Below are 57,671 nucleotides of genomic sequence, written 5' to 3'. Positions count from 1 at the left end.
AAAAGTTCTAAAAGAGAACTTTCGCTTTGACTTAAACCATCATAAATTAAATAATGCAAAGTATTTGTGCAGTGTGCTTCAAAAGGTATATTTATAGATAAAACTTCTTTTTCTATCAGTTTTTTTCTTTCTGTATAATCTTTTATATTGCTAAAAAGCTTGATTTTATTTGTGTAAAGATTTTCTATCATATCTTCACTAAAAAGCATCAAACTTATTCCTTGGATATTTTGTTTATAAGGACTGTTTTCAATGTTTGAATTAGAATCAAGGTTGCATAATAAATCAGTAGCACTGCTTAAGATGATATCACATTGTTCATTTATAGAATTTTGAATCTTATTTCCTATGATCGCTAGATTAAGTTGATATGACGCAAAGCCTATGATTAATTTTGGCTTGATATTTATTTTTTTTAATTTTTCTTCAAGTTCATTTTCTTGAAGATATAGAGCTTCTAAAACTTTTTTACTTTCTTCTTTTTTTGTTGAGCTTTTATTTTTAAAATTAAAAAACATCAATTTAACTCCATTAAAACTATTTTTTAATTACTAGTTAACTAAATCAAAATACCATAAATTCGGCATTTATTTGTAATTTTTATTATACCTTAAGTAATAAAAAAATGCAATAAGTAAATTAAAATTTAGATATAATTGCAAATTATAATAATATTAATTAAGGATAAATCAAATATGATTGGAGATATGAATGAGCTTTTATTAAAAAGCGTTGAAGTATTGCCACCTTTACCTGATACTGTAAGTAAGTTAAGAAAATATGTGAGCGAGGCTAATTCAAATATAGAAACTATGAAAGTTGCTGAAATCATTTCAAGTGATCCGTTGATGACGGCTAAGCTTTTGCAATTAGCAAATTCTCCTTATTATGGTTTTACAAGAGAAATTACAACCATAAATCAAGTGATTACTTTATTAGGCGTTGGTAATATCATCAATATAGTTACGGCTGATTCCATTAGAGATAATTTTAAAATAGACGTTTCACCTTATGGTTTAAATACTCAAAATTTTTTAAAAACGTGCAATGAAGAGGCAACTTTTATCACAAATTGGCTTAATGATGAAGATAAAAAACTTTCTCATCTTTTAGTTCCTTGCGCAATGCTTTTAAGGCTTGGTATTGTTATTTTTTCAAATTTTCTTATACAAAATCATAAGGATAAGGATTTTTTAGCTTTTTTAAATAAAAATGAAAATCTTGCTTTAGCGGAGAATGAATTTTTAGGCGTAGATCATATTTCTTTCTTGGGATTTTTGTTACATCGTTGGAATTTTGATGATGTTTTGATTGAAAGTATATGTTTTGTTCGCACTCCTCATGCTGCTCGTGAAGAAGTGAAAAAATCCGCTTATGCTTTAGCAATAACAGATCATCTTTTTGCTCCGCATGATGGCTCTTCTCCATTTAACGCAAAAGCTGCAGTTGCTTTACTTGAAGAGGCAAAAACTCAAGGAATTAATTTTGATTTAAACAATCTTTTATCTAAGCTTCCTAGCAAAGCTAAGGAAAATTTAAACAAAGAAGATTAAAGAGCCTTTTTAAGGCTCTAAATTGTAGTGATGAAAAGTTTAATCTTGCCTCCTAATGAATTTTTAGATCATTATATTTTAAACACCGAATTTCATCGTTTTGCTGGAATTTCAAAAAATGCTTATAAATTTTGGAAAAATGTAGAAATAGGTAGATATCAAGGAACAAGAATTATATTTTTGCATAGAAATTGCATTTTAGAAAAACATCAGCAAGCTTTAAGGCAATGTAGTGGTTTAAATGGTTTTGTATTGGCAAGTGCTTTTTGTTCTTTTACTGGATTAGCTCCCTCTCATTTAGTGGAAAAAAATAATTCTTCTATTTACAAACTTTTAGAGCTTAAGGAGATTTGTGGGATTAAATTTGTTAATCTAAAAAAATTTTATGATTTTTTAGGGCTAAATTATCATCAGCATATTTATATAGAAAAATGCCATTTTTTTAGCCCAGCTCCTTTTGAAAAGCGTATTAAAATCACTGAGAGTATGTGCGTTGGGTATTATTAAGATAAGAAAAAATAAATGCACATAGCAAAGCTATAATAGCCAAAAAGAAAACATAAATCCCCAAAGAAAAACGCCAAAAATTACTTAAATTATCTAAGGCAAAACTATGCAAGAAAAAAGCAAGTTGCGGAGTTAAACCTCCAGCTATAGCATAAGCAATATTATATGAAAAAGAAAGTCCTGAAAATTTAATTTTTGCATCAAATACCTCACTCATTATTAAAGGGCAAAAATTCATCACTCCGCTAAAAAAACACACAAGCAAATATAAGCAAGCTACTAGGTTAAAATCAGCATTTTGTCTATATAGGGTATTAAAATAAAGCAAGCTTACAATTCCAAAAAAAACACTAAAAAATACACAAGATTTGATAATGCCTATTTTATCCGCTAAAATTCCACTTATAATACACCCTAGGCAAATAAGTAAAATTCCACCTATTTGAAGATAGGTTTGTATAGAAGTGTTAATTTGAAGTATTTTTGCCATATAGCTAGGCATAAGCAAAATCATTACAACAATGCAACCTGTCAAAACCCAAGTAATCATCATAGAAAGAACAATTCCCATTTTAGCTTTTTTAAACACTTCTTTTAAAGGAAATTTTTCTAAAGCCTTGTCTTTTTTCATTTGTTCAAAAACAGGAGTTTCTCTTAAAAATTTTCTCAAATAAGCAGAAATAATCCCGAAAATTCCACCTAAAAAGAATGGAATTCTCCAAGCCCATTCATGAAGTTCTTCTTGGGTATAAATTTTATTCATAATTAAAAAAACTAAACTACCTAATAAAATTCCACCTACAACCGAAGCGGTTAAAATTCCCAAATAAGTTCTTTTTTGACCTTGTGGTGCGTGTTCGTATACAAAAACCCAAGCTCCAGGAAGTTCCCCGCCTATAGCAATGCCTTGACAAATGCGTATAAAAACTAAAAGCACAATACAAAGAAAACCTATGCTTTCATAATTTGGAATAAAAGCTAGAGTAAAAGTTGGAATAACCATTAACAAAATACTAATCATAAACATTCTTTTGCGTCCAAATTTATCTCCAAAATGTGCCAGTATCACACCCCCTAAGGGACGCGCTAAATATCCAGCCGCAAATATTCCATAAGTATTAAACATTTGCCAAAAACTACTTAAATCTTTTGGAAAAAAGTTTGTTGAAATATAATTTGCAAAAAATACAAAAATAATAAAATCATAAAATTCTAAAGTTCCACCTAATGATGAAAGTCCTAAAACTTTTATATCTTTTTGGTTAAGGGTTTTGCTCATTCTTAATCCATCTCATAAAAATCATCATCATTGTTATCATCATCGTATTCATAATCATCATCATCGTAATTATAATTTTTATGGTGATTTTGTGGATATTCTTCATCTTCGTTTTCATAATCATCGTAATTTAAATCTTCTTCATCTTCATAAGCCATTGTTTTCTCCTTAAATAAAAATACAAAGCTTATTTTATCTTAAATTTGTTTGGTTTTGCTATAATTTTTATAATTTTTTAAAAGGTGAATTTATGAAATTAAGTCATTTAGATGAAAAAAATCATCCTAAAATGGTAGATGTAAGCGATAAAAATATTACTTCAAGAATAGCCACAGCTAGTGGTATGATATATATGAGTCAAGAAGCTTTTGATGTAATTAAAAACAATACTGCAAAAAAAGGTCCTGTTCTTCAAACAGCTATTATTGCGGCTATAATGGGGGCTAAAAAAACAAGTGAAATTATTCCTATGTGCCATCCTTTAATGCTTTCTAAAGTCGAAACTGATATTATGGAATTTGTTAAAGAATGTGCATTTAAGCTTATTGTAACAGTTAAGTGTGAAGGTAAAACAGGGGTTGAAATGGAAGCTTTAAGTGGGGTTAGTATAGGACTTTTAACTATATATGATATGATTAAGGCTATAGATAAATCAATGAGGATTACGGATATAGTGCTTGAAAGCAAAGAAGGAGGCAAAAGTGGCAAATTTGTGCGATCTTAAAAAAGAACCCCAGATCAATTATCCTACTTTCTGGGATTATAAGGTGATTTTTGAGGTGCATGTTAAGGCAAGTGAAATTTTTCAAGAAATTTTAGGCCAAAGAGAATATAAATTTGAACATTCGAATTCAAGTGCGAGTGGAAAATATCAAAGTTATTTATTAAATGTTTATGTTGATAGCAAAAAAGATCGTTTGGATATATTTGATAAATTAAAAGCTAAAGCAAAATTTGTACTTTAAGAAAGAAGGAAAAATGAAAAATACTTTAATTATTTTTGAAAATTCTTTATCAAATCTTGGTAAAGATGAAGCAAGTGATTTACTTGAAGACTTGAGTTTTAATCTTGCATATAAGCAAATTTCGCATAATCCTCATGAAACAAAAAAAGTTTTAAATTCTCTTTTGGTTGAATTTTTAACTATTTTGAAAAAACTTGATTTTTTTGATGATGAAAATGTTACAAAGGTTATCAAAGCTTTGGTTAAGGCGAGTATTGTAGATGCTCAAAATTCGCTTTATGAGTATATTAGCGAAGCTGAATTATTAAACAAACAGATTGAAAATCAAAAAAATTTGATTAAAAATCAAATCAGTGATAATTTTTTTGAATTCGAGAATATTTTACAAGAATGTTCTTTTTGTGATGAATTTAGCGGTGGTTTAAATGATGCTATTTTATTTGATATAGAAATGCTTGGAATTTTAAAAGAAACCGCTGAAAGTGCTTTTTTAACTACATTAGAAAAGGCTGAAGATATAGAACTTACAAGTAGTGAAATAGCTAAAAATCTCGTATATAATGCCATTTGTGAAGCTCATTTTGAAAAAGAAAGAATTTTAAAAATTTCAAGTATTATTTTAAATACTGCTTTTGAAATAGCCAATGAATCTATGGCTTATGCAAAAGATCTTTGTTTAGGTGTGATTAAAGGCACAAGAGATGGTATTGTTTTAGCAATGGAAAAATTTAAAGCTTCATTAACTTATGCAAATTTTGAAGAAGATGTTAGTTTAAAAAGTAAAGAACTAATAGGCATAGAAGATGATTTTATTGCTCTTTTAAAAAAAGAGATTCAACTACAAAATGATCCTTGCAAGAGTATAGTTGAGAATTTGCTAGAACATGAACTTGATAATCTTTTTGCTAAATTTAGACGTCTTGCAGGTGAAAGTAGAGAGCAACTAATATTAGTTTTAAATGATATTAAGAAAAATCCAAAGATTAATGATTTTAACAAACTTACTCAAAGAAAATTAAATCGTTTTAAACAAGAAATTTTTGAATTAGAAAAAATTGCTAGCGAAAAATACAAAGATTTAAATTCCAAAAAAGCTAAAAAGCTCGGTGTAAGACTTTGGGAAAAAGCAAAAAAATTTGTTAAAAAATAATATCCCATTTTTTGGGATATTAAATATCTATTTCTATACCTACAGGTGCGTGATCAGAGCCAAAAATATCATTTCTTATGAAAGCGTTTTTAAGTTTATCTTTTAAACCCTTTGAAATGAAAAAATAATCAATCCTCCAGCCTACATTTCTTTCTCTTGCTTTCATTCTATAGCTCCACCACGAGTATTTTTCTTTGATTTCACCATTAATTTCTCTAAAAGTATCTATAAAACCAAGTTTTAGCAAATCATCAATCCAAGCTCTTTCTATAGGTAAAAAACCTGAAGTGTTGGCATTGGCTTTTGGGTGGGTAAGATCGATTTCTTTGTGAGCGGTATTGACATCACCACAAATGATAATTTCAAACCCATCTTTTAAAAGCTTATCCAAATACGCTAAAAAATCTGCATAAAATTTCATTTTAAAATTTAAACGCTCTTCATCTTTTTGACCATTTGGAAAATAGATATTAAAAAGTGCGATATTTTTAAAGCGGTGTTCTAAAACCCTACCTTCTTCATCATCAAAAAATTCGCATTTTTTTACTTCGCTATCAAAATTACAAAGACTCATTACCCCAGAATATCCCGCTCTTTTAGCAGAATTAAAATACATGTGTTTAAAAGGATATTCATAAATTTTTTTAGGAAATTTATCTTCATGTGCTTTGATTTCTTGAAAACCTATAAAATCAATTTTTTCTTGTGCTATCCAATCAAGTGCATTTTTATCACAAATAGCTCTTAAGCCATTGACATTCCATGAAAGTAGTTTCATTATTTTCCTTAAAATTTTCATTAAAAGTGTAAATCATAACATAAAAAGATTTAAAACTACAATCCATTTAAAAAAATTCAATAAAATTAAAACCTTAAATTTGAAGGTGGGATTTATATGCTTAGATTAACTTGGTTTCAGTTTACTTTTTTTAATTCTTTGATGATTGTATTATTGAATTTTAATTTATTTTATTTTGTGTATGAAAAAAATACACAAAATTGGTTTATAACTTTTGTTTTTATTGTGGCCTATTTTGCCCTTGTTCACGTGGTTTGCTCTTTACTTTTTATAAAGTTTTTTACTAAATTTTTTTCTATATTATTTATAATATCATCTTTTTTAAGTGTTTACTTTATTAGTTTTTATGGGGTGCTTATAGATTCTGATATGATACAAAATGTTGTTCAAACAGACATTAAAGAAGTAAAAGATTTGTTAAATTTAAAATTGATCTTATTTGTTGTTTTGGCTTTATTATTGGTTTTTTATGTTGTTAAAGTAAAAATTGATTATTATGGTAGTTTTAAATCCCATATAAAAATTAAAATTATCAATATAATATCAGGTTTGATTGTTGTTTGTGCGATTTTAATCCCTTTAAGTAAAACTTTCTTGCCTTTTTTTAGAAACTATAATGAAATAAGAATGTATAATACTCCTTTTTATCAAATTTATGCCGTATATCGCTATTATATTCGTTTTGTGAAAGCTAAGCCAGAATTTAAAACTATAGCTAATGATGCTTATAGAGAAAACAATCACACTAAAAAACTTTTGGTTTTGGTGGTGGGTGAAACCGCTAGAGCGGCAAATTACTCTTTGGGTGGATATACTAAAAATGATACCAATTTTTATACCAAAAAAGATAATGTAGTCTTTTTTGATAATTTTTCATCATGTGGAACAGCAACAGCGGTAAGTTTGCCTTGTATGTTTTCTATTTCTAAGCGTGAAAATTATTCAAGTTCAGAATTTCAAGAAAATGCGATGGATGTGCTTTATAAAACAGGTGTAGATGCTGCATGGTTTGATAATAATTCTGGTGGTTGTAAAGGGGTTTGTGATAGATTAGCTTATAAGCAAAAGCTTTCTAGTGATTTGGATGAAAATTTACTCACCCCTTTTAAAGAAAAATTAAATCATTTAAGTGATCAAAATATAATAGTTCTTCATTTGCAAGGTTCTCATGGGCCAACTTATTATAAACGCTATCCAAGCGAATTTAAAAAATTTACTCCAACTTGTGATACTAATGAACTTTCAAAATGTGATAGCGAGGCTTTAATCAACACTTATGATAATACTTTGCTTTATACAGACTATCTTTTAAGTGAGATTATAAAACTATTAAAAGAGCAAAAAGATTATGAAAGTTCTTTATTTTATCTTTCAGATCATGGTGAAAGTTTGGGTGAAAATGGTATTTATCTTCATGGTATGCCTTATGCTATAGCACCAAGTTATCAAACTCATATTCCTGCTATTTTTTGGAGCAATGATGAAAAATTAATGAATTTAGCTAAAGAGCATAAAGGTTTAAAACTTTCTCAAGATAATCTTTTTAGCACTCTTTTAGGATATTTTGATGTAAAAACAAGTGTTTATGAACCAGAATATGATTTATTAAATCCTAAACTTAAGGCAAATCCATGAAGCCTAAATATCATTTTTTAAATAACGCAAGATATGCTTTAGAAGGGCTTTTTGCTTTATTTAAAAATGAAATGGCGTTTAGAATTGAACTTTGCATTATTATCCCCGCGATAGTTTTTAGTTTTTTCTTAAAAGTTAGTTTTTTGGAGCATTTGTTATTGATAAGTGTCTTAATACTTATCTTAATTGTAGAAGCTTTAAATTCGGCAATTGAAGCTTGTGTTGATTTGATTACAAATGAATGGCATGAAAAAGCAAAAATCGCTAAAGATTGTGCGAGTGCGGCAGTGTTTTTTAGTGTGCTTTTAGCTCTTTTTGTTTGGGGCTTTATTTTATATAATATTTACTTATGAAATTTGAAAATTTAATACGAGAAATTTTAGGAAAAAAGCGCTTTGAATTGTTAAAATTTTTATGTGAAAATGCCGATGAAAATGGTTTTATTATGATTAAAATCAGTGATCTTGAAGAAAAATTACATCAAAGTAAACCTACCATCATCGCTACTTTTAAGTTTTTAGAAGAAAAAAAACTTTTTAAGCGTCTTAAAAATGGATTTTATCAGCTAAATATAGGAGATAAAAATGAAACTTAAAAATCCTTTAGATATGCATTTGCATTTAAGAGATAATCAAATGTTAGAACTTATTGCACCTTTGAGTGCAAGAGATTTTTGTGCAGCTGTGATTATGCCAAATTTAATCCCTCCACTTTGTAATTTAGAAGATCTAAAAGCTTATAAAATGCGTATCCTTAAGGCTTGTAAAGATGAAAATTTCACTCCTTTAATGACACTTTTTTTTAAAAATTATGATGAGAAATTTCTTTACAGTGCTAAAGATGAAATTTTTGGCATTAAGCTTTATCCAGCAGGAATTACAACAAATTCAAATGGTGGAGTTTCAAGTTTTGATATAGAGTATTTAAAACCTACTTTAGAGGCTATGAGTGATTTAAATATTCCTTTGTTAGTGCATGGAGAAACCAATGATTTTGTAATGGACAGGGAAAGTAATTTTGCTAAAATTTATGAAAAATTAGCCAAACATTTTCCACGACTTAAGATTGTTATGGAGCATATTACCACTAAAACTTTATGTGAACTTTTAAAAGATTATGAAAATTTATACGCGACAATCACTTTACATCATTTAATCATCACTTTAGATGATGTTATCGGAGGTAAAATGAATCCTCATCTTTTTTGTAAGCCTATAGCCAAGCGTTACGAAGATAAAGAAGCCCTTTGCGAACTTGCTTTTAGTGGTTATGAAAAAGTTATGTTTGGAAGTGATAGTGCGCCTCACCCAAGAGATACTAAAGAGTGTTGTGGTTGTGCCGCAGGTATATTTAGCGCCCCAGTGATTTTACCTGTTTTAGCTGAATTATTTAAGCAAAATAGCTCAGAAGAAAATTTGCAAAAATTTTTAAGCGATAATGCTTGTAAAATTTATGATTTAAAATTTAAAGAAGATAAAATTTTAACTTTAGAAGAAAAAGAATGGCAAGTGCCAAATGTTTATGAAGATAAATACAATCAAGTCGTGCCTTATATGGCTGGAGAAATTTTAAAATTTCAATTAAAACATTGATTTCCCACCTTAAAGGTGGAAAATTTAAGCTTTATTTACAAGAGCATCTCTGATATCTATAACAAGATAGATTACAAAAAAACTTAAAAATAAAGCAATAAAACTGACTATCAGCGATAATAAACCAGCTAAAAATCCAATGCTAAACATCATAAAAAGAGAATAAAGCAAAGCTACAACAAAACTTATCGCTGCAATTGCATCAAGAATCAAGCGTCCAAATTTGATGATTAAATTTTTAACCATTAAAAACTCCTTTGAAATAATGAGTGAAATTGTAATAAATATCAGCTTAATATTTTTATAAGTTATTTATAATTAAAAGTTTTATTTTAGATTCTATAGTTTCAATAATATCATTTTCAACAAAAGAACTTACAGCTTCTTTAGAAGTTGTGATTTTGTTCATGCTTAAATGCCATAGAGCATTTTCTATAGCCTCTTCTTTTGTTCTTTGGACTTTGCGTGTTTCATCAAAAACAATCTTATGAAAAAATATATTTTTTTCTAGTAAATAATTTTCTAAATCTTTTTTATAAAAACCTTTAAATTCAGTATTAAAATATTTAAAAATCGGATCTAAAAAATCACTTTTTCTATAATCAGCCCAACCAAGATAAATTTTTATTTTGGCTAGATTTAAGAAATTTGTATAATCTTTTTCATTTTGTAAAGCAGGAGACATACTTAAAAATGCAAGATCAAATTTAACATTAGGATTGTTTTGCATCCAAGTTTCAAAGCTCAAATTTTCGCATTTTATATTGTTAAGATTTAGTTTTTTAGCATCTTCTTGTAAAATTTCAAGCATAGTATTTGCACTATCTAGGGCTAAAATTTCTTTAGCTTCTTTAGCTAAGTGTAAAGTCCAAACCCCAGTTCCACATCCTATATCTATAATGCTTTTATTTTGAAAAGAAATATTTAAATTTTGTAAATATTCAAAAGTTTGCTTTTGTATGGTGTTTAAAGTGTTTTGATATCTTGCGTAAGTTTTGGCCTTTTTATCCCATAAATTCATATATTTTCCTTGATAAAATATATAAAATCATAGCATAAATTTTTAAAATTCAAGCCCTTTTTTGGGCTTGAATGACTAATTAAAACCTTTTCTTCTTAACATCTTCTAAGATATTATTAGCTATATCACTTACTGTACTAGAAATAATAGCTGATTCATTAGCAATTTCAACATTATCTTTAGTAGTTTGATCAATTTGAGCTACGCTATCATTGATTTGAGTAATACCTGCAGTTTGTTCTTTAATACTTTCTGCCATATCATTGATAGATTGAACAAGTAAATTAGTATTAGCTTCAATTTCTGATAAAGACTTTTGAGTTCTTTCAGCTAACTTTCTAACTTCATCAGCTACCACTGCAAAGCCTCTACCATGTTCTCCAGCACGAGCTGCTTCAATAGCTGCATTTAAAGCTAAAAGATTGATTTGATCTGCAATATCACCTATAATACCTGTAACATTTTTAATCTCTTCAGATTGAGTGATAACATCACTAGTTTTAACTGAAACATTTTGCATAGAAGAAGTGATCTCTTCTAAAGCTGCTGCAGTTTCTTCTAAAGATTGAGCTTGAGAATTTGAAGAAGTGGTTAAGCTTTGAACAGCAGTTTGTAATTTTCCACTTTCATTAGCTAAAGCATTAGCAAAGTCTGAACTTTGTTTTAGCATTTTAACTATTTCATCACCTAAAGCATTAGTAGTTAATTCTACACTACCGCTAGCATTTTCTAATTTATTTCTAAAGTCTAAGCTTTTGTATTCTTCAAAAATTTTATGAATAGCATTCATATCAGAACCTACTCTAGCTTGTAAAACATCAAGAAGTTTATTTAGAACATTTTTAAGTTCAATCAGTTGTGGGTTTCTTGGATTAGCAGTAATTCTTGCTGTTAAATTACCACCTTCTACAACTGATACGGTTTGAACTGATTCTTTAACGGCTTGATTGTCTTGTTCTAAGCCTCTTTTAGTAGCAAGAATGTTTTCATTGATAGCATTTGAGATTTGTCCAAATTCATCATTGCTTTTTACTTCTATAGTGGAAACATTTTTTGTTTTATAGTTGATAAAATCAAAGAATGAAGTTAAACCTGTTTGGATAGCTGCAAGTGGGGAGAGGCTTCTGCTGATTAAAAATCTAATCAAGATTAAAGCTATGATTATAGCTATAATACCGACTATAACTTGTTTCATTAAAATGGAATTAACAGCGGAAGTATAGTTACTATCTAAAGTTACAGCACAAATACGATATAATCCATTGGAACTTGTATCGCACATTGCTTCATATTTGATACCTTTATCATCAAATACAGGAAAAAGAATATCTCTCTTATTTAGATCTATATATTCAGGGTTTTCTTTTATGGCGTTAGCAATATTAACGCTTAAAGTGTTTTTTGTTAAAATTCTATCAAGCACTTCGTGAAAAATAATTCTTCCTTCAGAGTCATAAACAGCAGCATAAGTAGTTGATGAGTGTCCTAAAGATAATACATCTTTGGAAAATTTATCTAGATTGTAATCGCCTCCAACGAAAGCTATAAGTTGATTATTTTTATAAATAGGGAAAACATAAGTTATACCAATCTCTTGATCTATAGGGGATTTATATGGTTGAGTTATTGTGATGCCTTTGTTATTTTTTGCTTCTTGATACCAAATTTGTTTTGTAATGTCAAAATTTGATTTTTTATCTAAAATTGTTCCATTTGACAAAAGCATTTTGTTGTTTTTATCAAACGCAATAAAAACAATATCAAAATCAAACGCCTTCTTAAAAGAATCTAGAAGCAGTGAAATATTTTCATCTTCTAATTTTTTAGCACTTTCATATGCTAGAACCTCTATAGCTTTTTGCTTGCTTTTGGAATAGTTTTCAAAAGTTACTTTAACATCATCCATAGTTTTTAATTGATTTTCTTTTAGCAATTCATATGTGTGATTTTTGGCATCAAAGTAACTAACGGTACTTGTGATTGCTAAAATTAATACAACTAAAATTCCAACCCATAGCGTAAGCTTGGCTGAAATTCCAACGGATTTGCCTGAATTTATTGATTGCATTATAACTCCTATATTTATATTGAAAATGAAATAAAAATATTATTCTAGCAAAAAATAAGAGAAAAAGTGTATAAAAAATGAACTTTTTTACATAAAAAATCAAAAATTTTTAATTATTTTGTATATTTTTATCAAGTATTAACTTTTTATAAATATAAAGAGTTTTAAAATATTATTTATTTAAGAATATTAATGCAATTTACATTTGAACAAATTTTTATCGCAATGCTATTGACTCTTTTTGCAGGTTTTTCTACGGCTATAGGTTCTATAATAGCCTTTTTTTCCAGAAAAGATGATTTAAGAGTGCTTTCTTTGGGGCTTGGTTTTTCAGCTGGAGTAATGATATACATTTCTTTCATGGAAATTTTACCTACTGCACTTAAAGATTTTAAAAATCACTATGATTCGCATTGGGCTGAGCTTTTGGGATTAGCTTGTTTTTTTGGTGGAATTTTAATATCTTTATTGATTGATAAATTAATCCCCGAAGATGTCAATCCTCACGAGCCTAAAGAGGATTTAAGCGAGTTAAAAATTTGTCCCTTGCCTCAAAAAGGACAAAATCCTCCGAAATTTCATCCTGGAGAAAAGTTGCATCAGATCAATACTAAAGCTTTAAAACGTACAGGGATTTTTACAGCTTTGGCTATTGCTATACATAATTTCCCAGAAGGTTTTGCTACTTTTATTTCAAGTCTTGATAATCTTACTTTAGGAATTGCTATAGCTATAGCTGTGGCTATACACAATATCCCAGAAGGTTTGGCTGTGAGTTTGCCAATTTACCATGCTACAGGAGATAAGAAAAAAGCTTTTATTTATTCAGCTCTTTCGGGTTTAGCAGAGCCTTTGGGTGCTTTTGTTGGAGCTTTGATTTTATTGCCTTTTATAGGCGATCTTACTTTAGCTATAAGTTTTGCTGTGATTGCAGGAATTATGGTTTTTATATCCCTTGATGAGCTTTTGCCCGCTGCAAAAACTTATGATAAGGCTCATGATAGTTTATATGGACTTATAGTAGGAATGGCAATAATGGCTTTAAGTTTAAATTTGCTTGGACAATAGAAAGCCTTGCGGCTTTCTTAAATTTAGTTCGCACCTTTTGGCGCGCTGAAGGCAGTAAGTTTTGGTAGTTCACCTTTAAATTTTTCTATATTTACGAGTCCTGTGTGAGAGATATTACCATTGGCAAGTTTTGAAGTTGGTATATCCATAGTTAAAACATTTGCATTTCCACATTTGCAAAGTCCGTTTTCATTAGGATCATACCAAGCACCTTCGCAAAGTCTTACAACCCCTTGCATGATTTCATCACTTACAACCGCCCCTGCTAAAACTTCACCGCGTTTGTTAAACACACGCACTACATCGCCATTTTTTATTCCAAGTTTTTTTGCATCTTTGGAATTGATTAAAATCGGCTCTCTATCTTTTACTGCATAAGTATCTCTTAAGCTTGTGTGGCAAAGTTGAGAGTGCAAGCGATCTCTTGGGTGATTTGTAAGTAGGTGGAAAGGTGCTTCTTTGGTTGCATTTCCAAGCCATTCAATAGGCTCAAACCAAGTAGGGTGGGCTTTGCAATCATCATAATTATAATTTTTAATCGTTTCTGAGTAAATTTCAATGAGTCCTGAATCTGTACCCAGAGCATTTAAGATAGGATCTTCTATAAATTCTGAAAAACGAGTCCATTCTAAACTTTCAGCTGTTGGTTCAAAAGTGATTGGTTCATTTTTAGCCCAAAATTCTTCAAAACTTGGCATAGGAGTAGCAAAAGCTTCACCAAAACTTTGAGTTTGTTTTAGGGCGCTGTTGTAGTATTCTTTGATGAAATCTTTAGCTTTTTTGCCATTTTCTGTGTAGGCATTAAAGACATCTTTTCCATAAATTTTGCAAATATCAGAGAAAATTACATAATCATCTTTGCTCTCACCCACAGGCTCAACGGCTTGTTTCATAGGAGCTATATGCATATTTGAATAATCTCCTGTCATGGTAATATCATCTCTTTCGTAAGATGAAGTTACAGGCATGATAATATCTGCCATTTTAGCTGTTGGAGTCCAGTAAATTTCATTTACCACAACGGTGCGTGGTTTTCTCCATGCTTTTACATTAGTGTTGGTATCTTGATGATGCACTAAAGGATTTCCACCTACCCAGTAGATAAAATCAATATCAGGATAAGTGATTTTAGCACCATTATGATCTATGGTTTTTCCAGGATGAAGTAAAGCATCAGCGATTCTTGCTACAGGGAAAGAATAACTCGCTGCATTTTGAAGCCATTCTGCACCTTCGCTTGAAGCTTCTGCTTTGCTTAAGCCTTTAAATTTACCATTTTTCCAAATTCCTAAGCTACCTGCTGTCATACCACCGATCACTCCGCCTTTGCAAGTTGGAACACCGCCATTGCTATAATGGTAGCTTAGTCCAAAACCACCTCCTTTTGTGCCGATTTGTCCTAACATCGCACAAAGAGTAACTAGCATCCAGTGAGGCTGTTCTCCATGATGTGCTCTTTGCATACCCCAACCACTCATAATCATAGTAGGATTATCATAAAAAGTTTCAGCTAAATTTTTGATAGTTTTTTCATCGATACCACAAATTTTACTTGCCCATTTGGTATCTTTTTTAACTCCATCTTCTTTGCCTTCTAAATAGTCTTTAAATTTATCAAAGCCAGTGGTGTAAGTGTCTAAAAACTCGTAATTGACTTTTTTCTTAGTGATTAAATGGCTTGCCATACCCATCATTAAAGCCACATCGGTATTTGGGCGTGGAGCTATCCATTTGGCATTTAAAAATTTCGCTGTAGTGGTTTTTACAGGATCTATACAAATCACTTTGATTTTACTGTTTTTAAGTTTTTCAAAATACGCCAACCCTCTTTGTTCGTTTGAAGTCCAAGCTATGCGTAAAGTAGAAAGTGGATCAGCACCCCAAATCACAACATATTTAGAATCACTTAAGATATTTTCCCATGAGGTTTGTTGCTCATAAACTTCAATCGATCCTACAACATAAGGCATAATCACTTGAGAAGCTCCTGTAGAATAGTCCCCTGTAGCTCCTACAAATCCACCTGTTACATTTAAAAATCTATGAAGCAAGATGCGTGAGTTTTGCATATTTCCACTTGATTTCCAGCCATAACTTCCACCAAAAATTGCACTTGCACCTTTACTATCTCTTGTTTTTTTAAGTTCTTTGGCGATAAGTTTGACTGCTTCATCATAACTTACGCGGACAAATTCATCTTTACCACGAAGTTCAGGTTTAGGATTGTCAGGATTTTCAAGGTAGGATTTACGCACATAAGGGTATTTCAAACGAGATTTATAAACCATATCAGCAGTGTAGTGCTGTAAAGGATTATCCATTTTTGTAACTTTTTCCCAAGGTTCGCTTTTTACTATTTTGCCATCTTTTATAGTGAGTTTTAAAATCCCCCAGTGTGCTGCAGTGATCACTTCTCCATTTTTTACAAGTCCGAGGCTAACTTTTGAAGCTTCTACAGTTTTTCCTGCACTTAAGCTTGGGATGAGAGGTAAAGCACTTAAGCTCGCTCCAATTTTTAAAAATTTTCTTCTATCTAGCATGCTTTTCTCCTTATTTTGTTTTAAAATCTTTTGCGTTTTTTTGTAAGTATTCTATAACTAGCCATCTGTCTTTTTTATCAATACCTGTTCTATCAGCCATAGAACGGAAAATTGCAGGCCAAGCGTTAGCTGTAAATTCTTTTTCTTTGTGGATAGCGTGACAAATTCCGCAGTTATTTACAAAAAGCTCTTTGGCTCGATTTAACATTTCTTTATTGTCTTTGACAAATTCTTTTTTATCTGCCCAAATTTCAAGGCTTACCTTATCCCATTTTCCATTTTTTCCAGTTATTCTTTGAGAGAAATTTAATTTTGTATTTTTAGAAAAAGCTGCAACAATAATTCTTTGAGAGTCATTGAAATAAATCACAGAAGGTGCTTTAGGATTTACATAACCATCAATTTTTAGCAAAACCCTGTTATTTTCGCTTTTTAACACTTCAAAAGGATTTGTAGGTAAAAGTCTTCCTATGACTTTAGTATCATCTTTATTAAGATAAAGCGATACAACTTCATCGGTATAGGCGGTATTTTTTGCCCATAAACATGTCGCTAGGACAACAAAAGAAATGAAAATTTTTTTCATTACTAATTCCTTAATATAAATTTGATGTAAATGTATTTTAATACTATGCAATTTAATTATTACTTAATTGTATAATTTTTACTAAGATTACTTATTTTTAGTGCTTTAATATTATTCTTTATTGATATAATAAATTTGAGTTAATTATATTTTACTTATTGTTTTTTAGAAAAGATAAAACTTCAATTATAAAAAAAAGTTTGTTTTGAGCTCAGATTAATACTTCTGAGCCCATTTCGATCTCGTTGAGTTTTAAGGTATAAGCTTTTTATAGCTTTATTTTCCCTCCCATTTTTACTCTCATTTAGCAAAGTGCTTTTAGATTTAAAGGTTGATTGACTCCTTATCTTGCATATTAATAAATATTATATTAATAAAACTTAAATTATTATTAATATTTATATAATTTATAGCGGAATTATTGTTTTATTGTGTGAATAATTAATGTATTTTAGAATTTTTACTAGTTGATTTCTTGAATCAAATACATTTTAAGGTGTGATAAAATTCAGGATTATTAAAACTTGGAGGAAAAGGAACACTGGCTCTAAATTCTTTATAGGTATTACCTGGGAGTGTGTCTATGATTTCTATAGTATAAGAAACACTTGTATTTTGCATTTTAGCGTTACGGACATTTTTATCATTGAAAATTTCTCCTCCTACTTGTTTTTGGTTTAATATACTAAGCATTAAATAACATTTTCTGATTTCAAATTTAGTAAGATTTTGAACTTTTCCACTTACTATAACGCTTTCATGTCTTAGATCTCTTGTATAGGTTAGTTTGCTAAGATCGGCTTGAGTGGTGAATTGATTGATTGTTAGAAAAATAGAATATATCAAAAGTGCGGTAAAAATAGTAGCTATAGTATAAGAAATCAAAGCCATTTCTTTCTGTTTGACTTTTAGAAAGATTAAAATACAAATCAAGGCAAAGCAAATAAGTAAAATGATAAAAGCTATAATATGAAAAATCGTAAAATGCATTAAAAACACTCCGAAACTAAGCGTATGGTATAGTTGTTTTCATAGTTAAAATTTTCAAAAGCAATCCTTTGAACTTGGGTTGCGTTTTTCTTTAGATCTTTAATTTCTCTACTTTTTTGTCTAAAAGGGATAAATTTCTTTTTATATTCTTCTATGATATTATCATTAGGTATTTTATCTGCAAAAATTTTAGCTGTAATTTTACATTCTTTAAAATTATTTTTTGAATTATTTGTAATATTAAAATCAACAATTAAATCATTTGAGCTTTGTATCATTTTTTGATCTGTAATAGCGGTTTTTCGAGTTCTTACTTCATTGTCTATTAGTTTATACCCATAGATATAAACTAAAAAACAAATAATAATGTCAAATGCGATAATAAAAAGTGCCGCTATAGGCCTATGGCGTAAAAATACACAAAGAAGTAAAACACAAGTGAAGAGAAAAAAAACTAATAAAATCAGCATATAATCTACTAAATATAAATGAGTAGTGTAAAAAAGCACGATTTCTCTTAGTTTCTCCACTTGCGTATCCTTTTAGTTCATGTTGGCAGCACTTTGCTTTTTAGCATCTTTGGTATCAACCCAAATGTTTGGCACTGCTCCACCTGGAGTTAAGAAAATTTTAGCATCTTGATTAACTTTTAAGGCTTCATTAAATTCTTTTTGAGTTTCAATTTGTTTTAAATTTAGCAAAGGGGTGTTTAAGCTGTTTGCGATTTCTTTGTTAGAATAAGCTTGTGCATCTGCTTCTATCTTAACAGCCATAGCTTTACCTTTGGCACTGATTATGGTTGCATTTGCTTCCCCTTCAGCTAAAGCAGCTTTTTTTAAGGCTTCTTGATTAGCTCTTTCTACTTCATATTTAGTTCTTTCAGCCTCTTGTTTTGCAATTTGCACGCGTTCGATTTGTTCTTTTACTTTTGAAGGTAAAATAATTTCTCTAAGTTGTACAGCTCGAAGTTCTACAGGTTCGTTTGGTTGGGCTTCTATGGTTTTTCTTATACCTTCTTCTATTTGAGCGGCTATTGTATTACGATTAGTAGGAAGTTCTTCGGCTGTGTATTTTCCTACAACACTTCGCACTACATCACGAACAACTGGATCGATAATTTTATTTTCCCAATTTAAGCTCCAAGTAGCTATGGTTTGAGGAACTTGCAAAGGATTTAAACGGTATTGCACTGTAACATCAATAGATACAGGCAATCCACGAGAATCAAGTACAGAAATACTATTTTTATTAATAACACCTGAACCTGAAGATAAATTTTCATTACTTCCCTCTATAGAAGCATAGTTGATTTGTCTTACTCTAGTATCGATTATGGTTATTTTTTGTACAAAAGGTAAGAAAAAGTGAAGTCCTGGTTCTAATGGATTTGGGTCATATTTACCTGTTGTTGATTTAATCCCCATTTCCCCAGAATTTATCACCATAAAAGGTTTTGCAACGATTAAAAATAAGATAATAATAATTACCCCATAAACAAATGGAGAGAATTTCCCAAAACCTTTAAAATTAAATTCTGGTGCTTTGAAATTGAAATTTTGACGGTTGTTGTTTCCGTTATTGTTAGAATTTCCATTTTTTTTATTGAAATAATCATTCAAATCAGCTGGCATTTATTTCCTTTTTTAAATATAAGTTAGCATAGATGCGTATTTTTCATTGCGTCCATAAACTACATCAAAATAAGCATCTTGAAGTTTTTTAGTTACAGATCCTCTTAAACCATTTCCTATTATTCTCGCATCGATATTGTTAATAGGTGTGATTTCAGCGGCTGTTCCGGTAAAAAATGCTTCATCAGCAGTATAAACTTCATCTCTTGAAATTCTTTGGCGAAGCACGGTGATACCAAGATCATGAGCGATTTTAAGCACTGTATCTTGAGTAATGCTTTTTAAAGAAAAATCATTTGGAGGTGTGATTAAAACCCCATCTTTTACAATAAAGAAACATTCTCCTGTTCCTTCTGCGATAAAACCTTCTTCATCAAGCATTAAAGCTTCTTCATATCCTGCTTCAATAGCTTCAAATTTTGCAATTTGAGAGTTAAGATAATTCGCACTTGCTTTAGCTTTTCCCATGCATGATTTAACACTATTTCTTGCAAAAGACGAAATTTTTACTTTTATGCCTTTTTCTAAACCTTCTTCTCCAAGGTAAGCACCCCATTCCCAAGCTGCAATTCCAACTCTTACAGGAGCTTTTATATGATAAAGTCCCATAACTCCATCGCCTAAGAAAATCAGAGGGCGGATATAGACATTGCTTTGAAAATTGTTTGCTTTTAAGAGTTCAATTTGTGCATTTTCAAGATCTTTTTGAGAAAAAGGACAATTTAAAAGAGTAATTTTTGCAGACTCTAAAAGTCTTTTGGTGTGATCTTCAAGTCTGAAAATTGCTAAGCCTTTATCTGTTTTATAGGCTCTAGTTCCTTCAAAAACAGCATTGCCATAATGCAAAGAATGGGTTAAAAAGTGCAAAGTTGCATCTTTAAAATCAACTAATTTTCCATCCATCCAAATTTTATCTGCTGAGATCATTTTTTTACCTTTTATAGTTGTTTATTTCTTAAAAAATATTATTTTAAGAATAAATCGGGATTTTATCAAAAATATACTAACAATAAGCTTTTATTAAATTAAGGTTTTTTGTTAAAAAAAATATTAGGTATTTTTTGAAATAATTATGAAAAATTATCGTTAAAAAGGAGAAATTATGCCATTAGTAAATATCAAATTAGCAAAGCCGTCTTTAAGCAAGGAACAAAAAGCGGAACTTATAGCTGATATTACCGAACTTTTAAGCACGAAATATAATAAAAGTAAAGAAAGAGTTGTTGTGGTTTTAGAAGATGTGGAAAATTATGACATAGGCTTTGGCGGAGAAAGTGTAGAAGCTATCAAAGCAAAGGCAAATAAATGAGTTTAAATATAGGAGATAAGGCACCTCAATTTGAGCTTTTAAATCAAGATGGGGTAAAAATAGCATTAAAAGATTTTATTGGCAAAAAGGTGATTTTGTATTTTTATCCAAAAGATAATACCCCAGGTTGTACTACAGAAGCTTGTGATTTTAGTGCAAATTATGATAAATTTGGTGGTAAAAATGCAGTGATTATTGGTATTAGTCCTGATAGTGTGACAAGTCATGAAAAATTTATTTCTAAATTTAATTTAAAGCATATTTTACTTAGTGATAGCGAAAAAGAAGTTGCTAAAGCTTATAGAGCTTGGGGGCTTAAGAAAAATTACGGAAAAGAATATGAAGGCATCATTCGTTCTACTTTTGTTATCGATGAAACAGGTAAGATTGCTCAAATTTATAGTAATGTTCGTGTAAAAGACCATGCTTTAAAAGTGCTTGAAAGTCTTTAATGCTAGTGCATATTTGTTGTAGTGTAGATAGTCATTATTTTATTGAAGAACTTAGAAAGACTTATCCTGATGAAAAAATCATAGGATATTTTTATGATCCAAATATCCATCCTTTAAGCGAATACGAACTAAGATTTTTAGATGTAAAAAGGTCTTGTGATAAACTTGGCATTAAGTTATATAAGGGCGAGTATGAGTATGAAAAATGGCTTAATGCTGTGCGTGGTTATGAAGATGAGCCTGAAAAAGGTGCAAGGTGTGAAATTTGCTTTGATGTAAGAATGGGATCTAGTGTTAAATTTGCTGCTAAAATAGGAGAAAAAAAGCTTACTACTACGCTTTTAACTAGCCCTAAAAAAGATTTAGAACAGTTAAAAAATGCTTTACAAAAAGAATGTGAGTCTTATGGGGTAGAGTTTTTAGCTCCTGATTTTCGTAAAAATGGCGGCACTCAAAGGCAGTTTGCTTTAGCAAAAAAAGAAATGCTCTATCATCAAAATTATTGTGGTTGTATTTATGGACTTAAAAAACAAAAACAAGATAAGAATTTCATTGATGAATTAATGTCTTCTGTAAATAAGCAAATTTTACCTGCAAGTATAGAAGCAAGAATAGCTCTTTATAAAAAAGTAGTTTTATGGGAAAAAAAGGGTATAAAATTTGAAATTTTAAGAGAGAAATTTTTAAATTATCGTCTTTTAAGCGCTTTGATAAAATTAGATAAAAAGCCCGTTAAATCTCATATTTTATTTTATTCGCATTTTAAAAACGCTTATACAAGATTTTCTTTAGATGAGGAAAATTTAAAACAAAATTTAAAAGAAGGCTTTTATAGAAGTACCAAAGATGAAATGGTTTTTGTAGAATTTTGCCGTTTTAATACATTTTTTAAAAATAAATGGAAAAATTTTGAAGATTTTTTAAAAAGACCTTTGAGTGTGCAAGCAGAAATTAAATGGCGCAATAAATTGTTTGGAACTTATAATCTTAGCCCTATTATCATCCTTGAAAATATTTTACCTTCAAGATATGAAGTGATAGCAAAAAGTGAAATTTATCATGATAATCAAGAGGTGCTTGTAGAAATTTAAGAAATTTATTAAGAAAAACTTTTTTTGTTAATGTAATTTTTAATGATTTTTTTATATAATAAAATTTTTAATTGTTTTCAAGGTTAATTTAATAATGATAGATGTAATGCAAATTCAAGAAATCTTACCACACCGTTATCCTTTTTTACTAGTAGATAAAATTACAGAATTAAAAGTTAAAGAAGTGGTTCGAGGATATAAAAACATCAGTATAAGTGACCATGTTTTTATGGGACATTTTCCAGGGCATCCTATTTATCCTGGAGTTTTGATTTTAGAAGGTATGGCTCAAACAGGTGGAGTTTTAGCTTTTGAAAGTATGGAAGATAAAGTGGATCCAAAAAGTAAAGTAGTTTATTTCACAGGCATAGATGGAGCAAAATTTAGAAATCCTGTGCGTCCTGGAGATAGGCTTGATTATGAAATGAGCGTGGTTAAAAATCGTGGTAATATGTGGATTTTTAAAGGGCAAGCTTTTGTAGATGGAAATTTAGTTGCAGAGGCCGAGCTTAAAGCTATGATAGTGGATAAATAATGAAAAAAATTCATCCAAGTGCGGTGATTGAAGAGGGTGCACAACTTGGTGACGATGTTGTAATAGAAGCTTATGCCTATGTAAGCAAAGATGCTAAAATAGGTAATGATGTTGTCATCAAACAAGGTGCTCGAATTCTTTCAGATACAACTATAGGTGATCATTCTCGTGTATTTTCTTATGCTATAGTAGGCGATATTCCTCAGGACATATCTTATAAAGAAGAGCAAAAAAGCGGTGTTGTTATAGGAAAAAATGCAACTATTAGAGAATTTGCAACGATAAATTCAGGTACAGCTAAAGGAGATGGTTTGACTCGTATAGGCGATAATGCTTTTATTATGGCTTATTGTCATATTGCTCATGATTGTCTTTTAGGTAATAATATTATTTTAGCTAATAATGCAACTTTAGCAGGACATGTAGAGCTTGGAGATTTTACGGTTGTAGGCGGGCTTACACCTATTCATCAATTTGTCAAAGTAGGTGAGGGTTGTATGATAGCAGGAGCAAGTGCACTTTCTCAGGATATAGTACCGTTTTGTTTAGCAGAAGGAAATCGTGCAAGTATTAGAAGTTTAAATTTAGTAGGTATTCGTCGTCGTTTTGATAAAGATGAAGTAGATAGACTTAGTAGAGCTTTTAAAACTTTATTTAGACAAGGAGATTTAAAAGAAAATGCTAAAAATTTGCTTGAAAATCAAGAAAGTGAAAATGTTAAAAAAATGTGCCATTTTATATTAGAAACAAAGCGCGGAATTCCTGTCTATAGGGGTAAAAATAATGCCTAGAAAATGTAGTTTTTGCAATGAAGTGGAGAATCCACAAAGAAGAATTTTAGCAAATGAAAATGATGATGCTTTTATTTGTGAATATTGCGTTGAAGGTGCTTATAGTATTATTTATGGAGAAGAAAAAGAATTTAAAGAACCTAAACAAAGCCATAATACAGAATTTAAAGATATCACTCCAAAAGAATTAAAAGCTTATCTAGATCGTTATGTTATAGGACAAGATAGAGCTAAAAAAGTTTTTAGTGTTGGAGTATACAATCATTATAAAAGACTTTTTAAAGCCGAACTTCAAGATGATGATACAGAGCTTTTTAAGTCAAATATTTTACTTGTTGGGCCAACAGGAAGTGGAAAAACTTTATTGGCACAAACTTTAGCTAAATTTTTAGATGTACCTATAGCAATTTGTGATGCAACTTCTTTAACTGAAGCAGGATATGTAGGTGAGGATGTGGAAAATATTTTAACACGTCTTTTACAAGCTGCAGATGGAGATGTGCAAAGAGCTCAAAAAGGTATAGTTTTTATTGATGAGATTGATAAAATTGCTAGAATGAGTGAAAATCGTTCTATTACTCGTGATGTAAGTGGAGAGGGCGTGCAACAAGCTTTACTTAAGATTATCGAAGGAAGTTTGGTAAATATTCCACCAAAAGGGGGAAGAAAACATCCAAATCAAGAGTTTATACAAATTGACACTTCAAATATTTTATTTGTTTGTGGTGGAGCTTTTGATGGTTTGGAAACTATCTTAAAAAGAAAACTTGGCGATAAAGTTGTGGGCTTTTTTGATGATGCAAAAGAAGAAAATAAAGCTTTACTTGAGAAAATTGAACCTGATGATTTGGTGCATTTTGGTTTGATTCCTGAGCTTATAGGTCGTTTGCATGTGATTGCATCTTTAAATGAGCTTAATGAAGAAGATATGGTAAGAATTTTAACTGAGCCTAAAAATGCCATTATTAAGCAATATCAAAAGCTTTTTGCTATTGATGGAGTGAATTTAAAATTTGAAGAAGATGCTCTAAGAGCTATCGCACAACTTGCATTGGAGAGAAAAACAGGGGCTAGGGGGCTTAGAAGTATTATAGAAGAAATGATGGTAGATTTAATGTTTGAGTTACCAGAGTATAAAGACTATGATATTGTAATAACCAAAGAAGTTGTTAAAGACAATGCAAAGGCATTATTAATAAAAAGAAAAATAAGTTAAAAAGGATAGAAATGATATTAGATCAGCTTATAGGATTTTTTTCTAGTGATATGGGGATTGATTTAGGAACAGCTAATACGCTAGTTTTGGTAAAAGATAAGGGTATAGTGATAAATGAGCCTTCTGTTGTGGCAGTTGAAAGAGAAAGGTATGGTTCCAAAGCAAAAATTTTAGCCGTAGGTAAAGAAGCTAAAGATATGGTGGGAAAAACTCCAGGCAATATTGAAGCTATTCGTCCTATGAAAGATGGCGTGATTGCAGATTTTGATATGACTGAAAAAATGATCCGCTATTTTATAGAAAAAACACACCGTAGAAAAAGTTTTTTACGCCCTAGAATTATCATTTCTGTTCCTTATGGTTTAACTCAAGTAGAAAGAAAAGCGGTAAGAGAAAGTGCTTTAAGCGCAGGCGCAAGAGAGGTATTTTTGATTGAAGAGCCTATGGCAGCAGCTATTGGTGCAAGTTTACCTATACAAGAGCCTAAAGGAAATTTGGTAGTAGATATAGGGGGTGGAACTACTGAGATTGGAGTGATTTCTTTGGGTGGACTTGTGATTTCAAAGTCTATTCGTACGGCTGGAGATAAGCTTGATATGAGTATAGTTAATTATGTAAAAGAAAAATACAATCTTATCATAGGTGAAAGAACAGGCGAAGAGATCAAAATCACTATAGGTTCAGCAATACAACTTCCAAAAGAGCTTTCTATGGTGGTAAAAGGACGCGATCAAGTAAGTGGACTTTTAAGTCGTATTGAACTTACAAGCGAAGATGTAAGAGAAGCGATGCGTGAGTATTTAAAAGAAATTGCTGATGCTTTAAAAATGGTTCTTGAAATGATGCCGCCTGATTTAGCAAGTGATATAGTAGAAAATGGTGTAGTTTTAACAGGTGGCGGAGCATTGATTCGTGGTCTTGATAAATACTTAAGTGAAATTGTACGTTTGCCAGTTTATATCGCAGATGAACCGCTTTTAGCTGTAGCAAAAGGAACAGGTAAAGCTTTAGAGGAAATTTCATTATTGCAACAATTAACCAATGAAGAATAAGATTTTTTATGTTCTTGTCTTAGCCTTTTTGGTTTTTATATCTTTTTATTATGGAGGACTTATTAAGCAAAATGTTCTCCGTGTTAATGATTTTGTTATAGGTAATTTTTATAATATTAAAGATTATTTGGGAGAAAAAATTTCAGAACACTTTAATCAAGCAAATCAAATTCAGCAACTAAAAGCTAGAAATAAAGAATTAGAAGATATTGCTGTAAAGGTAACTAGTTTTGCAAATCAATTAAATCGTATTTTAGAGGATCAAAATTCTACAAAATATTTACCTCAAGTTTCTTTAACTAGAGTTATTTCTTATGTTCAATTGAATGATTATAAAAAATTGTGGTTAGATTGGAGTAAAATTCCCGTTGGTAAAAATCGTGGTTTGATATATCAAGGATATACTGCAGGTATAGCTATTAATAAAAATGGTAGAGCAATGGCTCTTTTACAAGGTGATGATCAGTGTGTTTTTTCTGTTTATATAGGAAAATCCAAAGCTCCAGGTTTAATCCAAGGTGAAGATGGCAGGATTGTGGTTAAATTTATTCCAAAATGGGCAAAAATTAATATCGGAGATGAAATTTTAACAAGTGGACTTGATAATATTTTCTTTTCAGATATACCTGTTGGGATTGTGAATAGAATTGATGATGAAGATATGTATCAAAGTGTAGAAGTAAAGCCTTATGTTAAGATTAGTATTCCTGCTTATTTATATGTAGTAGATAATTTATAAGTCAAGGATTAGACTTTTTAAAAATTTTCTATATTTTTGCTAATTATTATAACTTTGTTTAATGCTAAAAATTTTGTTAAATTATCAAATAAATTTTTATAATCGAATGAGAATTTTATAAAAAATCTTAAATTTATTTATGTATTATTTCCTAGATTAAAAGCAGAGTGTTTATTTTTTAAAATTATATCGATAATTTCAAAGTTTATAAAACTAATTTTTGTTATAATCAGCCCAAATTTATGCTCTTAGGAAAATTTATGCCAAAACGAACAGATATTAAAAGCATTTTACTTATAGGAAGTGGTCCTATTGTGATAGGACAAGCTTGTGAATTTGATTATTCTGGAACTCAAGCCGCAAAGACTTTAAAAGAATTAGGATATCGTGTAGTATTAATCAACTCAAATCCTGCAACCATCATGACAGATCCCGAATTTGCAGATGCGACTTATATAGAACCCATAACAAAAGAAAGTATTTTAAGTATTATTAAAAAAGAAAAAATTGATGCAATTTTACCAACCATGGGTGGACAAGTAGCGTTAAATGTTGCTATGGAAGTTTATGAAAGTGGACTTTTAGGAGATGTGAAATTTTTAGGTGCAAACCCTGAGGCGATTAAAAAAGGTGAAGATCGTCAGGTCTTTAAAGAATGTATGAAAAAAATCGGCATGGATTTGCCAAAATCGATGTATGCGTATAATTATGATGAAGCTTTAAAAGCTGTAGATGAAATTGGCTTTCCTTTGATGATCCGTGCTTCTTATACTTTAGGAGGTGCTGGAAGTGGTGTGGTTTATAATATGGACGAATTTAAAGAACTTGCCAATACTGCTTTAGCTTTATCGCCTATCCATGAAATTTTGATTGAAGAAAGTTTGTTGGGTTGGAAAGAATATGAAATGGAAGTTATACGCGATAGAGCGGATAATTGTATCATAGTTTGTAGTATAGAAAATATCGATCCTATGGGAGTTCATACAGGAGATAGTATTACAATAGCTCCAGCATTAACTTTGACGGATAAAGAATATCAAGTTATGCGTAATGCTTCTTTTGCTATTTTGCGTGAAATTGGTGTAGATACAGGCGGAAGTAATGTGCAATTTGCTATCAACCCAAAAAATGGAAGAATGATAGTTATAGAAATGAATCCAAGAGTTTCAAGATCAAGTGCTTTAGCTTCTAAGGCAACGGGTTATCCTATAGCAAAGGTTGCGACACTTTTGGCGGTAGGTTTTAGTTTAGATGAGATTAAAAATGATATTACAGGAACTCCTGCATCTTTCGAGCCTGTGATTGATTACATTGTAACAAAAATTCCTCGCTTTACTTTTGAAAAATTTCCAGGAGCAAATACAACTTTAGGTACAGCTATGAAAAGTGTGGGTGAGGTGATGGCTATAGGACGTACTTTTAAAGAAAGTATACAAAAAGCACTTTGTTCTCTTGAGCGTTCTTTGAGTGGTTTTGATAGAGTAAAATTTGAAGATAGAAATGATCTTGTTTTTAAAATTCGCAATGCCAATGAAAAGCGTTTGCTTTATGTTGCTCAAGCTTTTAGAGAAGGTTTTAGCGTAGAAGAACTTTATGAGCTTTGTAAAATAGATCCTTGGTTTTTAACACAGATTAAAGAAATTGTAGATTTTGAAGAGCAAATTGATATGGATATTTTAAACAATAAAGCTCTTTTGAGAAAAGCAAAAACTATGGGCTTTTCAGATAAAATGATAGCCTTGCTTGTAAATTTGAAAGATAATTTAGAATTAAGCCAAAATGATATTTATTATGCAAGAATGAAGCAAAAAATCATCGCAGAATTTAGTGAAGTGGATACTTGTGCGGGTGAATTTGAAGCTTTAACTCCTTATCTTTATTCAAGTATTAATGTAAGCGAACTTACTCAAAGTAAAAACGATGCTAAGGATAAAAAAGAAAAAAAAGTGATGATTATAGGCGGGGGGCCAAACCGCATAGGACAAGGTATAGAATTTGACTATGCTTGCGTACATGCTTCTTTTGCGCTTAAAGATATGGGTATTAAAACTATTATGTATAATTGTAATCCTGAAACCGTTTCGACTGACTATGATACAAGTGATATTTTGTATTTCGAGCCTATTGATTTTGAACATTTAAGAGCGGTGATTGAGCGTGAAAAACCTGATGGAGTGATTGTGCATTTTGGCGGACAAACTCCTTTGAAATTTGCTAAGCGTTTAAGCGCTTTTGGAGCTAAGATTATAGGTACTAGTGCAAGAGTAATTGATATGGCAGAAGATAGAAAGAAATTTGCTGAATTTATTACAAAGCTAGGTATTAATCAGCCGAAAAATTCCACTGCAACAAGTGTGGAAGAAGCAGTGCTTAAAGCTAGTGATATAGGATATCCTGTGCTTGTAAGACCAAGTTATGTTTTAGGTGGGCGTGCGATGCGTGTGGTAAATGATGAGGCCGAACTTAGACTCTATATGCAAGAAGCTGTAGATGTGAGTGATAAAAGTCCTGTTTTGATCGATCAGTTTTTAGACAATGCTACAGAAATTGATGTTGATGCGATTTGTGATGGCAAAGATGTTTATGTGGCAGGAATTATGGAGCATATAGAAGAAGCAGGAATTCATTCAGGCGATAGTGCTTGTTCTTTACCACCTTGTAATATCGATGAAAAAATGCAAGAATTTATTGCACAAAAAACCGCAGATATTGCTTTAAATTTAGGAGTTGTAGGGCTTTTAAATATACAATTTGCTTTACATAATAATGAGCTTTATATGATAGAAGTAAATCCTAGAGCTAGTCGTACTGTGCCTTTTGTTAGTAAAGCTACGGGTATTCCTTTAGCAAAAGTGGCAACGCGTGTGATGTGGCAAGGAAATTTAAAAGAAGCTTTAAAATTTTATGATACTTTCAAAGTGGTTAATTTTGATACTAAAATTTTACGCCCTAAAACTCCAAAATATATGAGTGTAAAAGAAGCGGTATTTCCATTTGCAAAACTTAGCGGAAGTGATTTAGAATTAGGCCCTGAAATGCGTTCAACGGGTGAAGTTATGGGTATAAGTAAGGATTTTGCAAATTCTTATGCAAAAAGTCAAATCGCATCGTTTAATCATCTTCCAGAGCAAGGTGTGGTATTTATCTCCTTAAAAGATAAGGATAAAAAATATACCAAAAAAATCGCCGCAGAATATGTAAAGCTTGGCTTTAAACTTATGGCAACTGGGGGAACTTGCAAGGAAATTTTAGAAAGTGGTTTTGAGTGCGAACTTGTGCATAAAATTTCAGAAGGACGCCCCAATGTTGAAGATAAATTGAAAAATGGAGAAATTCACTTAGTTATCAATACAAGTGATAATCACAGTTTTAAAGGTGATACGAAAAAAATTCGTGAAAATATCATTCGTTTTAAAATACCTTATTTTACAAATTTACGATCAGCTTTAGCAGGTGCAAAATCGATTAAAGCTATACAGAGTAAATCTTGCCTAGATGTAAAGAGTTTGCAAGAGTGGCTTAAATCTTGATTTATTTAGCTCAAACAGATACTACGGTAGGATTTTTAAGTAAAAATTTAGAAGAGATTAATGCTTTAAAAGGTAGAGATAAAAATCAACCTTGCTTAATCACTTCTGCGAAATTTTGCGAGTTAAAAAGTTTGGTAAGAATTCCAAAATCTTTTAAAAATTTAGTACGTCGTTCTAAAAAAACAACTTTTATTTATCCAAATAATCAGGCTATTCGTATTGTGAAAGAGTGTAAACATGCGAATTTTTTAAGTAAAAATGGCTATTTTTATTCATCTTCGGCAAACAAGCATGGAAAAGAATTTGATGAAGAATGGGCTAGAAGTGTTGCTGATATAATACTTGATGAGAAATTTTTCGAAAATATCCCATCAAAAATATTAAAACTTTCAAAGAATAAAATGATAAAAATACGTTAATTAAAGAGCTTTTAAAATATCTTCAAAAGCAATACAAAATTGCTCTATGCCATCGCTTAATAAATCATTGCAAGCTTTTTCTCGTTCGCTTTGAGAAATAATTTGATTAAGTTCTGTATAAATTTCAAAATTCATTAAAGGTTTTTTAAAATCCATTTTTCCTTTAAATACCTCTATTGCATCAAGAGGAGCAGTATTAACAGAATTCTCAAAAAGAAGTTCTTTGATATAATAGTCTTTTGGCAGATCATCTCCTTTAACTCCAGTGCTTGCAAACAAGGCGCGAATATTAGGTTCATTTTTTGAGTAGATATTGTTATAAGCTAAATTTGCATTTAAAATTCCAATACGATTTTGCTCTTTGGCTTTAGGATTTAAAAGTCTATCAAAACGACTTACAAAAATACTTATAACAGCTTGTGGTGTTCTAGTATTTTGTTCTTTTAAGGCTATATTGTTTTTTCTAAATTCGACTAAACCTGCATTTAAAGCTTCAAAACATTTTTGACTTTGTTCAAGAGAAAAAATTAAGGTAGCATTGACGCTAATACCATTTTTCATAAGTTCATACATTACTTCATAAGAAGCTTTTGTAGCTGGAATTTTAATCATTACATTTTCTTTGCTAATAGCACTATAAAGTCTTTTAGCTTCGCCCAAACTAAGAGTCGTGTTATCATGAAGTCTTGGATCTATTTCAATACTTATAAATCCATCGTTTTTTTGATAAAAAAGAGGAGCTAATTTATCAGCTGCTTTTTGAATATCAGAAATTGCTAATTCTTCATAAATATCTTTTGTTTTTTTTCCTTTTAATTTAAGAATTTTATCTTTATAAATTGGAGAATTTAAAATAGCATTTTTAAAAATAGCAGGATTTGAAGTAGCACCATTAATTCCATGTGATAATAAATTTAAAAATTCATTATCTAAAAAACTATTTTCTATAAAATCACACCAAAGAGAAAAATTTTTCATTATATTACCTTTATTATTTCTTTTAAGTCTTTTATATCTATGCAAATATCAGCTTTGGAACGTAAAATTTCTTTAGCACAAAATGCAATCTTTAATCCACTTTCGTTAAACATTGCCAAATCATTTGCCCCATCGCCAACACACATCACTTCATCTGTTTTCAAATTTAAAAAGCTTTTTAATCGTTGTAGCATTAAGCCTTTTGAATTGGAAAACATCATTTCCCCACCAACTAGCCCTGTTAAAATGTCATTTTTATGATGCAGATAATTTGCAAAACCGAGGTTAATTCCAAGTTTTTGCATAGCAGGATCTATGCCTTCATGAAAACCACCGCTAAAAATAACAATTTGTATATTTTTAGATTTTAAATATTGGATAAGTTCATGTGCTCCATGCATTAGTGGAAGTGTGCTACCTAATTCTAAAACTTTTTTATAAGACATACCTTTTAAAAGGCTTACTCGTTTTTGAAGACTTTCGAAAAAATCAAGCTCTCCAGCCATGGCATGGCGGGTAATTTCGCTTGTTTGATTACCCTTGCCATGCGCTATAGCTAAAATATCGATGGTTTCACCATCCATTAAAGTAGCGTCAAAGTCAAAAACACAAAGTTTAATCATTAAAATTCGCGCTTAAGTAAAGCTTCTACTTTGAGTATAGTTAAGATATTTTCATCTCTTTTTCCTATACCATAAATCATACCTTTGTCTTTAACTAAAGTTTCAGGTGGTGGATCGATTCTGTTTCTGTGAATTTTAATTGCTTCAGTTAATCTATCTATAACAAAACCAGCATTTCCTCCAACTCCAGTTCCATTTGTCTCACCTCTTAAAACAATATATCTTGTTTGAGGTGTCATTTTAGAACTTCCTAAATGAAAGCGTTGAGCTAGATCAATGAGTGGCATAACATTACCACGCATATTAAAAACCCCTAGAACATAATCAGGTACACTAGGAACTCTAGTATATTCTATAGGTTTGATGATTTCTTGTATATTAAGAATTGGAATCGCATATTCCTCATCTCCAACTACAAAGCCGACAAGTTGGATGATATCATCTTCTCTTTGATCGACATCAGGACCAGCCATCTGAGTTTGCTGTTTTTGCAAAATTTGCTCTAATTTTTCATTACTCATATTCTTATCCTAGTTTCAAATTTTTTCTAACCACATTTTCCAAGTATTCTGGAGAATAAGGTTTAGTGATATATTCAGTCATACCCACTTCAACACCTCTTAAGCGGTCAGTTTTACTTGTTCTTGAAGTAACTGCAATGAGTGGTAAGTTACGATATTTAGAATACTTTCTAATTTCACCAGCTAAGGTGTATCCATCCATTCTTGGCATTTCGATATCTATAAGCATTGCATCAATATCATGTTCGCCAGATTTTATAATATTCAATGCTTCAACACCATTTGTTGCTTCAACTAAACTAACTCCTAGCGGTTCTAAAGCTTTTTGCATTAAAGTTCTATCCATTTTAGAATCATCTACAATTAAGACTTTATAATCACTTGGTTGTTCTTTAGGTTTTTTCGCACTTGATTCTAATTGTGCTTTAATATCAACTTTAATTTCTTTGGCCATATCCATCATAGCACCTACATCGATGATTAATGTCACTCTACCATCACCACGGATTGTAGCTCCTGCTATACCTTGGATATTTTGTAAATAATCACCCATAGATTTAATAACTATTTCTTCTTGTCCTACAAGAGTATCTACTATAATACCAAGCTTGCTTTCTGCTACCCCTATAACAACGACATAAGTTTGATCACCGCTTTCAAGGACTTGTTTAACTCCAAATACATCTGAAAGTCTCACAAGAGAAAGCACTTCATCTCTTAAGCGTAATACATTTTTACCTTCGATAGTATAGATATCATCAATTGGTACCCTAACTGTTTCAAGAACGCTTGCAAGTGGAATTGCATAAAATTCTTCTTGAGTTCCTACAAGTAAAGATTGAATGATTGCCAAGGTAAGAGGAATTTTAAGTTTAAACGAACTTCCTTTACCTAACTCACTATCAATTTCAATTACCCCATTAAGTTTTTCGATGTTAGTTTTAACAACATCCATTCCTACGCCACGACCTGAAACATTTGTTACTTTAGCTGCAGTTGAAAAACCAGGTTTGAAAATCAAAGCAAAAGCTTCTTTGTCTGTCATTTGATCTGCTTCTCTTTCGGTAATCAAATTTTTCTCTATAGCTTTTGCTTTTAAGCCATTTGGATCAAGTCCTTTACCATCATCTGTAATTTCTACAACGATGTGATTGCCTTCATTATAAGCTTTAAGTTGAACTATACCTTTTTCAGGTTTTCCATTAGCTGCACGAGTTGCTGGATCCTCAACACCATGGTCACATGAATTTCTAATCATATGCATGATAGGATCGCCAATTTCCTCTACGATAGATTTATCAAGTTCAGTTTCTTCACCTGTAATTTCAAGTTCTATTTGCTTTCCTAATTCACGACTCAAATCACGAACAACTCTTGGGAATTTATTGAAAACTTTTGCTATAGGTTGCATTCTTGTTTTCATTACAGCAAGTTGAACATCGGTTGTAATGATACTTAGCTGACTTACGACTTGATTAAGCTCTTCAAGGAATTTTTCTCCTTCATAACGCTCCTCAACATCATCGTAAATTTTAAGCAAACGGTTTTTGCCTAAAACAAGCTCCCCAATTAGATTCATTAAGTGATCTAATCTTTTTACTTCCACACGTATGGTTTGATCCATACTGCTAGCATTGCTACCTGAAGCAGGAACCTTTTTCTCTCCACTTTCTGCAGGTTTATTTGCTGTATTGTTGGTCGGTTTAGGTGCTGCATTTGTTGTTTGTTTCTTTTGTGCACGACGAGCTTGATCTTCAGCTTTTCTAACTTTTAAAAGTCTTTCTATTTCAGCTTCAACTTCAGAATCACTTAATTGATTAACATCTACTTCAGGTTCAGGAGTAGTTGTTTCTTGTTTTGGTGCTTCTGGTTCTGCTTGTGGAGTAGATTTTTCATTTGAATCTGTTGCCGCAACAGGAGACTCTCCTTCTGAAATAGCTGTTAATCTTGCGCAAATTGGTTCTATATCCATACCAATAGCAGTATCGTTGCCATTATCACGAATAGAATTAAGTAAAGTTTTCATTCTATCAATAGACTCTAAAACCACATCCATGATATCTGGAGTTATCTTTAATTCACCATGTCTTGCTTTGTTTAAAACATCTTCCATGTGGTGAGTTAACTTTGTTAAAACATCAAAATTTAAGAAACTTGATGATCCTTTAACCGTATGTGCAACACGGAAAATTCTATTTAATAATTCTAAATCTTCTGGATTTGATTCAAGCTCTACTAAATCATGGTCGATTTGCTCAACAAGCTCAAAAGCTTCAACCAAAAAGTCTTCAAGTATTTCTTGCATATCTTCCATATTTTACCCCTGTTCTTGAGATTGATGTTTTTTAATAACCTTTGCAATTTCATTGAAGAAATCGCTAGCGTTAAATTTAACAAGATAGCCTTCTCCACCAGCTTCTTGAACACCTTTCTCATTCATAAATTCATTTGATAAAGATGAGTTAAAGACTATAGGAATATCTTTAAATCTTGGATCTTCTTTAATGCGTGCAGCAAAGTGGAAACCATCCATTTGTGGCATTTCAACATCACTTACTATAATTTTTAAAGTATTGCTTAAGTTTTCACCATAAACTTGACTTAATTCCTCTAGTTTGTTTATGCCTTCTACACCATCTTTAGCTTCAACAACTTGGAAGCCCATTTGTTGCATCATTTCCTTAACGCGTTTTCTAGCAGTCATACTATCATCAAGTATGAGTGCAGTTCCACTAAATTTTTCTATTTTTCCAAAATCAATATCTGTTTTTGGAGCATAAATTCCCAAATCTTCAACAACACTTTCAAGATCTAAAATTAGCAACACTTCATCATTTTCAATGCGTGTTACACCTGTGATTTTACCTTTATCTAAGGCACCTGATCCTGTAGAAAAAGTTGCTGGCTCTATATCTTTCCAATTTATTCTACGAATTCTTTTTGCTTCATGAACTATAAAACCAATAAGAATATTGCTAAATTCAGTAATAATAACCCTAGGTTTTAACATAGCGCTTTCTGGCTCAGTGATTTGCATCCATTTGGCAAGGTTAACTACAGGTATAACTACTCCACGAAGATCAAAGATACCTTCGATGTAATCAGGAACACCTGGAAGTTCTGTAAGGCTTGGGATTTTTATAATCTCCCTTACCTTAGAAACATTTACACCATAAATTCCTTCATAGACTTTATCGTGTCCTTGCTTAAAGATACGGAAATCGACAAGCTCCATTTCATTTGAACCCGTTTTCACGATATTTTCATCAAACATTTTGACCCCTCAATTTCTGTTCTCGAAATTTGATTTCTTGCTGATATTCTACTACAAAAAAACTTCTCTCATATGCAAAACTAGCTAAGTTAAGATATTTAATGTTTTCTTTGTTGATTTGATGATTTTGATGATAGTGTCCTTCACATACCCAAAATCCTAAATTTTCATATCTTTCATATCTTTTTTTCGCTAAATTTTCAAAATCTTTTATTTGATAAAAAAGGTTTTTTTTGTTTTGATTTTGAAGAATTTTATTTGAAATAAAATTACAAGTAATAATATTTAAAAAATTTAAAAATATAAGCAAATAATGATTTCTTAATGTTTTAAGAGTAAATTGTAAAAGAGGTGGTAAAAAAATATCTCCGTGAGCTAATTTTATAAAAGCATTATTTAAAACAAGATTATTACCTTTACTTGTATGCAAATTAAGCTTTATGGGCTGCTCTTGTAAGTTAAAAATTTTTACCCTTTTAAAAAAACAAGAAAGATTAAAATCATGATTGCCTTCTAAGTAGATAATTTCAATTTTTAAGGCCAATTCTTCTAAAAGTTCTATGTAAGGTTTAGCAAATTCATGTGTAGCAGAGATTTCGCCTATAAGCAAATCGAAAATATCACCCATAAGTATGAGTTGAGGGGTGGAAATTTTACCTTTCTTTAAGGCTTGTAAAAATTCCCAAAATCCCTTTCTTTGTTCATTTTCATGAGCATCTGCGATTAAAATCGCTCCATTTTGTAGTAAAATTTTTTATCCTTAAAATTTCAAAGGCTCATAATTTATAGAAAGGATTTCAAATTCACTCTCACCTTTTGGCAAACGCACTTTAAAATCATCTCCTTCTTTTTTCCCAAGCATAGCTTTTGCTATTGGAGATGCGATGGAAATATAACCCTTATCTAAATCTCCTTCGCAAATTCCTACTAAAGTATATTTACTTTCTTTTTCTGTATCCAAATCCATGATCACAACACTTGAACCAAATTTCACACTATCATGTTCATAGCTTGAAGGATCGATCACTTGAGCTCTTGCTAGCAAGTCACTAAGCTCTGCAATACGACTTTCTATCAAAGCTTGTTTTTCTCTTGCAGCATGGTATTCCGCATTTTCTTTCAAATCCCCATGACTCCTTGCTGTATCGATTTCTATTACAACGGCAGGGCGTTGATTGTCTTTTAAATCTTTTAATTCTGCGGCTAATTTATCATAGCCAAATTGACTCATTGGTTCTTTTTGCATGATTTATCCTTTTATATTTCGCTTAGGATTTTTGCTAAATTTTTAGCACTTCCAAATTGTAAATATTCTTTTAAAAAATCAACTTTAGCAAAAAATGCCTTATAATCATATTTATTGTAAGCTTCATATAAATTTAAAACATTGACTTTATCTTGTAAAAATTCAGGATTTAAAGCTTCTTTTCCAGCAAAATCACAAAAAATATTTGCAAGTCCTATGTGTTTTAATTTTACAAAAAGTTTTGCGATAAAAATATCAATAGCTTTTGCTTTATAAGCAAGAACAAAAGGAGTTCCTACCAAAGCTGCTTCTAAAGTAGCCGTTCCACTACAAATAAAGGCAAAATCAGCTTTTTTAAGCGTTTTTGGAGTGTTACTTTCTATTTTAAATTCACTAATATCACCATAAATTTCTAATTTTTCAAGATTAAATGGGGGAACGCAAAGAATTTTTTCACCCTTAAATTTTTGCGAGAGTTCTTTAAAAATAGGCATCAAACGCCTAATTTCACTACGCCTTGAACCTGGTAAAAAGGCTATAGTTTTTTCATCATCTTTTTTTAAAAGTATATTGTTAATGTCTTCTTGATTTTTAAATTCTTTTATCTCATCTAAAAGCGGATGGCCTACATAAGTGCTTTTGTTAAAAAACTGATTATCAAAGGGTAAAATAGAAGCTAAAATATCAAAATGACTTTCTATGATAGGTATGCGACCTTTTTTCCACGCCCAAACTTGAGGCAAGATATAATAAATGCGTGGAATTTTACTACCTGCTTTTTTTAAAGCCTTGGCAAAAGGTATGTTAAAAGCGGGCGAATCTATACATAAAATCCCATCTATTTTTTGAGTAAAGCTTAAATTTACAAGTTCTTTTATAGCTTTTTTTGCTTTAAAAATCAAAGGTAAAACTTCTATAAAACCCATAGCACTAAACTCATGTGAGCTATAAAGTGGTTTAGAATTTAAATCAAATTCTTTACATAAACTCTCATCATAAATCCCATGAAGTTCAAATTCACCAAAATCTTTTTTATAAGCTTTTAAAACTTCTTTTAAATGCAAATTTGCTGAAGGTTCTAAAGCACAAACTAAAAAGGTTTTCATTTAAAAAGTCTTAAAAAATTCATTTATTTTATTTTCTGAAATTCTTACTATGCCATTTTCCTTATCACTAATTTCCACATCTTTAAATATTAAATTAGTTTTTTTGCAAAAATTGTTTTTATTTGAAATTCCTATTTTAGGATATATATATAAAAAAAATTCTTTTTTGGTTGCAATATTTGCTTTGTGGTATTTTAAATAACAAGACAAAAGATAATCTATAAATAATTTTGATGATTCTATTTGTTTTAACGCTTTTTCTTTATTTTCTTCATTATAACTTGATTTTATTTCAGAATAATATATAATTAGCTCATTATTAAATATTCTAAATACAATAAAATCACATGATTCGTTCGTAGAAAAACTATTTAAAAGATTTAAAGTATGTTTATTTTCAATTTGTCTAAGAATTAAAAAATCATCTTGATTTTTTAGTGTAAATTCTATTTTTTTAATTTTACTTTTCTCTTTTTCTTCTATAATAACAAAACAATTACCCTTTGGTTTTATTTTTAAATCATCTGTAATGGCATTTCTAAAATTTTTTAAGTACTTATTTGTCATATATAATCTCACTTATTTTTTCATAAATCATACTCTGATTTTCATTTTGTGTATCTATAGGTTCATCAAAGGTATTCATAAAAATTCCTTCTTCTTCAGTAATTTTTACTTCTTCAAGGGTATTTTTACCTTTAATATTTTTAGCAATATAAGCTTTAATGTTATTAAAATCGATCTTATTTTCTTTTATATAGCTTTTTGATTTGAGTAAATGTATTTGTTCATCGCTTAATTTATTTAACATAATACAATTATTTAACTCACGAACTATATAATCACTATGAGTAGTAATGAAAATTTTTATACCTGCATTTGCTAAGAGTGTAAAAAGTCTTGCTAGTAAAATTTGATTTTTAGGATGAAGATTAAGCTCTGGTTCATCTATCATCAAAATATCACCTTTTTGAGCCTCATGTAAAATATAGTGATTTAGTATAAGTAAAGATCGAACAGAGCTTGAAGCTCTTTGTATTAAAAATTTTCCTCTAGTAATCCTCTTTTTTGCACCTGGTGCAAATTCTATACCTTCTTGACTAACTAAATATTTTCCACCAACAATTTCAAATAATAAATCTAAAATATTTTGATATAAATTTTTATTTTTAGAATTTTTATTTATACCATCTTGTATAAAACTCGTTTTCTTTACTACCTCATCTAATTCTCTAACAAAATAAATATTATCTTTCACTGGTTTTGGATATCTGGAATATTTTTCTACCAAAATATCTATTACAGCCTCTTTAATGTCACTACCTTTAACTTGAGATATCCTATCTACAATTTCATTTTTATTTACATCTAGCTCCTTTTGAAACATTGAAGCTCCAGTTCTTTCTGCGCTTAAAATAAAGGGTCTTGGATATTTTGGAGTTAGAAATAAAAAAAAAGATGTTAAAAGCTGCATAGTTTTAATCATAATAATTCTATCTTTTATTTCAAAATTTTCATCATTTTTATAATCTAATTTTATATATTTACTATTGATTTCTGATAAGTTAATTAAATTTTTATATTCTGAAAATTCTTTAAAACTATTTACAATATCATTATTACTTAATTCACCTAAAAAATGATCCAATTCTTGATTTAAAAAAATACTGTCATCAAAATCTCCATCTTTTCCTGCTAAAATTTCTGATAATTTTTCCTTGTAATCACTATATGTATTTTTAATAGTATCTTCATAAATAGCAATAATTTTATCTATTGATATCTCAATAGTATATTCTTCAGGAATTAAAATATTTAAATGTTTTTGAACTATCGAAAAAAACACGCTAGTCAAATTATTGCTTAAAAAATCCAAATAACCATACAAACTATAAGTAGCATAAGTTTTTCCGGTATTGTTTTCACCGCAAATTAAAGTAATATTTCCTACTTCAAATTCTGCCTCATCGAGCATTCCAACATTTTTTAACTTTACTTTCATAATCTTTCCTTAATACACTATTTTTAAGCGTTCTTTTAAAAAGCTTTCTAGGTTTAAATAATCTTCTAAATTTATATCATCATATCCATTAATATACACATTTTCATTTTGTGTTTTTCTTAAAAAATCTAAAACTTCATCATCGCTTTTTATAACATAAAAACTTTCTTTGCATTGGTAAAGTTTATCTTTGATAGTCATTTTTAATTCTTGATCTAAAGTTTTTCCATCTTGCAAAGCTAAATTTAGCACTTTTTCATAAGGGCTTAAATTTGCATGATTTTCTAAAGATAAAGTTCCTATATCATCGCTTATGAGTTCAGGTTTTTCTACAAGAGAAAATACTTTAAAGCCTAAATCTAAATTTTTATCCCTATTTTCTTTTAAAATTTTCTCACCCGCTCTTTTGACTCTTTCAATGGTTATATCACTAATAACTGGATTTTTGCTTCCTAGTTCATTTTTACAAAAATCATAAGCGATTTTGCTTTTATTCTCATCGATTTTTTCATCAAGTTGTACTAGGATGAATTTGCGATTTCCATTATCTTCTGCGTTGAGTTCCATTACTGCTTGTGCTGTCGTGCCACTACCTGCAAAAAAGTCTAGGATAAGATCAGAATTATCATTTGTAGCGTGGTTTATAATTTCTTTCATAAATTCAACACTTTTTGGATAGGTAAAATATTCTCCTAAACCTAAAGATAAAAGTTCTTTTGTGGCATTTTGATTCATAAATTTATTATTTACAAATTTTAAACTATCAAAAGTTTTTAGAGTAGTTTTTAATTCTTTTAAATAGCGTTTATAAATAAAACCCCTTTCATTTTCACTATGTTCTTTTTTAAAACAAACTCTTCCATCATCTATATGCTTTTGAATTGTGTTTTTTGAAAATAACCAAAACCTACCTTCTGGTGGATAATCCTCTTTTTTAGTATAAGGATTTACAACTGCAAAATATCCTGTTTTTTCATCACCACTTTTAGCACTTGGATCACCGCTTACCCACGCACCATTTGGATCATTATCGGGATTTTTATATTTGCTTAAATCTTTTTGTCCTCCATGTAAATTTACAAAGTTTTTATCTTTTGCATAACATAATAAAAACTCGTGTTGATAGTTAAGTCCTACTTTTGCATCATTTGTGGTGCTTTTTGTTTTTCTTATAAAATCAGCCACAAAATTCTCTTCCCCAAAAATCTCATCACAAAGAATCTTTAAATTTGCTTGTTCGTTATCATCAATGCTTATAAATATCACTCCATCTTCTCTTAGTAAATCTCTAGCAAGTTTAAGGCGTGGTAGCATAAAGCCAAGCCATGCACTATGACTTCTATCACCTTTAGCATTGATGAAAAAATTTAAAATTTCACTTCTGATTTCTTCACCTTCTTCTGTGATTTCTAAAAGTCCAACTTCTATTAAAAGTTTTTTATGCTCTTTTACAAAATCATCATTATAAATAAATTTATCATTTTTAGTATTGTAAGGCGGATCGATATAAATCATTTTTATTTTTTCATAGTAAGCGGATTTTAAAAGTTTTAAGGCATGAAGATTATCCCCTTTTATGATAGCATTTTTAGTAGTTTCAAAGTTTTTGCTTAAACTCTTATGAAATTTTAATTCTTTAGTATTTGGAGTATCGTAAAGAGCATTTGCTAAAGCTTTGCCTGTGAAACTTAACTCATAACCTCTAATTTCTTTATTATTTAAGCCTAAAAGCATAGCAATAGCCTTTAAATCGACTTGTCCATCTTTTATGGTTTGTGGGAAATTTAGCTTTAAATACTCTAAAAGTTCATTTTTATTTTCTTTTGTATTGATTAAATTTTCTTTTTTGATTTTATTTATATCAAGCATTATTTTCCTTTAAAACTTCATTGATACAATGAATTAATTTTTGTTTATTTATCCTTGTGTTAAAAATAATTTTTATATTTTCATTTTTTAAATTCTCATCTAATTTTTGAAAAAACACTCTAGCATAATCTATCTTTTTTCTTTCATTTAATGCGATATCATTTTCTTTATCATAGCCTTTACTTTCGCATACAAAAAAGATTTTTTTACCCTTTTGATCTTCTAAAAAATAAGCAAAATCAGGTTCATAGTTTTTATAAGGTGTAGGGATGCTAAGTTTTGGTAATTTGGCAAAAACTTTTATCGTTTTAGTTTCGATAATTTCATGATTTTCTTTGATGATTTCTTTTTCTATATTAGAATCATAAATCACACTTTCATAAAGATAATTTTTAGCCGGTTCTTCATCATCTTTGTAACGCCCTAATTTTTGCATAGCGATACTTTCTTTAAATTCGCCATTTTCTATCAAATTTTCATAAGAATTTGAAAAAGCATGAAGAGAAAATTCATAATTTATAGAGTGTAATAAACTATGATGAATTTTATCTTTGATGATGTTTTTTAGGCTATTAAAAGCTTTTTTTGGAGAGTTTTCAAATTTAGTTTTATCAAGTTTTTCATAAATTTTTAGCAAAAATACTAAAGGAAATTTTTCATCTTTACTGAAATTTAAAAGCAAATTTTGTATTTCTTGGTAAAGGCTTTTTTTATAATCAATTTCTTCCAAGGTTTTAATTTCTTCAGTGATGATAGAATTTTGCTTAGCGTCAAAAAGTTTTCTTTCATAATACACGCGTTCTTTTTCTATATTTAAAGCATTAAAAGCTAGTATAACTTCATCTATAATACTTTGTTCGTTTATGTTTTGATAAATTATTTGTGCTTTTTTATTAATTTTTTCCCAAAGCTCTTTAAAATCTTTGGCTAAATGCGTTCTTATTTTGACCTTATTATCTTGATTTTTAGCATTGATGATTTGCTCATGAGTGTTGTTTGAATTTTCTTTAAATATATTTAAGAATTTATCAAATTTATCGCCTAAAAGTTCTTTAAACTCTTCATTATCCTTTATACTTTCATATATAGGAGATAAGATTTTATAATTACTTTGTTCTTCATTGTAAGAAATTAATTTTGATTTTTTTAAAAGATAAATTAAATCACTAGCTAAATCTACATTTAATAAATTCTCAAGAAAGTTTTTTTCTAGTGTTTGACTATCAAATCTAAAACTAGAATCTAAAACTTCTTTTTGCAAATTTTCTATATAATCAACTTCTCTTGCACTCACTAAAATATCAAGATAATTAATATCATAAAATTGATTGTCATCAAAATCTAAATAATTATGCGTAATTCTCTTGCCTTTATTATTAACACAAAGTCTTAAACCACGCCCCACTTGTTGATGAATGCTAATTTGAGAAGAAGAATTTGAAAGTTTGGTTAAAGTAAAAATATTTGGATTATCCCAGCCTTCTTGCAAAGCCCAAACGCTGAAAATAAAACGCAAAGAAGTATCAAAAGAAAGTAATTTTTCTTTTTCTTCTAAAATAAGCTTTACTCCATTAGCTTCTTTTTCATCAGGACTTCCTTTATCACCACTAAAATAGCCTTGATGAACTCTTAAATTTCCTGCTTCATCAAAGTCTTTTTCTAAATATTCTTTATATCGAACATCTAAATTTAGCTTTAAAATTTCATTGCGTTTTTCTTTGTAAAGTTCTTCAAAAGTATTTTTAATAAAAGGACTTTCGCCCCTAAAATCTGTGATGTTCGGGATAAAAAACAAACTTAAAGCTTTGATACCTTTTTTAAAAAGTTTTTCTTCCTTTTCAAAATGCAAGTCAATCGCTTTTTTTAAAAGCTCTTTAATTTCATCATTGTTTAAAACATAACTTTCTTTTTTCTCGATAATAGTTTCACCATTAAAATAAGCTTTATTATCCTTTACTTGCGTTAAAATGGCATTATTTAAAAGAGAAAAACTATCTTGTAACTTTATTGTTTCTTCTCTTTCTATGCCATTTAAAGTATAGGTAAAAATTGCTTTTTTATTTTTATACTCTTTAAGAAAAATATTGTTTGTATTTACTCCTAAAGTATGTACTTTGACTTGTTTTACAAGATATTCTTTAAAAGCAGATATAGAATCAAGACAATAGATCATATTGCTAAGTTCATAATCTTTTTCTTTTGGAAAAGTCGCCCCAAAGCGAAAATAAAGTGAATTCATTTTTGAAAAATATTCATTAAAAGCCTTTCCTTTAAGTAAATGAGGCTCATCAATAATACTAATAGGTTTTAAATCTATGATATTTTCAAAAACGCTTTTGAATTCAGATAAACTTTTAAATAAACTTTCATTTTGTTGATTAAGCAAATTGGTTTTTTTATCAATAGCACTATTGGTTAAAACCAATACCGAAAGCTCATCTTTATTGTTAATGTAGTGATTAATAATAGCACTCTGACTCTTACCATCTGAGTAGTAATAGGCTTTTAAATATTTTTGATATTCTGAATAAAAATAAATTTTTGTGAGTTCTATATTTTGTTTTACGCTTTCTAAAATTGCTTTTCTTGGAACAAAAATAATGAATTTATTTTGCTTAAATTGCCTATGAAGTTCAAATATCAAATTTAAATAAGTAAAAGTCTTACCTGTGCCCGTTTCCATTAAAATATCTAAATTTAATTTATCACTTATATTTTGCACTGGTAAAAAGGTGTTTTTATAAAATTCTTTCAAACATTCTTTTAAATTATCCTGTCTTTTAAAATCAAAATCTTTTAAAAGCGTGATAATATTATCTATGCACTTAACTTGATACTCTTGTTTTTCAAAAATCATTCACATTTTCCGATAAAATATTTTAAACATTTTATCTTATTTTGGCTTAATTAAAAGAAGTTATGCAAGAATACACGCTAAAAAGCGTGTATGAAGATTTATTCTCTCCAGCCGTATTTTTTAAAAATTTCTTTAGCTTCCTTAGAACTTAAATAAGCAATAAAATCTTGTGTTTCTTTGCTCGCACCTTCTTTGGCTACCACATTAAAAGTTCTATAAACAACCAAGTCTTTTTCTATAGCTACGGCAGTTCCTATGTCAGGATTGCTTTTTGACCAGTCAATCCAAGTGATCCAAGCATCGGCTTGATCTTGTGCGAAAAGCTTTCTTGCACTTCCACTATTTGGAACAAAAGCTACGATATTGTTTCTAAAATTTTGTATGGTTTTTATATCTTGAGTTCTACCTATCATATCTTCCCAAACTCCAGTTCCAGAAGTATTGCTCTTTCCAGCACCTTCAGGTACAACAATTCTTACTTTTTTATTAGCCAAATCTTTTAAACCTTTGATTTTTAAAGGATTGCCTTTTTGAGTAAGTATGATGGCTTCTCTAAAATACAAAGGCTTGATTTTACTCACATTAAAATCTTTTCTAAAATCACTTGCTATAGCTAAAGCCGATTGATCTGAAGCGCCAAATAAAATATCTGCATCTTTTTTAGCCTTTTCAAACCAAGTCGCTTGAGGGCCAAAATTTACATTTACTTTAACGCCTGTTTTTTCGCTATATTTGTTTGCTATATCTTTTAAGGCCGTGTGTGGGCCACCTGGTCCATAAAGATTTACATCTGCATTTGCCATACTAAAAGCCAAGGCACATGCACCAAATAAAGTAATAATTTTTTTCATAGTATTTCCTTTTATGATAAATTTTTATTGATTGAAGGTAAGATTTTAGAAATTATATGTTAATAAATAGTTATAATGTAACAAAAATATTATTAAAATCTAACTTTTGCTTGGTATTTTTGCAAGCAAAAGTTAAAATTGTTATTGATACTTCTTTTTAGCGCTAAAATGACATAAAGTAGAACAAAGTATACAAAGAATACAAGCACTAAGGAGCATGATAAGACCAGCATTCCAACTACCATAGTAATCCACAGCTCAACCTATAGCTTTTGTTCCAAGTGAAGCGCCGACTACATAACTCATAAAGCCACGAAGTCCTACACAAGATCCTACTGCAAAAGCAGGAACGACTTCCATAGTTTGCACACTTGCTAAAAATTGTGGTATATAGACTAAACACCCCGCCATAGCTGCAAAGAAAATAACCATATAAAGATTATTTGAAGTAAAATATCCAATAATCATAAAGAAAATAATCACCATGGCGCCTATAGCAGGAGGCATTCTATAGCCTTTAAAAATTTTATCTGAAATATATCCTGCAAGTAAAGTAGAAGGTATGGCAGCCCATTCAAAAAGCCAAAAGGCAATACCCATTTGTTCTTTATTAAAGCCTTTTGTTTCTAGCAAGTAAATAGGAAGCCAAGAAATAAGCCCAAAACGCACCATATAAACAAAAGTATCCATCCAAGCCACATACCAAGCATTTTTGTTTTTAAGCACATAACGATAAAAAATTTCAAAACTGCTTAAATTTGGAGTTTCTATAGCTTTGATTTCTTCTGTTTTAATCCCTCGCATTTCATTGATTTCAGTAATATCAACCAAACCTTCATTTTTAGGACTTCCTTTAACCGCATAAAGCACATAAAGACTAATGATAACTGCACAAGCAGCAGGAGCATAAAAATGATTCATGTGCCAATATGTTTCGTTAAAATCTGCCATACTCACACCCAATAATGCTGCTAAAGCAAAACCTGAAAGCGAAACTATAGGAGCAACTATCCCTCCTCCTATATTATGTGAGATATTCCAAACGGCCGTGTAAATTCCCCGCTCTTTTTTGGGATACCAGTTTGCAAGAGTGATAAAAGAAGGACCTACCCCCATACCTTGAAAAACCCCAAGCGCGATAACAAAACCTACATAAGCGTAAAAAGAATTTGAAAAACCAAGTAAAACATTTACAAGAGCACATAAAATAAGACCTAAAGCCATGTATTTTTTAGGATCAGCTTTGTCGCTTATAACGCTCATTGCACCCTTGCTAATCCCGTAAGCTATAAGCATTGAGCCTGTGATTGTTCCGATGTCTGATTTACTGAGATCAAGTTGATTTTGTATAAATGGAGTTGAAAGAGTGATATTATTTCGCACAAGATAATATCCCATATATCCTATAAAAACCCCACTTAAACTCCAAGTTCTCATTTTGTAATATCTAGGTAAAATTTCCTCTTTAGGAAATTTCATAGCTTTTGCCTTAGGTTTGAAAAAATCAAACATATTTAAACCCTCCTTACTAACTTTATATTTTTATAGTTTAAATAATATTAATCGATATAAAATAAAAAAATAATTAAAAATAATACGAAATTTATATAATTTAAAATTAAAATTTTTATACTATGAAGCTTTAAAAAAATATGTTAAAATCCAAATTTTATCTTTTGCAAGGAAAAGCAATGAAAGAAATTCTTATCACTAATGACGATGGCTATGAAAGCGAAGGACTTAAAAAACTCATTAAGATGTTAAAAAAAGAATTTAAAGCCAAGATTACCATAGTAGCTCCTGCTAGTGAAAAATCAGCTTGTTCACACTCCATAACCCTAACCAAACCTTTGCGTTTTGTTAAAGTAGGAAAAAGATTTTACAAACTTGATGATGGCACTCCAGCAGATTGTGTTTATCTTGCACTTCACGCACTTTATAAAACACGCTTGCCTGATCTTGTAATCAGTGGGATTAACAAAGGAGCAAATGTAGGCGAAGACATTACCTACTCAGGAACTTGTGCAGGAGCTATGGAGGCGGTTTTACAAGGAATTCCCGCTATCGCTCTTTCTCAATTTTATAAAAAAAGTGAAAAAGAACTAGACTATAAAAATGCTTTAAAAATTACCAAAAAAATCATTCAAAACATTTTTGATAAAGGTTTTCCTTTGGAAAAAAAAGAATTTTTAAATATCAATTTTCCTGCAAAATCAAAAATCAAAGGCATTAAAATTTGTAAAGCGGGCAAAAGGGTTTATAATTTTGAAGCCCACTCAAATGTCAATCCACGAGGAGTTGAGTACTATTGGCTTGCAGCAGCGAATTTAGACTTTGAAGATGAGAAAAATAGCGACATTGCCTTACTTAAAAAAGGTTACGCTACAATAACCCCTATAATGCTAGATCTTACAGCTTATGAAAAAATGAAAAAAGTTAAAAAATGGTTAAAGGCAAAAGAATGAATGATAGATTTACGCGTATAAAATGGCTCGTTGGAGAAGAAAAATTTCAAAAAATTTCACAAACAAAAGTTTTGGTTTGCGGACTTGGTGGAGTGGGTGGAATTTGCGTTGATGCGCTTTATCGTAGTGGTTTTAAAAACCTTACTTTAATCGATGCGGATAAATTTGAAATCACTAATCAAAATCGCCAAATTCATAGCGAAAATATAGGCGAAGAAAAGGCTAAAGTATTTGAAAGAATTTATAAGGCTAAAGGTATAGTTAGTAAAATCGATGAAGATTTTTTAAAAAATTTTGATTTAAGCGAGTTTGATCTTATCATAGATGCCATTGATGATATCCCTGCAAAAGTAGCTTTGGCTCATCTTATAGATTTTAAAAAACAAATTTTTATCTCTTCAACAGGTGGAGCTAGAAAGCTTGATCCAACACGCATTAAAACTACAAGTATTTTTAAAACTCACGGCGATGCTTTAGCGAAAAAATTTCGTTATGAGCTTAGAAAATCAGGCTTTAAGGGAAATTTTGATGTAGTTTTTTCTGATGAAGAAGCACATTGTAAAGATTTGGGTTCTTTTATGGGTGTAACGGCTTCTTTTGGCTTGGCTTTAGCAAGTTTAGCAATGAGAAAAATACTTGATAAGAAGAGCTAAATTTCAAGATTTAAACCCTTGTGTAAAACTTTTCAAAGAAAGTGTGAGTAAGCTTTGCGTTAAAGAATACACTCAAGATCAAATCAAAGCTTGGATTAAGATAGATAAGAAAAAATGGGAAGAAAAATTCATAAAAGATTTTATTTATATCTATGAAAAACAAGGAGAAATTGCAAGTTTTATAAGTTTAAAAGAAGATGAGAAAATGCTTGATTTGCTTTTTACTCACCCTAAATTTACAAGACTTGGTTTGGCTAAAGAGTTGCTTGATTTTGTGTTAAAAAAATACTCTTACAAAGAACTTTATGTTTTTGCTTCTTTAAGCGCAAAACCCTTCTTTTTAAAAAATGGCTTTGAGGTTATTAGAGAAAATGAAGTTTCAAAAGAAGGGCAAATTTTAAAAAACTTTTTAATGAAAAAGGGAAATTTATGAAAAAAATCATCTTGTTTTTATGGATTTTAAATTTTGCCTTTGGACAAGATAAAATATTAGAAGATTTTTTTAAAGATTATAATACAAGTGGGATTTTTATAATCTTTGATGGAAAAAATTATGCAAGTAATGATTTTCAAAGAGCAAAACAAACCTTTTCTCCTGCTTCAACTTTTAAAATTTTTAATGCTTTAATTGCGCTTGATAATGGTGTAGTTAAAGATACAAAGGAAATTTTTTATCATTATAAGGGCGAAAAAGTATTTTTGCCCTCTTGGAAACAAGATGCTAGTTTAAGCTCAGCCATAAAACGCTCTCAAGTGCCTGCTTTTAAAGAATTAGCAAGAAAAATAGGACTTAAAACCATGCAAGAAAGCTTAAATAAACTTTCTTATGGAAATGCAAAAATTTCAAAAATCGATACCTTTTGGCTGGATAATTCTTTGCAAATTTCTGCAAAAAATCAAGCTGATTTACTTTTTAAACTTTCACAAAATTCTTTACCTTTTTCCAAGAAAAGTCAAGAAGAAGTTAAAAAACTTCTTCTTTTTAAAGAAAATAAAATACAAAAAATTTATGCCAAAACAGGTTTTAATGATAATATAAATTTAGCTTGGATTGTTGGATTCGTAAAGACTAAAAACAAAATTTTATCTTTTGCTTTAAATGTTGATATAAAGCACATTAAAAATATTAAAATAAGAGAAGAATTGCTAGAAAAATATCTAGCAATCATAACAAATTAAAATAATCCTGCAATCTGATTTGCAATTTTATCTTCTAAAATAGGCGTAGCTTCAGGAAGTTTAAGTCCTGTTTTCACAGCTTCTGCAAAAATAATAGTATTTTTTTCTATATATTTGCCTTCATAAGTTTGTTGTGTATTATTGATTTGATTTGAATTTAAATGTCCTACTTTATCACTGCGAACATTTCCGCCAAAGCTATTTAAAAAGCCTGAGCTTTGGGAATCTCTTACACTAGCTTGTCCGCTAACATTACCACTAGAAGTTAAAACTTTACCATCAGCTTTTTGCTTGATATTAATATCTACTTGCATTTGCCAAATTGTATCTTCGGTAAGTTTTCCTAAAAGTCCTCCTACTAAAGCACCTGCAGCACCTGCAGCAACCATACCTCCTGCACCACCGCCATTATAGCCACTAACTGCCACACCCGTAGCACCTCCTGCAACAGCACCGCCTACAGCATTATTTTCTTGTTTTTTATCACAATATAAAATATTAGTACTTAAAATATAATTTGCTTTATCAGGATCATCTATAACTTTATATCCTTTAGCTTCCAAAGCACTTCTTAATTTAGGTTCTAAATTTACATCATGTCCGCTTGTATTTTTGATATTTAAAAATACAATTCTTTTTTCCTTAGCCACAGGATCAAGAAAAATACTTTGACTCATTGTTGCATTAGTTTGTAAAGTAGTTGTTAAACAACCTGTGAGCAAACTAGCTGCCAAAACACTACTTAATGTGATTTTAAAAATTGATTTTTTCATGATTTCTCCTTAAAGTATAGAATTTTGTTTATTTTTGCGTTCTTGTTCTTCTTTTTTGATATAGTCTTTATAAAGTTTTTCAAATTGATTAGTTTTATAAGTTAAATACATCTCAAAACTTAAATGAGGTGATTCAAGTTCTATTTTACAATCTCCATCCTGTAATTTTACATAACGATTACCTACATAAGGTACTTCTTTTTTGATAATTTTATATTTTGAAAGCGAAGATAAAATATCATTAAAACGATCTTTATGAAATTTTAATTGCACTAGTGTTAATCTATTTTCTTTATCAAAAATAAAAAGAACTTTATCTTTTAAACCCTCAAGCTCAAAATCACTTGAACTTACTTCAATAATCTTACCCCCTGTGTAAATACTAGTACCAGCATTTGAAAAGTTCGGATATTTTTTTACAACTTCATCGAAATTAGCTTTACCAAGTTCTAAGCCAAAAGGCATGGGATTTGCAAATATAACAGTAGTGTAAAAAATACAAAATAAAAATATTTTTTTCACAATTAACTCCTTTTTAAAAATGAAAAATCAATTATAAAGACTTAAAGCTTAACAAACACTTATAAGTGTTTGTTATTTTACACTTGCTTTTTTATCATTCTAAAAATAACAATTTAGGTATTCAAATTGGAACAAGAATTAGATATTTTTTTTAATAAAATTGTAGAAAAAGTTAAAAAAGAAAGAAAAAAGCGAAAAATATCTCAGCTAATGCTTGCTAGTATTTTAGGACATAAATCACCAAATTATATTGCAAAAATAGAAACTAGAAAACATGGAGCAAATTATAATCTTGCTCATCTTTATCAAATTTCTAAAGAATTTGGTATAGACATCAAAGACTTAATGCCTTAAATTTTTTCCAACAATAATAGGATTAAAAGCTTTTACTGAAAGTATGAGAGTGTCGCCTATTTTTATATCTTGATAAGCTTTTAAAAATTCCTCTTCACTAAGAGTAATTTTAATAATGTCTTGATTTAAAAGCAAGGTTAAAACCACTAAAATATCACTTTTTTTAATTTCTAACAAAGTTGCACTCAAACGCAATTTTGCACTAATACTTGAATGAGTAAAAAATTCATTTTTAGGAAAATCCTTAATGATTTTTCCATTTTTAAGCTCTAAAATCCTATGACTTAACTTATAAATTTCAGCTAAATCATGACTTACCAATAAAGTACTTATCTTAAAATACTCTAAAATTTTAGCCAATTCATCTTGTAAATTGGCGCGCATTTTAAAATCCAAAGCGCTCAAAGGCTCATCTAAAAGCAAAATTTTTGGCTCCCTTGCTAAGGCTCTTGCTAAGGCTACTCTTTGCGCTTGCCCTCCACTTAAATGTTTAGGATAAATTTTAGCTAAATTTTCAAGATCCATTAAGGCTAAAAGCTCACTAACCTTTGCTTTAGAACTAGCGGCATAGGCGATATTTTCTTTTACATTCATATTTGGAAAAAGTGCATAATCTTGAAAAACAAAACCAATTTTTCTTTTTTGCAAAGCTAAACTAAAATTTTTTGAAGAATCAAACCAAAGTTCATTATCTACTTCTATACACCCCAATTTAGGCTTTATAAGCCCTGCTATGATTTTTAAAAGAGTGGTTTTTCCTGCTCCGCTTTCGCCAAAAAGTGCAGTAATTTTTCCTGATTCTATATCTTTTTTAAAATTTAAATTCAGCCTTCCTTTAGCAGTATTCATAGGATGATTGATATTAATTTTTATCATTGAAAACTCATTTTTTTATTGACAAAATAAAGACTAAAAAGCACTAAAAAAGAAAAAATAAACAATATAAAAGCATATTGATGGGCTAAGTTATAGTTTAAGATTTCAAGTTCATCATAAATAGCTATACTAGCCACTAAGGTTTCACCTTGTTTATGTCCTCCTATCATCATCACGACTCCAAATTCACCCACAGTATGGGCAAAACTCATCGCACAAGCACTAAAAATTCCTGCTTTAGAATTAGGCAAAATCACTCTAAAAAGAGTATGAATTTTACCTTTACCTAAACTATAAGAAGCATCGAGCAAATTTGGATTGATCGATGAAAAGGCACTTTGCAAAGGATTTACCATAAAAGGCAAAGAAAAAATCAAAGAAGCAAAAACAAGACCTTCAAAACTAAAAACCAAAGAAAGATTAAAATATTCTTTTAAAACTTGCCCTAAAAAACTATTAGCCGAAAAAGTTACAAGCAAATAAAATCCCAAAACACTAGGAGGTAAAATCAAAGGCAAAGAAATAAAGCTTTGAAGGATTGTTTTAAAAGGAAAACGCACAAAACTTAACAAATAAGCTAAAAATACACCGATAAAAAAAAGAATAAAAGTTGTGATAAAAGCAAGTTTAAAAGTAAGATAAAGGGTTTGTAAAAAAGCTGGATCAAGCACTATGACTCCTTAATACAATATCATTTGCTTTTACAAAACAAAGCCATTCTTGATTTTCACAAAGTTCAAGTTCTAAAGCTTTTTCTTTAGTGATAATACTAGAAAGTTCACTACCTTTAAAATCAAAAAATACCTGATACAAAAGTTCGCCTTTTTTAATTTTTGTAATTTTAGCTAAAAAAGAATTTTCAACACTTAAAAGAGTTTTACTTGTGCTAAAACAAAGCTCATGCTCTTTAAAAAGAAGTTCTACACTCGCGCCAATTTTTAAATTTTCTAAAGATTTTAATTCAAGCATTAAAACACTAAAAATCACTTCTTTAGAAAGTATTTTAACAATAACTATATCTTCTTGATTTAAAAGCTCACAAATTTGTCCTTTTATAAGGTTCATGGTGTGCTAAATCCGTATTTTTTAAAAATTTCTTTTGCTTTTGAAGAGCCAATAAATTCGCTAAATTCAAAGGCCAATTTTTTATCCTTAGCGTATTTTGTGATGACATAACTTTGTTCTAAAGGGCTAAAATGCTTTGGATTAATAATACTTGTTTTACCCTTAGGATGATTGATAGGAGAAACTAAAGAATAAGCCACTATAGCTATATCTGCATTTTTACTATCTACATGTAAAACAGGCACTGAGATATTTTCGCCTAAAACGATTTTATCCTTAAGAAGCTCATTTAAATCCAAATTTTCAAGCACTTCTTTAGCCGCTACTCCATAAGGAGCTACTTTAGGATTGGCTATGCTTAGATGCGTGATTTTACCTGCCTTTTCTTTTAAATTTTCAATGCCTCCTTGGAGTAAATTTTCATCCAAACTATACAAAGCCAAAACTCCTAAAACATAAACTTTTGGCTTTATTAAAGCATTTTTATCATCATAAATAGCCTTAGCATATTTAGTATCCGCTGAAAAAAAGAGATCAAATTCTCTTCCTTGTTTTAAAAGCTCATAATATTTTCCAGAAGCACCAAAAACCAATTCTATTTTATCTTCTGGATGTGTTTTCAAAAACTCATCTTTAACTTCACTCATCGCCTTTGAAGCTGAAGAAGCTACAAAAATGCTTAAATTTTGCGCATTTAAACACGAAACAAAAAACAAAATCCCAAAAAATACTATAAACTTTTTCATTTAGTTTTCCTTGTGTAAAAATTTAATTTTTGGATTATAACACAAAAAATTCATTTTATATCATTTTTGCATAAAATAAATACAGGATGATAAGTGAGTTTGTTTTGAAATTTTTCTTCAAATTCTTTTAAAAAACCTTTATTTAAAGGATAAAAACCTAAAGAATTTACCCCGCTTAATTTTAAATGTCTAAAAACATCTAAAGCATTATCAAAGCTTAATTTTATGAGTTCTTGAGTAATTTTTACTTCATTAAAATAGACTTTAAAATTTTGCTCTAATTCATTTAAGCTAAAATAATTTAAACCAAAACCTGTGCTTTGTTTGATTTCTTTTAAATTTTGTTCTGCAAAAGTAGAAAGAAGTAAAATTCCATTTTGATTTAGCATATCCCTAAGACTTGGTAAAATGCGTTTTAAATCAAGCCATTGCAAAGTTGCATTTGAAACGATAAGATCAAATTTCTCTTTACTTAAATCCTGTTTTGCAATTTCATTCATATCAAAAATTAAAATATTAGAATTTTCTTTAAAATCTAAAATATCATTTTTAACATACTCGTCAAAGGTAATGAAATTTTGAAGTTTTTTACTAAATTCACCCCTACCACAACCAAATTCAAACACTTTTTCAAAATGTGAAATTTTTAAATCTTTTAAAATTTCACAAAGTTTTAAACCCATGAAATCTTGCACTTTTGCATGTTTTTCATAATCTTTTGCTTTTAAAAAATTCAAAGCTCATCCCAAGTTTTAAAATGAAAAAAAGCAAAATGCGGTTCATCTAAAAAAATAAGTTTTGAAAAAGCATTTTTTAAAGCATTTGGTGGAAAAATTTCATCTTCTTTGCTTGAATAAACCTTATCCCAAAGCAAATTTTCTTCTTGTTTTGTTAAAGCAAAGTCAAAAAGTTTTTCAAGCTCTATTTTCAAAGCTTTTTCATCTTTAAAAATAAAATCTTTGGTTAAGCTTTTGCATTTTTTAAATAAAGTCTCTTTAAAATGTTCTAATTTAAAATTTTGCAGGGTTTTTTTAAAAATTGTAGGATGAATTCCTTTTGATTTATCTATGCCTAAATTTGTGCCATTTATGGCTATTTTTTGTTTAAAATTAAGCTCTTTTAAAAGTCTATTTGCCACACAAACTCCCATAGAAAAAGCGATTAAAAAAAGCTCATCAAAAGCTTTGAAATCAAAATTTAAATCAAAATTTTCATAATCATAAAATAAAATCACATTTTTATCGCTTTTTAAATGCAAAAAATGGCTAGGATGTGAAGCAAACCCTCCAAATACCACTATAAGTTTTTTTGAATCAGGATTTTTGCATAAAAATTCATATTTCATAAAAGCTCTATTATCCTTTCAAGTTCCTCTGTATTAAGTCCTGCGTGCAAAGAAAAACGAATTCTGGCTGTATTCTTTGGCACGGTAGGTTCTTTAATCGCAGGAGCAAAAAATCCAGCTTTTTGAAGTTTTTGTGAAATTTCTAAGGCTTTTTTATTTTCACCTAAAAGCAAGCAAATAATATAAGCATCACCTAAAACAGTGTGATTTTTTTCTTGCAATTTACTTTTAAAAAAAGTACTTAAAAGTTCTAATTTTTCTCTTTCTTTCTTAAAATAAGGCATTTTTTTAAAAATAAATTGTGTCCAAGCTACACTAATAGGTGGTAAAGCTGTAGAATAAATAAAAGCTCTAGCTTTGTTGATGAAAAATTTTTTATATTTTTCATCACATATTATACAAGCACCCATGGAAGCAATGGCTTTTCCAAAGGTAAAAACCAAAAAATCCACTTCATTTTCCAAGGCTAGTTTTTTAACAAGCCCCAAACCCTCTTCATCAAAACAACCCACGCTGTGTGCTTCGTCTATATAAAGCTTGATTTTATCATAACGCTTTTTAAGCTCACACAAAGTTTTAAAATCGCTAAAATCTCCATCCATACTAAACAAAGCTTCGCTTAAAACGATGATATTTTCATAATTTTCATAATGTTTTTGGATCAAACTCTCTAAATGATTCATATTTTTGTGATGAAAACGAAAAAAATCAGCCCCACCAAGTTTTAAGCCATCAATCATACTCGCATGAATAAATTTATCAGCTAAAAAAAGCGTCTTAGAAACGCTAGAAAGTGCTGCTATACAAGAAATATTTAAATGATAGCCACTATTAAAATGCAAAATTTGCTTATCTTTAAATTTAGTCTTTAAAAAACTTTCTAATTCTTCATAAATTTCAAAATTTCCACTCAAACTTCTTGAACTCGAACTTGAAAAAAACAAATCTTGTTCTTTTAGGGTGTTTAAAAACTCAGCTTTTAACTCTTTAGAAGACGCCAAATAAAGATAATCATTTCCTGCCAAATTTAAAAGTTTTTGATCTTGCTTATAAACAAATTTATTTTCATGTTTTAAAGGCGTTAGAGTTCTTAGATTATGATTTTGCTCTAGATCTTGCAAAATTTTTTCAAGCTTCATTTTTTTCCTGTAAATTTAAAAATTTAAAGTATTATTTTGCCAAAATATTTTTAAAAAAGAAGTTATAATGCAAAATCAAATCTTAAAAAATCTCGATTTAAAACACATTTGGCACCCTTGCACACAAATGAAAGATCACGAAACCCTACCTTTAATCCCTATAAAAAAAGCAAAAGGCGTGTGGCTTTATGATTTTGATGATAAGGCTTATATGGATTGTGTGAGTTCTTGGTGGGTAAATCTTTTTGGTCATTGTAATGAAAAAATCGCAAATGCCATCAAAAAACAAGTTGATGAGCTTGAGCATGTGATTTTAGCAGGTTTTACACATGAGCCTATCATCAAGCTTTCTACGAGACTTTGTGAAAAAGTGGGGCATGATTTTAATAAATGTTTTTATGCGGATAATGGATCAAGTGCCATTGAAGTAGCGCTTAAAATGAGTTTTCATTATCATTTAAATAAAGGTTTGAAAAAAAATAAATTTTTATCTTTAAGCAATTCCTATCATGGCGAAACCTTAGGGGCTTTAAGTGTGGGCGATGTTGCGCTTTATAAAGATACTTACAAAGCCTTGCTTTTAGAGTGTTTAAGCACTCCTGTGCCACAAGGTAAAGACTATACTAAAGAGCTTGAAATTTTAAAAGATATTTTAGAAAAACACTCGAGTGAAATTTGTGCTTTTATACTTGAGCCTTTAGTCCAATGT

General features: G+C 29.8%; 60 protein-coding genes and 2 pseudogenes (2 of these 62 only partly in view). 26 read left to right on the top strand and 36 right to left on the bottom strand.

Annotated elements, in window-relative coordinates; all coding sequences use genetic code 11:
* A pseudogene (locus tag ELQ10_RS08700) lies at positions 1–518 on the bottom strand (FIST N-terminal domain-containing protein) (it extends 356 nt beyond the left edge of the window).
* A 177-nt stretch (positions 519–695) separates the two neighbouring features.
* On the opposite strand from ELQ10_RS08700, the gene cheP reads away from it, so the two are divergent.
* Both cheP and cheQ read left to right on the top strand, forming a co-directional pair.
* Positions 696–1,553, top strand: coding sequence for a cheVAW transcriptional regulator CheP (cheP, locus tag ELQ10_RS03025; RefSeq protein ID WP_002922676.1), 858 nt, complete (start codon positions 696–698; stop codon positions 1,551–1,553).
* Between the two features lie 27 nt (positions 1,554–1,580).
* Positions 1,581–2,060: a cheVAW transcriptional regulator CheQ gene (gene cheQ / locus ELQ10_RS03020; protein ID WP_079263800.1), complete on the top strand. Its 480-nt coding sequence runs from the start codon at positions 1,581–1,583 to the stop codon at positions 2,058–2,060.
* Here the strand turns inward: cheQ and ELQ10_RS03015 are convergent.
* Together ELQ10_RS03015 and ELQ10_RS03010 are read right to left on the bottom strand one after the other, a co-directional pair.
* On the bottom strand, positions 2,029–3,339 hold the full coding sequence (locus tag ELQ10_RS03015; protein WP_002866386.1) for an MFS transporter: 1,311 nt from the start codon (positions 3,337–3,339) through the stop codon (positions 2,029–2,031). The genes cheQ and ELQ10_RS03015 overlap by 32 nt on opposite strands.
* Before the next feature lie 2 nt (positions 3,340–3,341).
* The gene (locus ELQ10_RS03010; protein WP_002851965.1) at positions 3,342–3,497 is read right to left on the bottom strand and encodes a highly acidic protein; all 156 of its coding nucleotides are present in this window, start codon (positions 3,495–3,497) and stop codon (positions 3,342–3,344) included.
* 92 nt (positions 3,498–3,589) lie between these two features.
* On the opposite strand from ELQ10_RS03010, the gene moaC reads away from it, so the two are divergent.
* Genes moaC through ELQ10_RS02995 form a run of 3 tightly spaced genes read left to right on the top strand, consistent with a single transcriptional unit; the run spans position 3,590 to position 5,454 of the window.
* Positions 3,590–4,063 carry a cyclic pyranopterin monophosphate synthase MoaC gene (gene moaC / locus ELQ10_RS03005; RefSeq protein WP_002857323.1) on the top strand — a complete coding sequence of 158 codons (474 nt, stop codon included), beginning with the start codon at positions 3,590–3,592 and terminating at the stop codon, positions 4,061–4,063.
* Positions 4,041–4,304 carry a DUF493 domain-containing protein gene (locus ELQ10_RS03000; RefSeq protein ID WP_134250176.1) on the top strand — a complete coding sequence of 88 codons (264 nt, stop codon included), beginning with the start codon at positions 4,041–4,043 and terminating at the stop codon, positions 4,302–4,304. Before moaC ends, ELQ10_RS03000 begins: the two co-directional genes overlap by 23 nt.
* Positions 4,294–5,454, top strand: coding sequence for a hypothetical protein (locus ELQ10_RS02995; RefSeq protein ID WP_010891847.1), 1,161 nt, complete (start codon positions 4,294–4,296; stop codon positions 5,452–5,454). Before ELQ10_RS03000 ends, ELQ10_RS02995 begins: the two co-directional genes overlap by 11 nt.
* A 19-nt stretch (positions 5,455–5,473) precedes the next feature.
* Here the strand turns inward: ELQ10_RS02995 and ELQ10_RS02990 are convergent, their stop codons facing one another.
* Positions 5,474–6,232, bottom strand: coding sequence for an exodeoxyribonuclease III (locus ELQ10_RS02990; protein WP_134250175.1), 759 nt, complete (start codon positions 6,230–6,232; stop codon positions 5,474–5,476).
* A 117-nt stretch (positions 6,233–6,349) separates the two neighbouring features.
* Between ELQ10_RS02990 and eptC the strand changes: the two genes are divergently transcribed.
* The 4 genes from eptC to pyrC are packed head-to-tail and all read left to right on the top strand — an operon-like array spanning position 6,350 to position 9,480.
* Positions 6,350–7,888, top strand: a complete 1,539-nt coding sequence (gene eptC / locus ELQ10_RS02985) for a lipid A/FlgG phosphoethanolamine transferase EptC (RefSeq protein ID WP_134250174.1) — start codon at positions 6,350–6,352, stop codon at positions 7,886–7,888.
* Positions 7,885–8,241: a diacylglycerol kinase gene (locus ELQ10_RS02980; RefSeq protein WP_002866390.1), complete on the top strand. Its 357-nt coding sequence runs from the start codon at positions 7,885–7,887 to the stop codon at positions 8,239–8,241. Before eptC ends, ELQ10_RS02980 begins: the two co-directional genes overlap by 4 nt.
* Positions 8,238–8,483, top strand: a complete 246-nt coding sequence (locus ELQ10_RS02975; RefSeq protein ID WP_002851854.1) for a replication/maintenance protein RepL — start codon at positions 8,238–8,240, stop codon at positions 8,481–8,483. The genes ELQ10_RS02980 and ELQ10_RS02975 overlap by 4 nt, the downstream gene beginning before the upstream one ends.
* On the top strand, positions 8,473–9,480 hold the full coding sequence (gene pyrC, locus ELQ10_RS02970) for a dihydroorotase (RefSeq protein ID WP_032589338.1): 1,008 nt from the start codon (positions 8,473–8,475) through the stop codon (positions 9,478–9,480). Before ELQ10_RS02975 ends, pyrC begins: the two co-directional genes overlap by 11 nt.
* A gap of 31 nt (positions 9,481–9,511) precedes the next feature.
* On the opposite strand, the pseudogene ELQ10_RS02965 reads toward pyrC, so the two are convergent.
* The 3 genes and pseudogenes from ELQ10_RS02965 to ELQ10_RS02955 form a co-directional block, all read right to left on the bottom strand.
* A pseudogene (locus ELQ10_RS02965) lies at positions 9,512–9,726 on the bottom strand (hypothetical protein).
* Positions 9,727–9,781: 55 nt separating this feature from the next.
* Positions 9,782–10,501 carry a class I SAM-dependent methyltransferase gene (locus tag ELQ10_RS02960; protein ID WP_002857630.1) on the bottom strand — a complete coding sequence of 240 codons (720 nt, stop codon included), beginning with the start codon at positions 10,499–10,501 and terminating at the stop codon, positions 9,782–9,784.
* A gap of 79 nt (positions 10,502–10,580) precedes the next feature.
* Positions 10,581–12,569, bottom strand: a complete 1,989-nt coding sequence (locus tag ELQ10_RS02955; protein ID WP_015016423.1) for a methyl-accepting chemotaxis protein — start codon at positions 12,567–12,569, stop codon at positions 10,581–10,583.
* Positions 12,570–12,761: 192 nt separating this feature from the next.
* Between ELQ10_RS02955 and zupT the strand changes: the two genes are divergently transcribed.
* Positions 12,762–13,637: a zinc transporter ZupT gene (zupT, locus tag ELQ10_RS02950; protein ID WP_002868346.1), complete on the top strand. Its 876-nt coding sequence runs from the start codon at positions 12,762–12,764 to the stop codon at positions 13,635–13,637.
* Between the two features lie 23 nt (positions 13,638–13,660).
* Here the strand turns inward: zupT and ELQ10_RS02945 are convergent, their stop codons facing one another.
* The 6 genes from ELQ10_RS02945 to ilvE all read right to left on the bottom strand — a co-directional run bounded on the left by ELQ10_RS02945 (position 13,661) and on the right by ilvE (position 20,311).
* Complete coding sequence (locus ELQ10_RS02945) at positions 13,661–16,177, bottom strand: molybdopterin guanine dinucleotide-containing S/N-oxide reductase (RefSeq protein ID WP_134250173.1); 2,517 nt, start codon at positions 16,175–16,177, stop codon at positions 13,661–13,663.
* A 10-nt stretch (positions 16,178–16,187) separates the two neighbouring features.
* The gene (locus tag ELQ10_RS02940; RefSeq protein WP_002851702.1) at positions 16,188–16,763 is read right to left on the bottom strand and encodes a cytochrome c3 family protein; all 576 of its coding nucleotides are present in this window, start codon (positions 16,761–16,763) and stop codon (positions 16,188–16,190) included.
* 480 nt (positions 16,764–17,243) lie between these two features.
* The gene (locus tag ELQ10_RS02935; protein WP_002854624.1) at positions 17,244–17,753 is read right to left on the bottom strand and encodes a DUF2393 family protein; all 510 of its coding nucleotides are present in this window, start codon (positions 17,751–17,753) and stop codon (positions 17,244–17,246) included.
* Positions 17,753–18,283 (bottom strand): DUF2393 domain-containing protein, encoded by a 531-nt coding sequence (locus ELQ10_RS02930; RefSeq protein WP_002851753.1) that lies wholly within the window; start codon positions 18,281–18,283, stop codon positions 17,753–17,755. The genes ELQ10_RS02935 and ELQ10_RS02930 overlap by 1 nt, the downstream gene beginning before the upstream one ends.
* Before the next feature lie 12 nt (positions 18,284–18,295).
* A complete protein-coding gene (locus ELQ10_RS02925; protein WP_002854522.1) occupies positions 18,296–19,384 on the bottom strand; it encodes a prohibitin family protein in 1,089 nt (362 codons plus the stop codon).
* A gap of 12 nt (positions 19,385–19,396) precedes the next feature.
* Positions 19,397–20,311: a branched-chain-amino-acid transaminase gene (gene ilvE, locus ELQ10_RS02920; RefSeq protein WP_002857493.1), complete on the bottom strand. Its 915-nt coding sequence runs from the start codon at positions 20,309–20,311 to the stop codon at positions 19,397–19,399.
* Positions 20,312–20,486: 175 nt separating this feature from the next.
* On the opposite strand from ilvE, the gene ELQ10_RS02915 reads away from it, so the two are divergent.
* From ELQ10_RS02915 to ELQ10_RS02870, 10 genes are all read left to right on the top strand, one after another.
* Complete coding sequence (locus tag ELQ10_RS02915; protein ID WP_002857551.1) at positions 20,487–20,693, top strand: 4-oxalocrotonate tautomerase family protein; 207 nt, start codon at positions 20,487–20,489, stop codon at positions 20,691–20,693.
* Positions 20,690–21,145: a thioredoxin-dependent thiol peroxidase gene (gene bcp, locus ELQ10_RS02910; protein ID WP_002857542.1), complete on the top strand. Its 456-nt coding sequence runs from the start codon at positions 20,690–20,692 to the stop codon at positions 21,143–21,145. The genes ELQ10_RS02915 and bcp overlap by 4 nt, the downstream gene beginning before the upstream one ends.
* Positions 21,145–22,236: an epoxyqueuosine reductase QueH gene (locus tag ELQ10_RS02905; protein WP_134250172.1), complete on the top strand. Its 1,092-nt coding sequence runs from the start codon at positions 21,145–21,147 to the stop codon at positions 22,234–22,236. Before bcp ends, ELQ10_RS02905 begins: the two co-directional genes overlap by 1 nt.
* 94 nt (positions 22,237–22,330) lie before the next feature.
* Positions 22,331–22,771, top strand: coding sequence for a 3-hydroxyacyl-ACP dehydratase FabZ (gene fabZ / locus ELQ10_RS02900; RefSeq protein ID WP_002851782.1), 441 nt, complete (start codon positions 22,331–22,333; stop codon positions 22,769–22,771).
* Positions 22,771–23,562, top strand: a complete 792-nt coding sequence (gene lpxA / locus ELQ10_RS02895) for an acyl-ACP--UDP-N-acetylglucosamine O-acyltransferase (protein ID WP_134250171.1) — start codon at positions 22,771–22,773, stop codon at positions 23,560–23,562. The genes fabZ and lpxA overlap by 1 nt, the downstream gene beginning before the upstream one ends.
* Complete coding sequence (gene clpX, locus ELQ10_RS02890; RefSeq protein WP_002864582.1) at positions 23,555–24,778, top strand: ATP-dependent Clp protease ATP-binding subunit ClpX; 1,224 nt, start codon at positions 23,555–23,557, stop codon at positions 24,776–24,778. The genes lpxA and clpX overlap by 8 nt, the downstream gene beginning before the upstream one ends.
* Before the next feature lie 11 nt (positions 24,779–24,789).
* Entirely contained in the window at positions 24,790–25,830 is a 1,041-nt protein-coding gene (locus tag ELQ10_RS02885; RefSeq protein WP_002851700.1) for a rod shape-determining protein, read from the top strand.
* A complete protein-coding gene (mreC, locus tag ELQ10_RS02880; protein ID WP_002877813.1) occupies positions 25,820–26,569 on the top strand; it encodes a rod shape-determining protein MreC in 750 nt (249 codons plus the stop codon). Before ELQ10_RS02885 ends, mreC begins: the two co-directional genes overlap by 11 nt.
* 260 nt (positions 26,570–26,829) lie before the next feature.
* The gene (carB, locus tag ELQ10_RS02875) at positions 26,830–30,099 is read left to right on the top strand and encodes a carbamoyl-phosphate synthase large subunit (RefSeq protein WP_002877812.1); all 3,270 of its coding nucleotides are present in this window, start codon (positions 26,830–26,832) and stop codon (positions 30,097–30,099) included.
* Positions 30,096–30,518, top strand: coding sequence for a Sua5 YciO YrdC YwlC family protein (locus tag ELQ10_RS02870; RefSeq protein WP_133401578.1), 423 nt, complete (start codon positions 30,096–30,098; stop codon positions 30,516–30,518). Before carB ends, ELQ10_RS02870 begins: the two co-directional genes overlap by 4 nt.
* Here the strand turns inward: ELQ10_RS02870 and ELQ10_RS02865 are convergent, their stop codons facing one another.
* The 14 genes from ELQ10_RS02865 to ELQ10_RS02795 all read right to left on the bottom strand — a co-directional run bounded on the left by ELQ10_RS02865 (position 30,519) and on the right by ELQ10_RS02795 (position 47,357).
* Positions 30,519–31,496, bottom strand: coding sequence for a transaldolase (locus ELQ10_RS02865; protein WP_133401577.1), 978 nt, complete (start codon positions 31,494–31,496; stop codon positions 30,519–30,521).
* Positions 31,496–32,119 carry a phosphoserine phosphatase SerB gene (serB, locus tag ELQ10_RS02860; RefSeq protein ID WP_133401576.1) on the bottom strand — a complete coding sequence of 208 codons (624 nt, stop codon included), beginning with the start codon at positions 32,117–32,119 and terminating at the stop codon, positions 31,496–31,498. Before serB ends, ELQ10_RS02865 begins: the two co-directional genes overlap by 1 nt.
* Positions 32,119–32,640 carry a chemotaxis protein CheW gene (locus ELQ10_RS02855; protein WP_002826355.1) on the bottom strand — a complete coding sequence of 174 codons (522 nt, stop codon included), beginning with the start codon at positions 32,638–32,640 and terminating at the stop codon, positions 32,119–32,121. The genes serB and ELQ10_RS02855 overlap by 1 nt, the downstream gene beginning before the upstream one ends.
* 4 nt (positions 32,641–32,644) lie before the next feature.
* Positions 32,645–34,954, bottom strand: a complete 2,310-nt coding sequence (locus tag ELQ10_RS02850) for a chemotaxis protein CheW (protein ID WP_002857311.1) — start codon at positions 34,952–34,954, stop codon at positions 32,645–32,647.
* 3 nt (positions 34,955–34,957) lie between these two features.
* Positions 34,958–35,914 (bottom strand): chemotaxis protein, encoded by a 957-nt coding sequence (locus tag ELQ10_RS02845; protein WP_133401575.1) that lies wholly within the window; start codon positions 35,912–35,914, stop codon positions 34,958–34,960.
* Positions 35,907–36,665 carry a UDP-2,3-diacylglucosamine diphosphatase gene (locus tag ELQ10_RS02840; RefSeq protein WP_323469217.1) on the bottom strand — a complete coding sequence of 253 codons (759 nt, stop codon included), beginning with the start codon at positions 36,663–36,665 and terminating at the stop codon, positions 35,907–35,909. The genes ELQ10_RS02845 and ELQ10_RS02840 overlap by 8 nt, the downstream gene beginning before the upstream one ends.
* A gap of 9 nt (positions 36,666–36,674) precedes the next feature.
* Positions 36,675–37,160: a transcription elongation factor GreA gene (greA, locus tag ELQ10_RS02835; protein WP_002851733.1), complete on the bottom strand. Its 486-nt coding sequence runs from the start codon at positions 37,158–37,160 to the stop codon at positions 36,675–36,677.
* An 11-nt stretch (positions 37,161–37,171) separates the two neighbouring features.
* Entirely contained in the window at positions 37,172–38,266 is a 1,095-nt protein-coding gene (gene lpxB, locus ELQ10_RS02830) for a lipid-A-disaccharide synthase (protein WP_133401574.1), read from the bottom strand.
* A complete protein-coding gene (locus ELQ10_RS02825; RefSeq protein ID WP_134250170.1) occupies positions 38,267–38,833 on the bottom strand; it encodes a hypothetical protein in 567 nt (188 codons plus the stop codon).
* Positions 38,823–40,268 carry an AAA family ATPase gene (locus ELQ10_RS02820; RefSeq protein WP_133401572.1) on the bottom strand — a complete coding sequence of 482 codons (1,446 nt, stop codon included), beginning with the start codon at positions 40,266–40,268 and terminating at the stop codon, positions 38,823–38,825. Before ELQ10_RS02820 ends, ELQ10_RS02825 begins: the two co-directional genes overlap by 11 nt.
* A 9-nt stretch (positions 40,269–40,277) precedes the next feature.
* Complete coding sequence (locus ELQ10_RS02815) at positions 40,278–42,137, bottom strand: site-specific DNA-methyltransferase (RefSeq protein ID WP_133401571.1); 1,860 nt, start codon at positions 42,135–42,137, stop codon at positions 40,278–40,280.
* Positions 42,130–44,994: a DEAD/DEAH box helicase family protein gene (locus ELQ10_RS02810; RefSeq protein WP_134250169.1), complete on the bottom strand. Its 2,865-nt coding sequence runs from the start codon at positions 44,992–44,994 to the stop codon at positions 42,130–42,132. The genes ELQ10_RS02815 and ELQ10_RS02810 overlap by 8 nt, the downstream gene beginning before the upstream one ends.
* A 98-nt stretch (positions 44,995–45,092) precedes the next feature.
* On the bottom strand, positions 45,093–45,845 hold the full coding sequence (peb3, locus tag ELQ10_RS02805) for an AcfC family glycoprotein adhesin PEB3 (protein WP_044305756.1): 753 nt from the start codon (positions 45,843–45,845) through the stop codon (positions 45,093–45,095).
* Positions 45,846–46,103: 258 nt separating this feature from the next.
* Positions 46,104–47,357 carry an MFS transporter gene (locus tag ELQ10_RS02795; protein ID WP_243833025.1) on the bottom strand — a complete coding sequence of 418 codons (1,254 nt, stop codon included), beginning with the start codon at positions 47,355–47,357 and terminating at the stop codon, positions 46,104–46,106.
* 179 nt (positions 47,358–47,536) lie between these two features.
* On the opposite strand from ELQ10_RS02795, the gene surE reads away from it, so the two are divergent.
* The 4 genes from surE to ELQ10_RS02775 are packed head-to-tail and all read left to right on the top strand — an operon-like array spanning position 47,537 to position 50,142.
* Positions 47,537–48,310, top strand: a complete 774-nt coding sequence (gene surE / locus ELQ10_RS02790) for a 5'/3'-nucleotidase SurE (RefSeq protein ID WP_052834185.1) — start codon at positions 47,537–47,539, stop codon at positions 48,308–48,310.
* Complete coding sequence (locus ELQ10_RS02785) at positions 48,307–48,963, top strand: ThiF family adenylyltransferase (protein WP_002876872.1); 657 nt, start codon at positions 48,307–48,309, stop codon at positions 48,961–48,963. Before surE ends, ELQ10_RS02785 begins: the two co-directional genes overlap by 4 nt.
* Entirely contained in the window at positions 48,947–49,396 is a 450-nt protein-coding gene (locus ELQ10_RS02780) for a GNAT family N-acetyltransferase (RefSeq protein WP_002893360.1), read from the top strand. Before ELQ10_RS02785 ends, ELQ10_RS02780 begins: the two co-directional genes overlap by 17 nt.
* On the top strand, positions 49,393–50,142 hold the full coding sequence (locus ELQ10_RS02775; RefSeq protein WP_002893358.1) for an OXA-184 family class D beta-lactamase OXA-449: 750 nt from the start codon (positions 49,393–49,395) through the stop codon (positions 50,140–50,142). Before ELQ10_RS02780 ends, ELQ10_RS02775 begins: the two co-directional genes overlap by 4 nt.
* Here ELQ10_RS02775 and traT read toward each other — a convergent pair.
* Together traT and ELQ10_RS02765 are read right to left on the bottom strand one after the other, a co-directional pair.
* Positions 50,139–50,915 carry a complement resistance protein TraT gene (traT, locus tag ELQ10_RS02770; protein ID WP_002861079.1) on the bottom strand — a complete coding sequence of 259 codons (777 nt, stop codon included), beginning with the start codon at positions 50,913–50,915 and terminating at the stop codon, positions 50,139–50,141. The genes ELQ10_RS02775 and traT overlap by 4 nt on opposite strands.
* A 9-nt stretch (positions 50,916–50,924) precedes the next feature.
* On the bottom strand, positions 50,925–51,437 hold the full coding sequence (locus tag ELQ10_RS02765; protein ID WP_002861080.1) for a hypothetical protein: 513 nt from the start codon (positions 51,435–51,437) through the stop codon (positions 50,925–50,927).
* A 126-nt stretch (positions 51,438–51,563) separates the two neighbouring features.
* On the opposite strand from ELQ10_RS02765, the gene ELQ10_RS02760 reads away from it, so the two are divergent.
* The gene (locus ELQ10_RS02760) at positions 51,564–51,791 is read left to right on the top strand and encodes a helix-turn-helix domain-containing protein (protein ID WP_002870726.1); all 228 of its coding nucleotides are present in this window, start codon (positions 51,564–51,566) and stop codon (positions 51,789–51,791) included.
* Here ELQ10_RS02760 and ELQ10_RS02755 read toward each other — a convergent pair.
* The 7 genes from ELQ10_RS02755 to ELQ10_RS02725 are packed head-to-tail and all read right to left on the bottom strand — an operon-like array spanning position 51,780 to position 56,962.
* A complete protein-coding gene (locus ELQ10_RS02755; RefSeq protein ID WP_134250168.1) occupies positions 51,780–52,667 on the bottom strand; it encodes a sulfate/molybdate ABC transporter ATP-binding protein in 888 nt (295 codons plus the stop codon). The two genes, ELQ10_RS02760 and ELQ10_RS02755, sit on opposite strands and share 12 nt — an antisense overlap.
* Positions 52,664–53,338, bottom strand: coding sequence for a molybdate ABC transporter permease subunit (modB, locus tag ELQ10_RS02750; RefSeq protein ID WP_134250167.1), 675 nt, complete (start codon positions 53,336–53,338; stop codon positions 52,664–52,666). Before modB ends, ELQ10_RS02755 begins: the two co-directional genes overlap by 4 nt.
* Positions 53,331–53,732 (bottom strand): molybdenum-pterin-binding protein, encoded by a 402-nt coding sequence (locus ELQ10_RS02745; protein WP_133401567.1) that lies wholly within the window; start codon positions 53,730–53,732, stop codon positions 53,331–53,333. The genes modB and ELQ10_RS02745 overlap by 8 nt, the downstream gene beginning before the upstream one ends.
* Positions 53,729–54,478 (bottom strand): molybdate ABC transporter substrate-binding protein, encoded by a 750-nt coding sequence (modA, locus tag ELQ10_RS02740; RefSeq protein WP_133401566.1) that lies wholly within the window; start codon positions 54,476–54,478, stop codon positions 53,729–53,731. The genes ELQ10_RS02745 and modA overlap by 4 nt, the downstream gene beginning before the upstream one ends.
* 50 nt (positions 54,479–54,528) lie before the next feature.
* Positions 54,529–55,215, bottom strand: a complete 687-nt coding sequence (gene bioC, locus ELQ10_RS02735) for a malonyl-ACP O-methyltransferase BioC (RefSeq protein ID WP_070305080.1) — start codon at positions 55,213–55,215, stop codon at positions 54,529–54,531.
* Complete coding sequence (locus tag ELQ10_RS02730) at positions 55,212–55,823, bottom strand: pimeloyl-ACP methyl esterase BioG family protein (protein ID WP_133401565.1); 612 nt, start codon at positions 55,821–55,823, stop codon at positions 55,212–55,214. The genes bioC and ELQ10_RS02730 overlap by 4 nt, the downstream gene beginning before the upstream one ends.
* Entirely contained in the window at positions 55,820–56,962 is a 1,143-nt protein-coding gene (locus ELQ10_RS02725) for a pyridoxal phosphate-dependent aminotransferase family protein (protein WP_002892872.1), read from the bottom strand. Before ELQ10_RS02725 ends, ELQ10_RS02730 begins: the two co-directional genes overlap by 4 nt.
* A 67-nt stretch (positions 56,963–57,029) precedes the next feature.
* Here ELQ10_RS02725 and ELQ10_RS02720 point away from each other — a divergent pair, with 67 nt between their 5' ends.
* Positions 57,030–57,671: the 5' end (the start) of an adenosylmethionine--8-amino-7-oxononanoate transaminase gene (locus tag ELQ10_RS02720; protein WP_133401563.1), read on the top strand. 642 nt of this gene lie beyond the right edge of the window; only the first 642 of its 1,284 coding nucleotides appear in the window; the start codon lies at positions 57,030–57,032; its stop codon lies off the right edge, out of view.

This window comes from Campylobacter sp. US42a (assembly GCF_004379055.1).
GTDB classification, from domain to species: domain Bacteria; phylum Campylobacterota; class Campylobacteria; order Campylobacterales; family Campylobacteraceae; genus Campylobacter_D; species Campylobacter_D jejuni.
The sequence above is the reverse complement of the archived record's forward strand: the minus strand, read 5'-3'. Positions and strand labels throughout refer to the sequence as shown.

Coding starts and splice junctions, on each gene's coding strand:
- ELQ10_RS02960 (WP_002857630.1), bottom strand. CDS start 10,501: ATGAATTTATGGGATAAAAAGGCCAAAACTTACGCAAGATATCAAAAC.
- ELQ10_RS02865 (WP_133401577.1), bottom strand. CDS start 31,496: ATGAAAAATTTTTCTCTTTGGTGTGATTTTATAGAAAATAGTTTTTTA.
- zupT (WP_002868346.1), top strand. CDS start 12,762: ATGCAATTTACATTTGAACAAATTTTTATCGCAATGCTATTGACTCTT.
- serB (WP_133401576.1), bottom strand. CDS start 32,119: ATGATTAAACTTTGTGTTTTTGACTTTGACGCTACTTTAATGGATGGT.
- ELQ10_RS02885 (WP_002851700.1), top strand. CDS start 24,790: ATGATATTAGATCAGCTTATAGGATTTTTTTCTAGTGATATGGGGATT.
- bcp (WP_002857542.1), top strand. CDS start 20,690: ATGAGTTTAAATATAGGAGATAAGGCACCTCAATTTGAGCTTTTAAAT.
- ELQ10_RS02915 (WP_002857551.1), top strand. CDS start 20,487: ATGCCATTAGTAAATATCAAATTAGCAAAGCCGTCTTTAAGCAAGGAA.
- ELQ10_RS02905 (WP_134250172.1), top strand. CDS start 21,145: ATGCTAGTGCATATTTGTTGTAGTGTAGATAGTCATTATTTTATTGAA.
- ELQ10_RS02855 (WP_002826355.1), bottom strand. CDS start 32,640: ATGAGTAATGAAAAATTAGAGCAAATTTTGCAAAAACAGCAAACTCAG.
- pyrC (WP_032589338.1), top strand. CDS start 8,473: ATGAAACTTAAAAATCCTTTAGATATGCATTTGCATTTAAGAGATAAT.
- ELQ10_RS02825 (WP_134250170.1), bottom strand. CDS start 38,833: ATGACAAATAAGTACTTAAAAAATTTTAGAAATGCCATTACAGATGAT.
- mreC (WP_002877813.1), top strand. CDS start 25,820: ATGAAGAATAAGATTTTTTATGTTCTTGTCTTAGCCTTTTTGGTTTTT.
- ELQ10_RS02850 (WP_002857311.1), bottom strand. CDS start 34,954: ATGGAAGATATGCAAGAAATACTTGAAGACTTTTTGGTTGAAGCTTTT.
- ELQ10_RS02775 (WP_002893358.1), top strand. CDS start 49,393: ATGAAAAAAATCATCTTGTTTTTATGGATTTTAAATTTTGCCTTTGGA.
- fabZ (WP_002851782.1), top strand. CDS start 22,331: ATGATAGATGTAATGCAAATTCAAGAAATCTTACCACACCGTTATCCT.
- ELQ10_RS02845 (WP_133401575.1), bottom strand. CDS start 35,914: ATGTTTGATGAAAATATCGTGAAAACGGGTTCAAATGAAATGGAGCTT.
- modA (WP_133401566.1), bottom strand. CDS start 54,478: ATGAAAAAGTTTATAGTATTTTTTGGGATTTTGTTTTTTGTTTCGTGT.
- ELQ10_RS02725 (WP_002892872.1), bottom strand. CDS start 56,962: ATGAAGCTTGAAAAAATTTTGCAAGATCTAGAGCAAAATCATAATCTA.
- ELQ10_RS02990 (WP_134250175.1), bottom strand. CDS start 6,232: ATGAAACTACTTTCATGGAATGTCAATGGCTTAAGAGCTATTTGTGAT.
- lpxA (WP_134250171.1), top strand. CDS start 22,771: ATGAAAAAAATTCATCCAAGTGCGGTGATTGAAGAGGGTGCACAACTT.
- traT (WP_002861079.1), bottom strand. CDS start 50,915: ATGAAAAAATCAATTTTTAAAATCACATTAAGTAGTGTTTTGGCAGCT.
- ELQ10_RS02745 (WP_133401567.1), bottom strand. CDS start 53,732: ATGAACCTTATAAAAGGACAAATTTGTGAGCTTTTAAATCAAGAAGAT.
- moaC (WP_002857323.1), top strand. CDS start 3,590: ATGAAATTAAGTCATTTAGATGAAAAAAATCATCCTAAAATGGTAGAT.
- ELQ10_RS02810 (WP_134250169.1), bottom strand. CDS start 44,994: ATGATTTTTGAAAAACAAGAGTATCAAGTTAAGTGCATAGATAATATT.
- ELQ10_RS02925 (WP_002854522.1), bottom strand. CDS start 19,384: ATGCCAGCTGATTTGAATGATTATTTCAATAAAAAAAATGGAAATTCT.
- ELQ10_RS02980 (WP_002866390.1), top strand. CDS start 7,885: ATGAAGCCTAAATATCATTTTTTAAATAACGCAAGATATGCTTTAGAA.
- clpX (WP_002864582.1), top strand. CDS start 23,555: ATGCCTAGAAAATGTAGTTTTTGCAATGAAGTGGAGAATCCACAAAGA.
- cheP (WP_002922676.1), top strand. CDS start 696: ATGATTGGAGATATGAATGAGCTTTTATTAAAAAGCGTTGAAGTATTG.
- ELQ10_RS03010 (WP_002851965.1), bottom strand. CDS start 3,497: ATGGCTTATGAAGATGAAGAAGATTTAAATTACGATGATTATGAAAAC.
- surE (WP_052834185.1), top strand. CDS start 47,537: ATGAAAGAAATTCTTATCACTAATGACGATGGCTATGAAAGCGAAGGA.
- carB (WP_002877812.1), top strand. CDS start 26,830: ATGCCAAAACGAACAGATATTAAAAGCATTTTACTTATAGGAAGTGGT.
- ELQ10_RS02785 (WP_002876872.1), top strand. CDS start 48,307: ATGAATGATAGATTTACGCGTATAAAATGGCTCGTTGGAGAAGAAAAA.
- ELQ10_RS02935 (WP_002854624.1), bottom strand. CDS start 17,753: ATGCATTTTACGATTTTTCATATTATAGCTTTTATCATTTTACTTATT.
- eptC (WP_134250174.1), top strand. CDS start 6,350: ATGCTTAGATTAACTTGGTTTCAGTTTACTTTTTTTAATTCTTTGATG.
- ELQ10_RS02730 (WP_133401565.1), bottom strand. CDS start 55,823: ATGAAATATGAATTTTTATGCAAAAATCCTGATTCAAAAAAACTTATA.
- ELQ10_RS02795 (WP_243833025.1), bottom strand. CDS start 47,357: ATGTTTGATTTTTTCAAACCTAAGGCAAAAGCTATGAAATTTCCTAAA.
- ELQ10_RS02940 (WP_002851702.1), bottom strand. CDS start 16,763: ATGAAAAAAATTTTCATTTCTTTTGTTGTCCTAGCGACATGTTTATGG.
- ELQ10_RS02975 (WP_002851854.1), top strand. CDS start 8,238: ATGAAATTTGAAAATTTAATACGAGAAATTTTAGGAAAAAAGCGCTTT.
- peb3 (WP_044305756.1), bottom strand. CDS start 45,845: ATGAAAAAAATTATTACTTTATTTGGTGCATGTGCCTTGGCTTTTAGT.
- ELQ10_RS02945 (WP_134250173.1), bottom strand. CDS start 16,177: ATGCTAGATAGAAGAAAATTTTTAAAAATTGGAGCGAGCTTAAGTGCT.
- ELQ10_RS03015 (WP_002866386.1), bottom strand. CDS start 3,339: ATGAGCAAAACCCTTAACCAAAAAGATATAAAAGTTTTAGGACTTTCA.
- ELQ10_RS02955 (WP_015016423.1), bottom strand. CDS start 12,569: ATGCAATCAATAAATTCAGGCAAATCCGTTGGAATTTCAGCCAAGCTT.
- ELQ10_RS02820 (WP_133401572.1), bottom strand. CDS start 40,268: ATGAAAGTAAAGTTAAAAAATGTTGGAATGCTCGATGAGGCAGAATTT.
- ELQ10_RS02815 (WP_133401571.1), bottom strand. CDS start 42,137: ATGCTTGATATAAATAAAATCAAAAAAGAAAATTTAATCAATACAAAA.
- ilvE (WP_002857493.1), bottom strand. CDS start 20,311: ATGATCTCAGCAGATAAAATTTGGATGGATGGAAAATTAGTTGATTTT.
- lpxB (WP_133401574.1), bottom strand. CDS start 38,266: ATGAAAACCTTTTTAGTTTGTGCTTTAGAACCTTCAGCAAATTTGCAT.
- ELQ10_RS02755 (WP_134250168.1), bottom strand. CDS start 52,667: ATGATAAAAATTAATATCAATCATCCTATGAATACTGCTAAAGGAAGG.
- greA (WP_002851733.1), bottom strand. CDS start 37,160: ATGCAAAAAGAACCAATGAGTCAATTTGGCTATGATAAATTAGCCGCA.